A 55,661-nucleotide genomic window follows, 5' to 3' on the forward strand; every position below is an offset into this window, starting at 1 on the left:
GCGCGCTGAACACGCTCAGCTGGGCCGAACACCTGGGCCGGGTGTGCATGGCCGTGCCCGGGCCGGTGACCACCGCCGGTTCGGTGGGCTGCCACGAGCGCATCCGCACCCGCACCGCCGAGCTGGTCACCAGTGCCGACGACGTGCGCGCCCTGGTGGGGCCGGCCGGCACCCCGGACTCGGGCGAGCAGTACGAGCTCGACTTCGGCCCTGACCCGGTCCAGCGCCTCGACCGCAACCAGCTGCGGGTCTTCGACGCCCTCGAACCGGGCGAGGGACGTAGGGCGGGGGAGGTCGCCGCGACCGCGGGGCTGCCGCTGCCGCTGACCGTGCACCTGCTCGTCGGGCTCATGCGCGCCGGGCTGGTGCGCCTGGAGGGGGAGCTCTGGCACCGCGGCCAGCTACCATGAGCCCCATGGGAGCACACGAGTCACAGATCGAGGCGGCGGCGGGCGACTTCGCCGAGTACCAGGAACTCGTCCTGGGCCGCTCGCCGGCGACCGTGCGCTCCTACCACTCCGACCTGCTCGACCTGGCGGGTGTGATCCCCACCTTCGCCGAGTTCACCCTGGAGAACCTGCGCGCCTGGCTCGGCGAGGCCGCCCACCGGGGCCTCGCCCGCTCCACGCTGGCGAGGCGCACCGCCAGCGCGCGGGCCTTCTCCACCTGGGCGGTGCGCCACGGACACCTCGAGCGCGACGTCGCCGCGCGCCTGTCGACGCCGGCACCGAAGCGCCACCTGCCGCACGTGCTCAGCGAGAACCAGGCCCGCGAGGTCCTCGACGCCGGCGACGCCGCCGCGGGGTCCGAGGAGGCCGGGCCCGAGGAGCTCCGCGACGCCGCGATCCTCGAGCTGCTCTACGCCACCGGCATCCGCGTCAGCGAGCTGACCGGTCTGGACGTCGACGACGTGGACCTGAAATCCGGCACCCTGCGGGTGACCGGTAAGGGGTACAAGCAGCGCACCGCACCCTTCGGCAGGCCGGCAGCCGCGGCGCTTTCCGCCTGGCTGGACCGCGGCCGCCCGCAGCTCATCCGCCCGGAAAACGCAGGGCGCGCGGCCGACCGGAACGCGGTCTTCCTCGGCGTGCGCGGCGGGCGGATCACCGACCGGCAGGTCCGCCGCGTGGTCTCCGCGGCCGTCGAGGCCGTCGGCGCCGGCGAGGCCAGCCCGCATGACCTGCGCCACTCGGCGGCCACCCACCTGCTCGAAGGAGGCGCGGACCTGCGCGAGGTCCAGGAGCTGCTCGGCCACTCGTCGATGCAGACCACGCAGATCTACACCCACGTCTCCACCAACCGCCTCAAGCGCGTCTACCAGCAGGCCCATCCCCGGGCCTGAGGGGCTTGAGCCGGATGACGGCGGCCTCGAGAAGCGCCAGCGGGTCGACGTAGGCGGTCGGCGAGTCGCCGGGACGCGCACCCCAGTGCAGCCCGTCGTGGGCGGCATCGCCGGCGCCCGCATCCGCGTCGCCTAAGGCCTCGCCGTGCGCCGGAGCCGCGGTGACCAGAACCCCGATGCGCTCGCCGCCGGCGACCTCCTGGCCGCGGCGCACCGCGGCGCGCACCGGCTGATAGGTCGTGCGCAGCCCGTCGGCGTGGTCGATCGACACCACCGGGGTGCCCGCGACCTGTCCCGCGAAGGCCACCGTGCCGGCCGCGGCCGCGAGCACCGGGGTGCCCGGCGTGGCCGCCAGGTCCACGCCGCGGTGGCCGGGCAGCCAGTCGTGGGCCGGCGGGTCGAAACCCCGGGTCACCCGCGAGGGCGTGCGCCCTCCCGTCAGCGGGTCCGTGTAGCGCACGGTGTTCCGCCGGCGCGGCTCGGCGTCGGCGGTCAGACGGTAAGCGTCAGAGGCTTCGGAAGCGTGGGCGGCGGTGCGGGCCACGGGGCCGGTGGCGGGGGAGTGGCCGGCCGGAGTCGCGGACGAGGCGGCCAGCGCCACCACCGCCACGACCGTGACCGCGGTGCGCAGCGCGCGTCGGGCGGCGGCCACGCCGGGAAACAGCCGGCGCCGGGCGGCGACGCGTGGGGCGCGTGAGAATGAGTGCTCCATGCCCGCAAGCCAAGCGGGAACCGCCCACGGCGGCCACCGGGACGTCGTCAATCTGTGGAGACCGGGGCGGATGAAACGGGTGGTACGGGTGTGACCGCCGCCTGTGGATTCCGGCGCGTACCGTTTGGCCTGGGGCGATCCGGCAGGTATTATCGCGCGCAGCAGTGTGCCCTCCGGGCGTGCTGACTACGCTGCGGCACCCGCACGCAGGCTCCGGGAGTCTGCGACCCGAGGACCCGACACGGTCCCCGACCTTCACCGGTAGGGGCGTTGGGTTTGGGCGCGGAGGTCGCCAGGGCGCAGGACAAAGCCACAAATCCTGTCGCGGAAAGACAACCAAAACCCAAAAAGAGAAAGGGAAGAACCCATGGCAGTCGTTACCATGCGCGAGCTTCTCGATGCCGGTGTCCACTTCGGCCACCAGACGCGTCGCTGGAACCCGAAGATGCGCCGTCACATCTTCACCGACCGCAACGGCATCTACATCATCGACCTGCAGCAGACGCTGACCTACATCGACGAGGCCTACGAGTTCGTCAAGGAGACCGTCGCCCACGGCGGCAACATCCTGTTCGTCGGCACCAAGAAGCAGGCCCAGGAGGCCGTGCAGGAAGAGGCCGAGCGCGTCGGGATGCCGTTCGTCAACCACCGCTGGCTCGGTGGCATGCTGACCAACTTCCAGACCGTCTCCAAGCGCCTGCACCGCATGAAGGAGCTGCAGGCCATGGACGCCGCCGAGGACGGCTACCTCGGCCGCACCAAGAAGGAAGTCCTGATGCTCACCCGCGAGCGCACCAAGCTGGAGCGCGTCCTGGGCGGCATCTCGGACATGACCAAGGTGCCCTCCGCCCTGTGGATCGTCGACACCAACAAGGAGCACATCGCCGTCGCCGAGGCGCGCAAGCTCAACATCCCGGTCGTCGCCATCCTCGACACCAACTGCGACCCCGACGAGGTCACCTACCCGATCCCGGGCAACGACGACGCGATCCGCTCCGTCAAGCTGCTGACCCACATCGTCGGCGAGGCCGTCGTCGAGGGCAAGAAGGCCCGCGAGGAGCGTCAGCTCGCCGCCGCCCGTGAGGCCGCCGGCGACACCGACGAGAAGGCCGCCGCCGATGCCGCGGACGCCGCCAAGGCCGACGAGAAGGCCGCGGAGGCCCCCGCCGAGAATGACGGCGCCGAGGCCAAGCAGGGCGAGTAGCCCTCGGCTAGCATGGCCACCCGGTAAACCCTTTTTCACGAACTAGGAGGATCGCCCGCCAATGGCGAACTACACCGCTGCGGATGTCAAGAAGCTGCGCGAGAAGACCGGCTCCGGGATGCTCGACTGCAAGAAGGCGCTCGACGAGACCTCGGGCGACTTCGAGAAGGCCGTCGAGATCCTGCGCGTCAAGGGCGCGAAGGACGTGGGCAAGCGCGCCGAGCGCAACGCCCTCGAGGGTCTGATCGCCGTCTCCGGCAACACGATGATCGAGGTCAACTCCGAGACCGACTTCGTGGCCAAGAACGCCGAGTTCAAGGAGACCGCGCAGAAGATCGCCGACGCCGCCGCCGAGGCCAAGGCCAACAGCGCCGAGGAGCTCAACGAGGTCCAGGTCGAGGGCCAGTCCGCCCACGACTACCTCGAGGCCCTCTCCGCCAAGATCGGCGAGAAGCTGCAGCTGCGCCGTGCCGCCACCGTCGAGGGCGAGCACGTCTCCGTCTACCTGCACCAGCGTTCGGCGGACCTGCCGCCGGCCGTCGGTGTGCTCGTGACCTACACCGGTGAGGGCGAGGACGCCGAGGCCGGCGCCCACGCCGCCGCCATGCAGGTCGCCGCTCTCAAGGCGAAGTACCTCACCCGCGAGGACGTCCCCGCCGACGTCATCGAGAAGGAGCGCGGCATCGCCGAGAAGATCACCCGCGAGGAGGGCAAGCCCGAGAAGGCGATCCCGAAGATCGTGGAGGGTCGTCTCAACGGCTTCTACAAGGACGTCGTGCTGCTGGACCAGCCGTCCGTGGCCGACAACAAGAAGACCGTCAAGCAGGTCGCCGACGAGGCCGGCGTGACCCTCACCGGGTTCGCCCGCTTCGAGGTCGGCCAGGAGTAACTCCGGCCCGACCGCTTTTTCCGGGGAACACTCCCCGGGCAATGCAGACGCGGCGGTGGTGTGTGTCATAGGGTGCGCCCTATGTCCGCCACCGCCGCGTCTTCAATTTCCGACGCCCCCGCAGCGCCGACGGGGCCTGCGTCCCTGTCCGCCGTCGCCGACTGGTGCCACGCCGTCAAAGCGGACCAGTCGAAGCTGCGCGAGGACCTCGTCCACCCGACCCCGGAGGGGGCCGCGGCCTCCTCGCACGCGGTGCGCGACGCCCTGGAGCACCGGCGTGCGGGCGACCGCACGGTGCCCGGGGTCAGCGGGGTCTGACGCGGCCGGGGCGGCACTCGGGGCACGGGCACCGGCGCGGTAGGATGTCCGCGAGGCGCAGACCGCCCGGCAGTGACCGACCACCAGGCAAATAAGGAGCCGACAGTGACCCTCTCGGAGGAGACGACCCGCCAGCGCACCGGATACAAGCGGGTGATGCTCAAACTGGGCGGTGAGATGTTCGGCGGCGGACAGGTCGGCATCGACCCCGACGTCGTCGAGAACGTCGCCCGGCAGATCGCCGAGATCGCCAACGCCGGCACCGAGGTCGCCGTCGTCATCGGCGGCGGCAACTTCTTCCGCGGCGCCCAGCTGCAGCAGCGTGGCATGGACCGCGCCCGCTCCGACTACATGGGCATGCTCGGCACCGTGATGAACTGCCTGGCTCTGCAGGACTTCCTGCTCCAGGAGGGCGTCGAGTGCCGCGTGCAGACCGCCATCAACATGGCACAGATCGCCGAGCCCTACCTGCCGCTGCGTGCCTCCCGCCACCTGGAGAAGGGCCGCGTGGTCATCTTCGGCGCCGGCATGGGCATGCCGTACTTCTCCACCGACACCACCGCCGCCCAGCGTGCCCTCGAGATCGGCTGCGAGGTGCTGCTGATGGCCAAGGCCGTCGACGGCGTCTACTCCGCCGACCCGCGCGTGGACTCGAACGCCGAGCTCTTCGACGAGATCACCCCGCGCGAGGTCATCGAGCGCGGCCTGAAGGTCGCCGACGCCACCGCGTTCAGCCTGTGCATGGACAACAACATGCCGATCCTGGTGTTCAACCTGCTCACCGAGGGCAACATCGCGCGCGCCGTCAGCGGCGAGCGCATCGGGACCCTGGTGCAGTCCTGATAGATTTGTCCTGTACGCGAAAACCCTCCGAACCGAGACGTAAGGACCTGATTTTCCGATGATCGACGACATTCTGCTGGACTCCGAGGAGCGCATGGAGGCCACGGTCGAGCACACCCGCGAGGACCTGACCACCATCCGTACCGGCCGCGCGAACCCCTCGATGTTCAACGGGGTCATCGCCGAGTACTACGGGGTGCCGACGCCGATCACCCAGATGTCCACCATCTCGGTGCCGGAGCCGCGCATGCTGCTGATCAAGCCCTACGAGCCCTCCGTGATGGAGGAGATCGAGAAGGCCATCCGCAACTCCGACCTCGGCGTGAACCCGACCAACGACGGCCAGGTGCTGCGCGTGACCGTGCCGCAGCTGACCGAGGAGCGCCGCCGCGACATGGTCAAGGTGGCCAAGTCCAAGGGCGAGGACGGCAAGATCGCCATCCGCAACATCCGCCGCAAGGGCATGGAGCAGCTCAAGAAGCTGCAGAAGGACGGCGACGCAGGCGAGGACGAGGTTCAGGCCGCCGAGAAGGAGCTCGACAAGCTCACCCACACCCAGGTGGGCAAGATCGACGAGCTCGTCGAGGCCAAGGAAGGCGAGCTGATGGAGGTCTAGCCTCCGCCACACCGGCCGTACCCGCGGCCGGACACCCCGGACGCTCCGGCGCCCGGGTATGTGAGAACCAGCCAACCGCAGCCTCGGCCGCCGGGGGAGACCTCGCGGGCGAGAACGACAAAGGAGCCAGCTCAGGTGAGTGAGACCCCCAGCGGGCAGCCGGGGCGGGCAGATGCCCGCACGGCGCCCGAGGCCGCACCGGCCAAGGCCCGCCGCCTCGGCTTCAAGCCGAAGAACTCCGCCGGACGCGACCTGAAGAAGGCGGTCGCCGTGGGCGTGGGGCTCGGCCTGCTGGTGCTCATCGCGGCCCTGACCGGGCCGTTCGCCTGGTACCCGCTGGTGGCCGCCGCCGCGGGGCTGGCGACCTGGGAGGTCTGCAGCCGGCTGCGCGAACAGGGCTACGTGGTCCACCCGATCACGCTGATCGTCGGCGGCCAGGTCATGCTCTGGGCCTCCTGGCCCTTCGGGGTGACCGGCATCGCCACCGGCTTCGTCGCCGCCGCCCTGGTGGTCATGTTCGGCCGGCTCTTCCACCGCGGGCGCAACCACGCCCCGGAGAACTACCTGCGCGACACCGGCGTCTCCATCTTCGTGCTGACTTGGGTGCCGCTCTTCGCGGCCTTCGCCGCGATGATCTCGCGCCTCGGCGGGCCGCACCTGGACGCGGGTGCGTTCATCATCACCTTCGTCGTCTGCGTGATCGCCTCCGACACCGGAGGCTACGTCACCGGCGTGCTCTTCGGCTCGCACCCCCTGGCCCCGGCCGTGAGCCCCAACAAGTCCGTCGAGGGCTTCATCGGCTCCGTGGTCTGGGCGGCGGTGGCCGGCACGCTGCTGGTCTGCCTGCTGCTCGACCACGCCTGGTACCTGGGCCTGGCACTCGGTGCCCTCATGGCCGTGTGCGCCACGCTCGGCGACCTGGTCGAGTCGCAGTTCAAGCGCGACCTGAAGATCAAGGACATGTCGGGCATGCTGCCCGGCCACGGCGGCCTGATGGACCGCCTCGACGGGCTGCTGCCGGCGGCGATGGTCAGCTGGCTGCTGCTCAGTATCGTCGCCTGATCCGGCGGCTACCCGCGCTTGGCGGCGCGGCGCAGCTCGAACATGCGCACCCCGCCGACCAGCGCCATGATCAGCGCGCCGACGATGGCGGCCAGGAGGAAGCCCACGCCCGAGGGCACGGAGAACTCCCAGGCGAACAGCTTCAGCTCGACGGCCTCGGGGTTCTGCATGATGAAGACGAGCAGCAGGATCAGCAGCAGCGCGCCGATGATCATCGCCACCCACGTCGACCCGGCGACGGTGCGCCCGGTCCCGCGCGGCTCATCGCGGCGCTCCTCCCGCGGCTCGGAACGCTCCGAGGGCTCCACGCGCTCAGCGCGCTCGGCGCGCTCGGCGCGCCGCGCACCCTCGGCGGGCGTGCCCTCCTCCCGGACCACCGGGACGTCGGAAATCGGGGCCTCGTCGAAGGCGTCGGGCGTGGCCCCGGCGTAGGGGTCGGCGGGGGAGTGGGCGTCGTCGGCGCCGCGGCCGGCGGGGTAACTGTTCGTCATGGCTCCATTGTGCCCGAGCGCGATTCGAAAACGGGGCCGTGGGGTGTGAGAATGGGGCCACTATGGCTACTCCCGTTCCCCTGCAGTTCGCCGCCCCCAAGCGCGGCATGCCGCCGAAGCACTTCGCCGACCTCTCCGAGGACGCGCGCATCGAGGCGCTCGCCGAGCTCGGCCTGCCCAAGTTCCGCGCCGACCAGATCGCCCGCCACTACTACGTGCGCCACGAGGCGGACCCCCTGACGATGACGGACCTTCCCGCCGCCGCCCGCGAGGAGGTCGCCGAGAAGCTCTTCCCGCAGCTGATGCAGCCGCTGCGCCACCTGACCACCGACGACGGTGAGACCCGCAAGACGCTGTGGCGCCTGTACGACTCCACGCTGCTCGAGAGCGTGCTCATGCGCTACCCGGGCCGGGCCACGCTGTGCGTGTCCTCCCAGGCCGGCTGCGGCATGAACTGCCCGTTCTGCGCCACCGGGCAGGGCGGTCTGGATCGCAACCTGTCCACCGGCGAGATCGTCGACCAGGTCCGCAACGCCGCCGCGACGATGGCCGCCGAGGGCAAGCGCCTGTCCAACGTCGTCTTCATGGGCATGGGCGAGCCGCTGGCCAACTACAAGCGCGTCGTCTCCGCCGTGCGCCAGATCACCGCCGCCGGCCCGCACGGCTTCGGCATCTCCCAGCGCGGCGTGACCGTCTCGACGGTGGGGCTGGCCCCGGCGATCCGGCGTCTGGCCGACGAGGAGCTCTCCGTGCGCCTGGCGGTCTCGCTGCACACCCCGGACGACGAGCTGCGCGACACCCTGGTGCCGGTCAACAACCGCTGGCCGGTCGCCGAGGTCCTCGACGCCGCCCGCTACTACGCGGACAAGTCCGGCCGGCGCGTCTCGATCGAGTACGCGCTCATCCGCGACAAGAACGACCAGCCGTGGCGCGCCGACATGCTGGGCAAGAAGCTGCACAAGGCGCTCGGCCCCAAGGTGCACGTCAACGTCATCCCGCTGAACCCGACCCCGGGTAGCGAGTGGGACGCCTCGCCGAGGGAGCGCCAGGACGAGTTTGTCCGCCGCGTCATCGCCCAGGGCGTGCCGTGCACGGTGCGCGACACCAAGGGCTCGGAGATCGCCGCGGCCTGCGGCCAGCTCAAGGCCGACGAGCAGCAGTCCGCCTGATCCGGCGCACAGAAAGGTCCCCCGTCCACCAGGAAGGTGGGCGGGGGACCGTCGTCTGTAGGCGCGCGGCGCGCGCGGTGCCTAGTGCTGCTCGGTCGCGGCGTGGGCGCCGCCCTCGGTCACGGCGTGCGCGGCCGGGGCCTCGGACTGCGGCAGGCGGCGCAGGTCGGCCACCCGGGAGGGCTCGATGTTCAGCGCGCGCAGCTGCGAGTCGGTCAGGTCGGCGTAGGCGCCGGACAGGGTGGCCTGGTCGTAGGCCCAGTCGGGCTCCTGGTGGCCGACCGGCTTGTTGCGCGCCGACAGGGTGCGCACCTGGCTCAGCTTCGGCTGGAAGAGCAGCAGGAGCAGGCCGAGGGCGATGACGATGGCCAAGCCGTTGAGCCAGATGGTCTCGACGTGGCCGCGGTGGTTACCGAAGTTCATCGCGAGCAGGAAGATCACGGAGATCCAGCCGGCCAGCTGGATGGCGCGGTTGCCGATGCCGTGCCAGCCCCACGCCGCGGAGGGCTCGTCGAGGGTGGACACGCCGTTGTAGATCTCGGCCTTGGGCTCGTGGTTACCTGCCACGGTGCAATCTCCTTTGCGCGCGCTGGGAAAAGCTCGTTCTTCGCGTCCATTCTGCCACACGGAGGGCCGAAACCGGCCACGGGACCGACCTTGGAATAGGCCCGGTCATTCTTTCGTCTGCCCCCTCCCGGGGCGGGTGGACGGCCTCCGCGGGGGCGGTGCGGTGCCCGTACGTTCAATTTCCGACGTGCCGCCCCACTCCGTGGGCGGTTCCCCCGTCGTGGGCGGGCGAAAATGGAACAATGGTCGCCGTGACTGAGCAGAACAGGAAACGCATCGTCCTTCTGGGCTCCACCGGATCCATCGGCACGCAGGCCCTCGAGGTCGTCTCCGAGCACCCCGAGCGCTTCGAGGTCGTCGGCATCGCCGCCGGCGGCGGCAACCCCGCGGCGCTGGCCGAGCAGGCCGAGACCCTGGGCCTGGCGCCCGGGCGCGTGGCCGTGGCCGACGAGTCGGCCGCCCGCCGGGTGGCCGAGCGCCTCGGCGGCGAGGTCATCGCCGGCGCCGACGCCGCCCGCGTGCTCGTCGAGGAGACCGCCGGCGAGGTCGACACCGTGCTCAACGGCATGGTCGGCTCGCAGGGCCTGCCCGCCACCCTGGCCACCATCGACTCCGGGGCCACCCTGGCCCTGGCCAACAAGGAGTCCCTCGTCGCCGGCGGCCACCTGGTCACCCGGCGCGCCAAGCCCGGCCAGATCGTGCCGGTCGACTCCGAGCACTCCGCCATGGCGCAGGCCATGCGCGGCGGCTCGCGCGCCGAGGTCGCCCGCCTGGTGCTCACCGCCTCCGGCGGGCCGTTCCGCGGCTGGGACCGGCGCCGCATGTGGCCGGTCACCCCGGAACAGGCCGGCAAGCACCCGGTGTGGTCGATGGGCCAGATGAACACGCTCAACTCCGCCACCCTGGTCAACAAGGGCCTGGAGCTCATCGAGGCGACGCTGCTCTTCGACGTCGCCCCCGACGACGTCGACGTGGTGGTCCACCCGCAGTCGATCATCCACTCCATGGTCACCTTCGCCGACGGCGTGACCATCGCCGAGGCCTCCCGGCCCTCGATGCGCCTGCCGATCTCGCTGGCGCTCGGCTGGCCGGACCGCGTGCCCGAGGTCGAGCCCTTCCTCGACTTCGGCAGCACCTACTCCTGGGACTTCGCGCCCCTGGACAACAAGAACTTCCCGGCCGTGGAGCTGGCCCGGGACACGGCCCGGCGCGGCGGGACGTGGCCGGCGGTCTACAACGCCGCCAACGAGGAGGCCGCCGACGCCTTCCTCAACGGGCGCCTGCGCTTCCCGCAGATCGTCGACGTCATCGAGGAGGTCCTCGCCGGTGCCGACGACTTCGCCGGCCGCCCGCGCGACATCGAGGACGTCTACGCCGCCGAGCGCACCGCGCGCGAGCGTGCGCGTGCGGCCGCGGAGAAGGCGGCCGGCTAGGTGGTCGCCTACATCGCCGGGGTGGCGCTGTTCGCCCTGGGCATCGCGGTCACCATCGCGCTGCACGAGGCTGGCCACCTGGTGGCGGCCCGCAGCTTCGGCATGCGCGTGCGCCGCTACATGATCGGCTTCGGCCCCGAGGTCTTCTCCAGGAAGATCGGCCAGACCCGCTACGGCGTGTGCGCCCTGCCGCTCGGCGGCTTCTGCGAGATCGCCGGGATGACGGCCCTCGACGAGGTCACCGAGGACGAGGAGCCCTACGCCATGCGCAACCAGGCCCGCTGGAAGCGGGTCGTGGTGCTGCTCGGCGGGATCCTGATGAACCTCTTGATCGGCTTCACCATCCTCTACGGGGTGGCCGTCACCAGCGGCATCCCCAACCCCTACGCCGACCGCACCGCCGTGGTCGGCGAGGTGCTGCCCGACGGCACGGCCGCGGCCGCCGACATCGAGGTCGGCGACCGGATCCTGGCCGTCGACGGCGAGGAGATCCCGGACTTCCTCACCCTGCGCGACACCGTGCGCGGCATGCCCGGCGGTGACGCCGAGCTGACCGTCGAGCGCGACGGCGCCGAGCGCACGGTGACCGTGGACGTCGCCGACGCCGGGGGAGTGGGCGCGGTCGGCCTGGTCGGCGCCCCGGTGCCCGAGGCCGTCAAGCGCTTCGGGCCGGCGGAGGCCGTGCCGGCCACCGGCGCCTACACCGGCGAGCTGCTGCAGGGCACGCTCACCGCGCTGGGCAAGCTGCCCGCCCAGATCCCCGGGGTGGTCGCCAGCATCTTCGGTGCCGAGCGCTCCCAGGAGTCGCCGATGAGCGTCGTCGGCGCCTCCCGCGTCGGCGGCGAGCTGGTCGAGCGGTCCCTCTGGGACGTCTTCTGGATGATGCTGGCCTCGCTGAACTTCTTCCTGGCGCTGTTCAACCTCATCCCGCTGCCGCCCTTCGACGGCGGGCACGTCGCCGTCGTCGTCTGGGAGGCCGTGCGCGACCGGATCCGCGCCCTGCGCGGGCTGCCGCCGGCCGGTCCGGCCGACTACACCCGGCTGCTGCCGCTGACCTACACCGTCGGCGCCGCGCTGCTGGCACTCGGCGCGGTGGTCATCGTCGCCGACGTGGTCAACCCGGTACGCCTCTTCGGCTGAGCCGGCGCCCGCCGGGGCGCCCGTCGCGGCGCGCACCCGCCGCGGCCCGGCCTCCCGACCCGCAGTGACGCCGGGCGGTAGAATCGGCGCGAACCCGTTTGACCCAAGGAGCATGCACAGTGTCGAATACCGTCGGTCTCGGACTCCCCGACGCACCGCCGCCCACCCTGGCCCCGCGCCGCAAGACCCGCCAGCTGATGGTGGGCGACGTCGGTGTCGGCTCCGACTATCCGGTCTCCGTGCAGTCGATGACCACGACGCGCACCCACGACGTCAACGCGACCCTGCAGCAGATCGCCCAGCTGACGGCGACCGGCTGCGACATCGTGCGCGTCGCCTGCCCGAAGACGGTGGACGCCGACGCGCTGCCCGCGATCGCGAAGAAGTCGCCGATCCCGGTCATCGCGGACATCCATTTCCAGCCGAAGTACATCTTCGCCGCCATCGACGCCGGCTGCGCGGCCGTGCGCGTCAACCCGGGTAACATCCGCGAGTTCGACGGCCGCGTCAAGGAGGTCGCCAAGGCCGCCGGTGACGCGGGCGTGCCGATCCGCATCGGAGTCAACGCCGGTTCGCTGGACAAGCGCCTGCTGGAGAAGTACGGCAAGGCCACCCCGGAGGCCCTGGTCGAGTCCGCCATCTGGGAGGCCGGCCTCTTCGAGGAGTACGGCTTCGGCGACATCGCCATCTCCGTCAAGCACAACGACCCGGTCGTCATGGTCGAGGCCTACCGTCAGCTGGCCGCCAAGACCGACTACCCGCTGCACCTGGGTGTCACCGAGGCCGGCCCGGCCTTCCAGGGCACCATCAAGTCCTCCGTGGCCTTCGGCTGGCTGCTCGGCTCCGGCATCGGCGACACCATCCGGGTCTCCCTGTCGGCCGACCCGGTCGAGGAGATCAAGGTCGGCGACCAGATCCTGCAGTCGCTGAACCTGCGCCAGCGCGGTCTCGAGATCGTTTCCTGCCCGTCCTGCGGACGCGCCCAGGTGGACGTCTACACCCTGGCCGAGGAAGTCACCGCCGGCATGGAGGGCCTCGACATCCCGCTGCGCGTCGCCGTGATGGGCTGCGTGGTCAACGGCCCGGGCGAGGCTCGCGACGCCGACCTCGGCGTGGCCTCCGGCAACGGCAAGGGCCAGATCTTCGTCAAGGGCGAGGTCATCAAGACCGTGCCCGAGTCCAAGATCGTCGAGACCCTGCTCGAGGAGGCCCAGCGCCTCGCCGAGGACATGGACCCCGACGAGCTGTCCGCCGCCCAGAACAACGGCGCCGGCCCGTCCGTGCGCGTCACGGGGTAGCACCGTGCGCAGGCTGCTGGCGTTTCTTCTCACCGCGGCCCTCGCTGCCGCGGGCCTGGTCGCCTGCACCCCGAAGCCGCCGTCGGCCGAGCCGGTCGCGGCGGACTTCCTGGCGGCGCTGGCCGAGGCCGACCTCGACACGGTGGCCGGCCTCGTCGACTCACCCGACGAGGCCCGTGCCGCGACCGAGCAGACCTGGTCCGGACTGCAGGCCGAGGGCCTCGACGCCGAGCTGACCGGGCTGGACACGCCCGAGTCGACCGACGCGGCCACCGCGACCGCGCACGCCCGCCTGACCTGGCACCTGCCGCGCGGGCGCGACTTCGCCTACGACACGGACGTGAACCTGCAGCGCGAGGGGCGCGACTGGACCGTGCACTGGCAGCCGACCGTGCTGCACCCGCGCCTGGGTGCGCACCAGCACCTCGAGCTGCGCCCCGTCGTCGCCGAGAAGGCCAGCGTCGTCAGCTCCGACGGCGTCGCCCTGCTCACCCCCGGCGTCCGCCACCGCCTGCTCGTCGACGGCTCCAAGACAGACACCCCCGGCAAGCTCTCCCGCGAGATCACCGAGGCCCTGCACGCCGCCGACGTCGACGCCGGCATCGACCCCGCGGAGCTGGAGAAGAACCTGCGCGAGACCGACGGCCCCTACTCGGTGACGATGCTCGACGACGCCGCGGCCGACGGCGTCGCCAAGCGCTTCGCCGGGGACGACGCGGTCACCCTCAACGACGAGGCCGCGATGGTCACCCCGGAGCCCGGCTTCGCCCCGGACATCCTCTCGCGCGTGCGTGCCGCCGTCGGCGACGAGCTCGACGGCGCGAACGGCTGGCGGGTCGCCGTGGTCAACCCGGAGGGCAACGAGCTTGACGACGTCGAGCACCACGACGCGCGGCTGGCACCTGCGGTGCGCGTGAGCATCGACCACTCCGTCCAGCTGGCCGCCCAGCGTGCTCTGGAGGCGCACGCGAAGCAGAAGGCCGTGATCGTGGCCGTGCGTCCCTCCAACGGCGACATCCTCGCCGTCGCCCAGACCCCGGAGGCTGACAAGGACGGCGACATCGCCCTGACCGGGCAGTACCCGCCCGGATCCGTGTTCAAGATGATCACCGCCACCGCCGGCGTGGCCGACGAGGGGCTGACCCCCGACTCGACGGTCCCGTGCCCGGGAACGATGGACATCTACGGGCGCACGGTGACCAACTATAACGCCTCCGGCGTCGGCGACACCTCCCTGGAGACCGCCTTCGCCCGGTCGTGCAACACCACCTTCGCCGACATCTCCACCAAGCTGGAGCCCGGCCAGCTCGAGCACACCGCCAAGCAGTTCGGTCTGGGGCTCAGCTACGACATCCCCGGCCTCGAGACCGTCACCGGCTCGGTGCCCTTCGGCGAGACCCCGCTGGACCGCACCGAGTCCGGCTACGGCCAGGGCCTCGACCTGGCCAGCCCCTTCGGCCTGGCGATGGTGGCAGCCACCGCGGCGGCCGGGCGCACCCCGACCCCGCAGCTGGTCACGGGGCGTGAGACGACGGTCGACGAACAGATCGAGCCGCCGGACCCGGAGGCCATCGCGGCGCTGCAGCGCATGATGCGCACGGTGGTCACCAACGGCACGGCCGCCGGCATGAGCGCCGGGGGAGAGATCCACGGCAAGACCGGTGAGGCCGAGGTCAACGACGGCTCGCACGCCTGGTTCGCGGGCTACCGCGACGACATCGCCTTCGCCACGCTCGTCGTCTACGGCGGCGGCTCCGAGACCTCGGTGGCCATCACCGACGAGTTCTTCCGGCACCTCGACGGCGACGCGAACCCCGAGGAGATCGGCGCGGCACCCGGGGAGGCCGGGCAGCCGTAGCCGGTATTACTATGAGGCGCATGACCGAACGCGCGAAGCTGACTGAAGGCAAGCCCACCCCCATCCGGACCGTCCCGGAGTCCATCGAGCGACCCGAGTACGCCTGGAAGGACGAGGTCCAGGAGAACGTGGGAGAGCCCTTCGTCCAGACCCCGGAGACCATCGAGGCGATGCGTGAGGCCTCGGAGATCGCCGCCAACGCGCTGGCCGCCGCCGGCGCGGCCGTCGCCCCGGGGGTGACCACCGACGAGATCGACCGGGTCGCCCACGACTACATGTGCGACCACGGCGCCTACCCGTCCACTCTGGGCTACCGCGGCTTCCCCAAGTCCTGCTGCGTCTCGCTCAACGAGATCGTCTGCCACGGCATCCCGGACTCGACCGTCATCGAGGACGGCGACATCGTCAACATCGACGTGACCGCCTACAAGAACGGCGTGCACGGCGACACCAACGCCACCTTCCTGGCCGGGAACGTCTCCGAGGAGCACAAGCTGCTCGTCGAGCGCACCAGGGAGGCCATGATGCGCGGCATCAAGGTGGCCAAGCCGGGTCGCGAGATCAACGTCATCGGCCGTGTCATCGAGAGCTACGCCAAGCGCTTCGGCTACAACGTCGTCACCGACTTCACCGGCCACGGTGTGGGCCCGACCTTCCACAACGGCCTGGTGGTGCTGCACTACGACTCGGAGGCCTACCGCGACATCCTCGAGCCGGGCATGACCCTGACCATCGAGCCGATGATCAACCTGGGCGACCTGGCCTACGACATCTGGGACAACGGCTGGACCGTGCAGAACCGCGACGGTAAGTTCACCGCCCAGTTCGAGCACACCCTGGTCATCACCGAGGACGGCAACGAGATCCTCACCCTGCCCACCGAGACCTTCTGATCCGGTGAGCCCCCGGCGCCCTCGTGGCCGCCCGGGGCACACGAAAGACCCGCCGCGCACTCGCGCGGCGGGTCTGTTCTTTCGGTGGAAGTCGGTCCTTTTTCCGGAGGGGAGTTAGCCCGGCAGGATGCCGTTGTACTTCAGCCAGTTGACGGCGCCGATGACGGTGCCGATGAGGCCGGCGTAGGTCACGGCGATCCAGGCTTTGGCCGGGTTGTTGACCTTGTCCCAGCGGGTCTCGTCGCCGAAGGCGTCGTGGCCGATGAAGTCGCGGTCGTCCTCGATGTCCGGGGTGCGCTCGCCGTCCTGCTTGAAGGAGTCGAAGAACTCGGAGTTGTTGGACGGGGCGTGCGGCTCGCCCTGGCCCTCGGACGCGGCGGTCGGCTGCTGGTCGGAGGACTGGGCGGAGGCGACGGTGGTACCGGTCAGGGTGACGGCGGCGGCGGTGGCGACGGCCACGGCCATGGTGCGGAAGGAACGCATGGGTTCTTGTCTTTTACCTTTCGGGTCGTGTGGTGGTGCGGAGCGGGGCGCCCCGAGTTAGCCGTGGTTGATGAAGTTGACGATCGGGCCGACGACCAGGCCGAGGATGGAGCCGATGGTGCCGATGATGGTGCCGGCGAAGAGGACCTTGGACCACGCGGGCTGGTCCTCGATCTTCGGGATCTCCTCGCCCTCCTCGAGACCGGCGGAGCCGGGGAAGAAGGCCTTCCTGTCGGCATTCTCGCCGGCGTCGAGGCCCTCGCCGATCTGGGAGGACAGCGAGGCGTTGCCGGTGGCCGGGGTCTGGACGTCCTCCTCGGCGGAGGCGACGGACATGCCCGACACGGTCAGGGCGAGGGCGGCGGCGCCGGCGACTGCGGCGCGACGGATGGAACGCATGAGAAACTTCCTTAGCGTCGGAGTGGTCAGGTTTCGGGCGGCGCCCAGGGTGAACCCGGGCGGGCGGAACCTTAATGACAAGGTTATTGAACGCTGTGAGTTCTCAGCCGCGATTTTTCTGCCGCCGGCCCGGGACTAATCCGCGAAATCCAGCCCGAGCAGGGCGTTCTCCACGACCTCCGGCAGTGCCGGGTGAATCCAGTACTGGCCACGCGCCAGCTCGCGCACGTCCAGGCCGAAGGCCATCGCGGTGACCGCGGTCTGGATCAGCGTCGGAGCCTGCGCGCCCAGGATGTGAGCGCCGAGCAGACGTCCGCTGGCGCGGTCGGCGATCAGCTTGACCACGCCGACGTGCTCGTCCATGGCCCAGCCGTAGGCGACGTCGCCGTACTCCTGGACCTTGACCGTGATCTCGCGGCCGGACTCGCGCGCCTCCTTCTCCGTCAGGCCCACGGAGGCGATCTGCGGGTGGGTGAACACCGCCGCCGGCACCGCCTCGTGCGGCATCGGGCGCAGGTCCCCGGGGTTGAGCAGGTTGTGCTGCACGGCGCGCGCCTCCGCGTTGGCGACGTGCTTGAGCATGAACGGCGAGGAGACGTCGCCGAGCGCCCACACGCCCTCGGTGCTGACGGAGCGGCCGTACTCGTCGACGACCACGCGCCCGCCGTCGACCTCCACGCCGCCGGCGGCGGCCTCGATCAGGTCGCCGTTGGGCACCCGGCCGGTGGCCACCAGCACCTCGTCGGCGGTGATCTTCTCACCACCGGTGACCTCGACCTCCACGACGCCGTCCGCGGCGTCGGCAAGCGAGACCACCTCGGTGTGGTAGCGGATGTCGAAGCGCTCGCGTGCGGCGTCGTTGAAGCGCCCGACGAGCTCCTCGTCGAGGTGGCGCAGCGCTGCGCCGGAGCGCACGAGCACGGTCACCTTCGTACCCAGGGAGGCGAAGACGTGGGCGAACTCCATGGCGATGTAGCCGCCGCCGACGATGACCAGGCGCTCCGGGCGCTCGGGGAGCCGCATGACGTCCTCGTTGGTGCGGTAGCGCACGCCGGAGGAGGCGATCTGCTCCGGGATGACCGGGCGCGAGCCGACGGCGAGCACGATCTGGCGCCCGGCGATCTCCTCGTCGCCGACGCGCAGCGTGCGCGGCCCGCTGAAGACGGCGTGCCCGGCGTAGACGTCGATGTTGGGGGTGCGGTCCCCGCGGCGGTACTCCTCGCCGCCGGCGGCGATCGGGTCGACCTTCTCGGCGAAGACGCGGCGCTGGATGTCCCGCCAGTCCACGGACTCCAGGTCCAGCTCGACACCCAGGCGGCGGGCGTCGGCGGCCTCGGCGGCGACCTCGGCGGGGTAGACGAACATCTTCGTCGGGATGCAGCCGACGTTCAGGCAGGTGCCGCCGAAGCGGCCCTCCTCGACGATGGCGATGGACATCCCGTCGAAGCGCTCGTCCGGGATCGAGTTACCCGAACCGGTGCCGACGATGATCAGGTCGTAGGTCTTCATCTGCTCCTCGTTCCTCGGCAGGGCCCCGGGGTCTCCCGTGGCCGCCCCACCATTGTGGCCGGTTTCAGTGCGCGGCGTCGTCGGCGGAGCCGTCGGCGCCGTCGGAGCCGGTGCCCTCGGCCTCGGCGCCGGTGACGCGGTCGAGGAAGCCGGTGGTCTCGGTCAGCGCCTGCTCCAGGGCCAGCGGCAGGGAGAGGTAGACGTCGTGGCGGGCACCCGGCACGGGGACCACCTCGGCGGCCGCACCGAGGGACTCGGCGACCGGCCGGATGGCCTCGACTTCGAGGACGGTGTCCGCCGTGTCCGACGCCGCCGAGTAGGGCTGGCCCAGCCAGGAACGGTCCGAGGTGAGCGTGAGCACCGGCAGGTGCAGGTCGAGCCCGCCGCGCAGCTGCTCCATGCCGCGCACGACCGCCAGCAGCCAGCCGGCGTACTTCGGGGTGCCTGCCACCGGCTTGTAGCGCTCGTCGAAGTCCCAGTCGGCGGCGATGGACTCGCCGTAGGCGTTGAGGTCGCCGCCGGGCAGCGCCATGCCCGGGCGCAGCCGGCCGAGCACGTGCGCGGCCCCGGCGATCAGCGGGTTGCGCGCGCCGTACTGCAGGGCCAGCCACGGGCTGTCCAGGACCATGCCCGCGACCCGGCGGGCCAGCTCCGGGCGGGCCCGGCGCAGCCAGTCGAACCAGAGCACGGCGATCAGCCCGCCGGTCGAGTGCGCCATCGGGACCACGCTGGGGTGGCGGGCGGCGACGTGATCGAGCGCCGCGGTCAGCTCCGGGTGGTAGTGGCGCAGGTCGCTGGTGTAGTGCCAGCGCTGCGCGTGGCGGTGGGAGCGGCCGCACTTGCGCAGGTCCAGCGCGTAGAAGGCGTAGCCGGCCTCGGCCAGGTGGGCGGCCAGGTGGTCCTGGAAGAAGTAGTCGGTCATGCCGTGGATCCACAGCACCGCCGGGCCGTCGGTGACGGGGGTGCGCCGCACGAGCGTGGCCACCGCCTCGCCCTCGCCGTCGGGGTCGGGACCGAGGCGCAGCGTCGCGCTCTCGTAGTCCGGGCCGAGGATGTCGGGGGCCCACGGTTGCCACATCGTGTCGGTCATGGCCGTTGAGTGTACCGGGGTCCGCCGGGGTGAGCGGGGGTGCGGTGTAGCGGAACAGCCAGGGGGTGGGCCATTTGACCCCGGTCACTCGGGTACGGCGTAAGCTGGGTGCGACAAGGTCAGCCATCCCGGTCTGCCCAGCCCTGGTCCCGGTGTTCCCGTCCGGGCGGGCGGCCGACAGTCCATGTGAGGGGAAGACAAAGGTGTCAGAAACCGCTAAGATCACCGACGAGGTCGATGTCGCACTCATCGGTGCGGGCATCGTGAGTACGACGCTCGGCGCGATGCTCCGGGAGCTGCAGCCCGACTGGACCCAGATGGTCCTGGAGCGCCTCGACGGCCCGGCCCTCGAGTCCTCCTCGCCGTGGAACAACGCCGGCACCGGCCACTCCGCCCTGTGCGAGCTGAACTACACCCCGGAGAAGAACCGCCTGCTGGACATCACCAAGGCCGTCAACATCAACGAGAAGTTCCAGGTCTCGCGCCAGTTCTGGAGCCACCAGGTGGAGCACGGCGTGCTGGGCGACCCGAAGGAGTTCATCAACCCGGTCCCGCACGTCTCGCTGGCCCAGGGCCAGGAGCAGGTCGACTACCTGCGCCGCCGCTACGACACGCTGCGTGAGCACACCCTCTTCCCGGGGATGCAGTTCACCGACGACAAGGACGTCTTCTCTGAGAAGCTGCCGCTGATGGCCAAGGGCCGCGACTTCTCCGAGCCGGTCGCCATCTCCTGGACCGAGTCCGGCACCGACATCAACTACGGTGCCCTGACCCGCCAGTTCGTCGCCCACGCCGAGAAGGCCGGCACCGAGTTCCGCTACGGCCACGAGGTCACCCGCATCCGCCCGGACGGCGACAAGTGGATCGTCTACTACAAGAACGTCCACACCGGCGACCGCAAGGCCGTGCGCGCCAACTTCGTCTTCGTCGGCGCCGGCGGCTACGCGCTGGACCTGCTGCGCTCCGCCGGCCTCAACGAGGTCCGCGGCATCGCCGGCTTCCCGATCTCCGGCATGTGGCTGCGCTGCACCAACCCGGAGCTCATCGAGCAGCACCGCGCCAAGGTCTACGGCAAGGCCCGCGTCGGCGCCCCGCCGATGTCCGTGCCGCACCTGGACACCCGCGTCATCGACGGGGAGAAGGGCCTGCTGTTCGGCCCCTACGGCGGCTGGACGCCGAAGTTCCTGAAGAAGGGCTCCTACCTGGACCTGTTCAAGTCGATCCGCCCGGACAACATCCCGAGCTACCTGGGTGTGGCCGTCCAGGAGTTCGACCTGACCAAGTACCTGGTCAGCGAGGTCACCAAGAACTTCGACGCGCGCATGGAGACCCTGCGCGAGTACATGCCGACCGCCGAGGGCAAGGACTGGGAGCTCATCGTCGCCGGCCAGCGCGTGCAGGTCATCCGCCCCGCGCCGGCCCCGCGCTTCGGCTCCCTGGAGTTCGGCACCGCCGTGATCAACAACTCCGAGGGCTCCATCGCCGGCCTGCTCGGCGCCTCCCCGGGCGCGTCCATCGCCCCGGCGGCGATGCTCGAGCTGCTCGAGCGCTGCTTCGGTGAGCGCATGATCGACTGGTCCGACAAGCTGCACGAGCTCATCCCGTCCTACGGCCGCAAGTTCGCCGTGGAGCCCGAGCTCTTCGCCAAGACCTGGGAGCGCACCCAGAAAACGCTACAGCTCAACCGCTGACGCCACGAGACAACGGCCCCCGCGAGATGCGGGGGCCGTTCTCGTGTCCGGGCCGGCGCCGGGCCCGGGGGAGGGGCGCTGTCGACCGGCATCGTCCGGCGGTGCCGCAGGCCTCTCAGCGCCCCCGCGTCACGGGTTACTCAGACGCGGCGCTTGAGGAAGAAGTCGGGGTCGATGGTGCGGGCACCGATGACGTCCTCGGCGGTCTGGCCGATGTTCTCGTAGAAGCGGCCCAGCTCCGAGGCGACCTCGCGGCCCGGCAGCAGCTCGCGGTCCTCGCCGGCCTCGTCGGAGGCGGCGCGCACGACGGTGCGCACCATGTCGCGGTGCTCCTCGGCGAAGTCCGCGTTGACGATGACACCCAGCGATGGCAGCCGCGGCAGCGAGCCGGTGGTGCGCGCCCACTCGTCCTGCAGCTTGAACAGGCGGTTGAGGTCGGTGTCGGTGGTGGCGTAGGTCAGCATCGCGGCGGCCTCGCCCTCGTCGATGGCGGCCTGCGCGACGGCGGTGTCCGCCACGTGCAGGATCTCGGTGTCCTGCAGCTCGTTGCGGTCGAGGATGTGGCGAAGCGCCAGCGCCGGCACCGAGTCCTCGGGCAGCGCGGTCGCGATCTTCTTTCCCGCCAGCTTACCGGTCCACTGCGTGGCGTCGTCCGGGTCCTCGGGGGTCTCGGCCACACCGGCGACCACGAGCGGCTCCCAGAAGGTGGCGCCGGCGAGCCTGATGTTCGCGCCCTCGTGGAAGGCGCGTGCGGCCTTCTGCACGGGGGCGATGACGATGTCGTGCTCACCGTCGGCCAGCAGGGATTCGGTCTCCGCCTCGTCGTCCCAGGTGTCGATCTCGACGTTGTCGGCGGCCTCGCGCACAGCCTCGCTGTCAGCGACCTTCTCGGCGAACTCGGGCACACCGTCCAGCTCGGGAACGACGGCGGTCAGCCGCTCGACGTGGTCGGGCGTGGCCTCGGTCGTCTCGGTGGTCTGGGCGGTCTCGGAGGCGGTTGCGGAGGTCGTCGTGGACTCGTCTTCGGCGCCCTCACCGCCGCAGGCGGCGAGGAGGGCCCCGGAGGCGCAGACGGCGGTGATCAGTGCGAGACGCTTGGGGAACATGCGGGCCTTTCGGGAACGTGACGGCTTGTCCGCCCATCACTCTAAGGCCGCCCGGAGGCGGCGCGCCAACAGGGGTACACAGCGGGCTAACATGTGATCCCATGGTTTCCCCCACGGTGTCTGAAGACAACCCTGAAGTGCCCGCCGCACCCGGCCGCGTCACGCTCGTCGGCGGCGGCCCCGGCGCCTGGGACCTGATCACCGTGCGCGGCATGCACGCCCTGCAGGACGCCGACGTCATCCTCACCGACCACCTCGGCCCCACCGCCGAGCTGGAGCGGCTGTGCGACACCGCAGAAAAAGAGATTGTCGACGTCGCGAAGCTGCCGTATGCGCGCAAGGTCGCCCAGGAGACCACGAACCGTCTCATGGTTCAGCACGCCCTGGCGGGCAGGAACGTCGTGCGCCTCAAGGGCGGCGACCCCTTCGTCTTCGGGCGCGGCTCCGAGGAGGGGCGCGCCTGCGCGCGCGCCGGCGTCGCGTGCACCGTGGTGCCCGGCGTGACCAGCGCGGTGGCCGTGCCCGCCGCCGTGGGCGTGCCCGTCACCGAGCGCGGGGTGGTGCACTCCTTCACCGTGGTCAGCGGGCACCTCGCCCCGGGCGACCCGCGCAGCCTGGTCGACTGGCACGCGCTGGCCGCCGCCGGCGGCACCGTCTGCGTGATCATGGGCGTGCGCCACGCCGCCGAGATCGCCGTCGCCCTCGGCGGGGGCGGCCTGTCCGCTGACACCCCGGCCTGCGTCATCCAGGAGGGCACCACCGCCCGCGAGCGCGCCTTCCACTGCACGCTGGGCACCCTGGGGGAGACGATGGCACGCGAGCAGGTCGCCTCGCCGGCCGTCTACGTCATCGGCGAGGTCGCCGCCCGACGGTGACCCACGCGGCGTCGGCACTCGCGCGCACGCCGCTCAGCGCTCGACGGTGAGGATGACCTGGTTCGGCGCCGACTTCGGCGGGTCGTCGTCCACGCGCGCGTCCAGGCCCGCCGCGCGGGCCACGCGCACCACGCCGGCGGCGTCGTCCGGCTCGTCGGGGCACTCGGCCAGCACCCGGGCCAGCCCGCCCTTGTAGTGCTTGTTGAAGTGGCTGACCACCTTGCCCTCCGGGGTCTCCACGCGTACCGTCACCGCCTCGCGGAAGCGGCCCAGCTGCTGGTAGGCGCCGCTGCGCAGGTCCACCACCAGCCCGTCGAGCGCCTCGAGCTCGGCGGTGACCGCCGTGCCCCAGCGCGACTTGAGCGTGCGCCCGCCCAGCTTGTTGCCCGCCGAGAGGCGGTAGTGGGGGATGAGGTCGCCGGCGCGCACCAGTCCGAACAACGCCGAGCCGACCGCGAGGCGGGTCCGCGCGGCGTCGGAGAGCGAGGGCGCGTCCAGCGCGTCGTAGAGCACGCCGGTGTAGCGCTCGACGGCCGGCATCGTCGCGGCAGTGGTCAGTTCGCGGTTGGCCTCGGCCTCGCCGCGCAGCCGCTCGGAGATGCCGAGCACCTCGAGCGCCTCGTCGACGTCGAGGGAGCTCAGCTCCGCGATCAGCTCGCGGCGCACGGGGTTGAGCCCGGGGAAGGACAGAGACGCCACGTCGAGCGCGGCACCGGAGCCGCCGGGGGCCTTGGTCTCGGAGGGAGGCAGCACGATCAACACGGCTCCCCAGACTACGTCCCCGCACCGCGGAGGGGTGCGGGTAGAGTTCCCAGACATGATCACACGCCTTTCGACGCTGTTCCTGCGCACCCTCCGCGAGGATCCGGCGGACGCCGAAGTACCCAGTCACAAGCTGCTCGTGCGCGCGGGCTACATCCGCCGCGTCGCGCCGGGCGTGTACTCCTGGCTGCCGCTGGGGCTGAAGGCCTTCCGCGCCGTCGAGAACGTCGTGCGCGAGGAGATGGACCGCATCGGCGCCCAGGAGCTCCTCTTCCCGGCGCTGCTGCCGCGCGAGCCCTACGAGACCACCGACCGGTGGACCGAGTACGGCGACGCCCTGCTGCGCCTGAAGGACCGCAAGGGCAACGACATGCTGCTCGGGCCGACCCACGAGGAGATGTTCGCCCTCACCGTCAAGGACCTCTACAACTCGTACAAGGACTTCCCGGTCACCCTGTACCAGATCCAGACGAAGTACCGCGACGAGGAGCGCCCGCGCGCCGGGATCCTGCGCGGCCGCGAGTTCACCATGAAGGACTCGTACTCCTTCGACATGACCGACGAGGGCCTCGAGGAGTCCTACGCGAAGCACCGCGAGGCCTACCAGCGCATCTTCGACCGCCTCGGCGTGGACTACGCCATCTGCCACGCGACCTCGGGCGCGATGGGCGGCTCGGCCAGCGAGGAGTTCCTGGCCGTCTCGGACAACGGCGAGGACACCTTCGTGCGCGCCACCGAGGGCGACTACGCGGCCAACGTCGAGGCCGTGGTCACCCCGCACCCCGCCGAGCGCGAGGTCGAGGACCTGCCCGAGATGACCGTCCACGAGACCCCGGACGCCGCGACCATGGACACCCTGGTCGAGTGGGCGCGCTCGGCCGGCGTCACCGTCGACGGCCGCGACGTCGAGCTGACCGACACGCTGAAGTGCCTGGTGGTCAAGGTCACCCAGCCCGGCGGCGAGCCGGAGCTGACCGGCGTGCTGCTGCCCGGCGACCGCGAAGCCGACATGAAGCGCCTCGAGGCCGCCCTCGAGCCCGCCGAGGTCGAGCTGGCCGGCGAGGAGGACTTCGCCGCCAACCCGTTCCTGGTCAAGGGCTACGTCGGCCCCGTCGGGCTGGCCGCCAACGGCGTGCGCGTGCTCGCCGACCCGCGCGTGGTGCGCGGCACCACCTGGATCACGGGTGCCGACGCCCCGCAGCGCCACGCCGTGGGCGTGGTGTGCGGCCGCGACTTCACCCCGGACGGCTACGTCGAGGCCGCCGAGATCCGCGAGGGTGACCCGGCCCCCGAGGGCCACGGCACGCTCACGCTGGAGCGCGGCATCGAGATCGGCCACATCTTCCAGCTGGGCCGCAAGTACACCGAGGCCTTCGACGTGAAGATCCTCGACGAGAACGGCAAACGCGTCGTGCCCACCATGGGCTCCTACGGCATCGGCGTCTCCCGCCTGTTGGCCGTCCTCGCCGAGCAGCGCCACGACGAGAAGGGCCTGAACTGGCCGGTCTCCGTGGCGCCCTACCCGGTGCACGTTGTCGCCGCGAACAAGGACCCGGAGGCCGTCGAGGCCGCCGGCCGCCTGGCCGAGAAGCTCTCGGCGGCGGGCCTGGACGTGCTCTTCGACGACCGGAAAAAGGTCAGCCCCGGCGTGAAGTTCAAGGACGCCGAGCTGCTGGGCATGCCCTTCATCGCGATCCTGGGCCGCGGCTTCGCCGAGGGCCACGTGGAGCTGCGCGAGCGCGGCGGTGAGACCCGCAACGTGCCGGTCGACTCGGCGGTCGAGGACATCCTCGCCGCCGTCGAGGAGGCCCGCTGATGCGCCGCTTCATGATCGCCCTGCTCGGTGGTGCGGGCGTGCTGCACTTCCTCAAGCCCGAGCCCTTCGACTCGATCGTGCCCGCCGGCCTGCCCGGCTCGGCGCGGGCCTACACCTATGCCTCGGGCGTGGCCGAGCTCGGCTGCGCCGCGGCGATGGCCTGCCCGGACGAGAAGGTGCGCCGCTACGGCGGCCTGGCCACCGCGGCGCTGATGACCGCGGTCTTCCCCGCGAACGTCGAGATGGCCCGCCAGTGGACCCGCGCGGGCAAGGGCCCGGCCTGGCTGGCCGTGGCCTACGGCCGGCTGCCCCTGCAGCTGCCGCTCATCTGGTCGGGTTGGTCAGTGTGGCGTTCGCCGCGCCGCTGACCACCACCGCGCGCACGGCGTCGGCCCCGATGCCGGCGGCCGTGCGCGTCCACAGCGCCGCCGTGTCCTCGGCGGCCCGCGCCGGCAGCTCGGCCGGCGCCACCTCGAACTCGTAGCCGGTGGCGGGGGAGGGCACCGGCGTATCCGCCTGCTCCAGCAGCGCGGTCAGCACGGCCGCGCGCCGGTCGCCGGCGGCGACCAGGGCGTCCTGGGGGCCCGCCCACGCCGCCGCCGAGGTCAGCCCGTAGCGCAGCGCCTGCTCCCAGGAGAGCAGCTCGCGCAGCGCCTCGGCGTCCTCTTCGGTCAGGCCCTCGACGGAGACGTCCTCGGGATCCGGAAGGGCCACGTCCGCGTCGACGGTCCCGTCCCCGGCGCCCTCGTCCGTGGCGCCGGGCTCGTTCTCGGCGACGGCGAGGTCCACCGCCTGGGCGGCGACGAGGTCCGCGGACTCCTCGGGGACCTCGTCGACGGCGTCGACGGTCGCCTTCAGCCCCGCCGGCACCACGCCGTCGGTGGTGCGCTCGACCGCGCAGCTCTCCGGCAGCGGCTCACCGCAGAGGCGCTCGACCTCGTCGAAGAGCTGGTCGGCCTGCTGCGCGCGCAGCAGGGAGTCGGACTCCTCGGCGGCGGCGAGCGTGCCGCGCGCCAGCTCGAGCACCGCGGCGTCGGGACGCGGGCCCAGGACCGAGCACGACGTCGCGCCGAACGCGCAGGCGGCGAGCACGGCGGCAGTCAGTGCCCGGGGGCGGGCGTTCAGACGGTGCGGGCGGGTGCGGCGGATGCGGGCGGGGGAGGTCACGAACCGGCATGCTACCCGCGGCGGATAGTGTTGGGGCCATGGCATTCCCGACCGTCGCAGAACTGTCCGAACTGCTCGCCCCCGCCGTCGCCGACTTCGGTCTCGACCTCGAGAACGTCAAGGCGACCCCCGCGGGCAAGAAGTCCGTCATCGCCGTCGCCGTCGACGCCGACGAGCGACCTGACCTCGACCGCCTCGAGGAGGTCTCCAAGAGGCTCTCCGACCTCCTCGACGCCGCCGAGGAACGCGGCGAGCTGCGCCTGGGCGCCGGCTACACGCTGCAGGTGACCACGCCGGGGATCGACACCCTGCTGACGGCCCCGCGCCACTGGCGGCGCAACCGCCACCGGCTCGTCGAGCTGACCGCGGAGGGGGAGACCCCGCAGACCTGGCGCATCGGGCCGCTCGACGCCGCCGAGGAGACCGTCGCGCTCGTCGGCGCGGACCTGTCGGTGCGCCTGCTCAAGGTGGCGGATTCACCGCGCGCGGTCGTTCAGGTAGAATTCTCCTCTGCCCCGGAGCAGGAGACCGAACTGACCGGGGCGGATTTTGAGTCGCTGAACACCGTCACGCGAAAGGACGACAAGTGAATATCGACATCGACGCGCTGCGCACGATCGAGAAGGACAAGGACATCCCCGTTGGGGACATGCTCGAGACGATCGCCGGGGCGCTGCTGGGCGCCTACCGCGAGTTCCGCGGGACCACAGCGACGGAGCGCTCCGCCGCCCGCGTCGACATCGACTCCGCCAGCGGCGACGTGGCCGTGATCGTCACCGAGCGTGACGAGGACGGCGAGGCCGTCGAGGAGTACGACGACACCCCCGCGAACTTCTCCCGCGTCGGCGCCCACGCCGTGCGCGAGGCCATCGTGCGCCGCCTGCGCGAGGCCGAGACCGGCCAGGCCTACGAGGCCTACCAGGAGATCGTCGGCACCGTGGTCAGCGGCGTCGTCCAGGCCGACGCCACGGCCAACGCCCGCGGCATCGTCGTCGTCGAGCTCGGCACCGAGCTCGACAGCCAGGACGGCATCCTGCTGCCCGCCGAGCAGATCCCGGGAGAGGAGCTCAAGCACGGCGACCGCGTGCGCACCTACGTCGTCGGCGTCTCCCGTGGCCCGCGCAACCTGCAGATCCAGCTCTCCCGCACCCACCCGGAGCTGATCCGCGGCCTGTTCGCCCTCGAGGTCCCCGAGATCGCCGAGGGTTCCGTCGAGGTCGTCGGCATCGCCCGCGAGGCGGGCCACCGGACCAAGATGGCCGTCGCCGGCAAGGTCAAGGGCCTCAACGCCAAGGGCGCCTGCATCGGCCCGCGCGGCCAGCGCGTGCGCAACGTCATGGCCGAGCTCGCCGGCGAGAAGATCGACATCATCGACTACTCGGAGGACCCGGCCACCTACGTCGGCAACGCCCTGGCCCCGTCCAAGGTCGTGCGCGTCGAGGTCACCGACGCCGAGGCGCACGCCGCCCGCGTGACCGTGCCGGACTACCAGCTCTCGCTGGCCATCGGCCGCGAGGGGCAGAACGCCCGTCTGGCCGCTCGCCTGACCGGCTGGAAGATCGACATCCACTCCGACATCGAGGAGTAGCCGCCGAGCGGCTTCAGCGAAGGCCCGTGACCCCGTGCAGACGCCGGGGCGCGGGCCGCACGCGTGTGTGCCCCGTGCAGACCCGGCACCCACCGGCCGGGAACCGAAGGGGTGAACCCCGCGAACTGCCGGTGAACGGACGCTGAACCCGCGCTGATGGCGCGGCCGTCCCCGGCGAGCGGGGGCGAGTACAGATTCGCCGATTCATGGCGTAGTATGTTCCGCGGCCCACGTGCGAGAAGAGAAGGAGCGGTACGGAAGAGAATGCCGGTACGTACCTGTGTCGCCACGCATCAGCGAAAGGCGGACACCGAACTGCTCCGGCTGGTCGTCGACCCCTCTGACCCGGACCGCATCATCCCCGATCCGCGCCGTCGCCTCCCCGGCCGCGGCGCCTGGATCACCCCCGATCTCGACGCACTGGACCTTGCTTGCCAGCGCCGTGCTATTCAGCGCGCGCTCAGGGTGTCCGCCGAAACGGACACCGGCCAGGTCCGCGAATACCTGGCCGATCCCGACCTGAAAAGGAAGACCGATCCCTGATGAGCACCCGATGAAGCATCAGCGATGAACATCATCAACACAGGCTGGGAGCCGGAAGGCAGGGACCTTCTCGGCTTCTAGCACAGAGTTAGAGGAGAGAAGTGCCCGGAAAGTTACGCGTACACGAGCTGGCCAAACAGCTCGGTGTAACCAGCAAGGAACTGCTCGCCACGCTTAAGGAGCAGGGCGAGTTCGTCAAGACCGCCTCGTCGACCATCGAACCGCCGGTGGTCCGCAAGATGCGTGGCATCTACGAGGCGAAGCAGCCGGAGAAGTCGGACCAGAAGTCCGCTCCGGCCAAGAAGCCTGCCCAGGGCAAGAAGCCCGGCCAGGCCCCGAAGCCCGGCCAGGCCGCCGCCAAGAAGGCCGCCCCGAAGCCGGGTCAGGCCCCGAAGCCCGGCCAGGCCGCCGCCAAGAAGGCCGCGCCCAAACCGGGTCAGGCCGCCCCGAAGCCGGGCCAGGCCCCCAAGCCCGGCCAGGCCCCCAAGCCCGGCCAGGCGGAGGCGAAGAAGGCCGCCCCCAAGCCGGGGCAGGGCCAGCACCACGGCGACGGCCACGGTCACGGCAAGTCCGCCCCGAAGCCGGGCGCGATGCCGCGTCCGCGCGGCGGCCAGCCCAAGCCGGGCCCGCGCCCGGGCGCCAAGGCGCCGCGCGTGGCCAACAACCCGTTCTCGACCGGCCGCAACGAGCGTCCGGCCCCGCGTCCGGGCGGCACCGGCGGCGCCAAGAAGCGCGCCTCCGGCTCCGGTTCCGGCGGTAACGGCGGCGGCAAGCGACCGACGCCGGCCATGATGCCCTCCCACCCGAGCCCCGGCCAGATGCCGGCGAAGTCCGCCACCGGCGGGCGCCGCGGCGGCCGTGGCGGTCGGCGTGGCGGCCCGGGCGGCCACGGTGGCCCTCCGGGTGGTTTCCGCGGCGGCCGGGGCGGTCGTCGTGGCGGTACCGCGGGTGCCTTCGGGCGTCCGGGTGGCCCGCCGCGTCGTCGTCGCAAGTCGAAGCGGCAGAAGCGGCACGAGTACGAGGCGATGAAGGCCCCGAAGGTCGTCGGCGGTGTGCACCTGCCCGACGGCCACGGCCAAACCCTGCGCCTGCGCCGCGGTGCCTCCCTGTCGGACTTCGCCGAGAAGATCGGCACCGAGGCCTCGTCGCTCGTCCAGGCGCTGTTCAACCTGGGCGAGATGGTCACCGCGACCGCCAGCGTCTCCGACGAGACGCTGCAGCTGCTCGGCGACGAGATGAACTACAAGGTGGAGGTCGTCTCCCCGGAGGACGAGGACCGCGAGCTCCTCGAGTCCTTCGACCTGCAGTTCGGTGAGGACGAGGGCACCGAGGACGACCTCGAGCGTCGTCCTCCGGTGGTCACCGTCATGGGCCACGTCGACCACGGCAAGACCCGCCTGCTGGACGCCATCCGTCACACCAACGTGGGCAAGGGCGAGGCCGGCGGTATCACCCAGGGCATCGGCGCCTACCAGGTCGACGTGGACGTCGACGACCGTGAGCGCACGATCACGTTCCTGGACACCCCGGGTCACGAGGCGTTCACCGCCATGCGTGCCCGTGGTGCCGAGTCGACGGATATCGCGGTCCTGGTGGTCGCGGCCGATGACGGCGTCATGCCGCAGACGGTTGAGGCGATCAACCACGCCAAGGCGGCCGACGTGCCGATCGTGGTCGCGGTCAACAAGATCGATAAGCCGGAGGCCCAGCCGGAGCGTATCCGCGGCCAGCTGACCGAGTACGGCCTGGTGCCGGAGGAGTACGGCGGCGACACCATGTTCGTCGACATCTCCGCCAAGCAGTCGCAGAACATCGACAAGCTGCTCGAGGCCGTCCTGCTGACCGCTGACGCGGCGCTGGACCTGCGCGCCAACCCGGAGATGGACGCCCAGGGTGTCGCCATCGAGGCGCACCTGGACCGCGGCCGTGGTCCGGTGGCCACCGTCATCGTCCAGCGCGGCACGCTGCGCGTCGGCGACTCCATCGTCGCCGGCGACACCTACGGTCGCGTGCGTCGCATGCTCGACGAGTACGGCGAGGACGTCGAGGAGGCTGGTCCGTCGCGGCCGGTCCAGGTCCAGGGCCTCAACGGGGTCCCGGGCGCCGGCGACAACCTGCTCGTCGTCGAGGACGACCGCGTGGCGCGTCAGATCGCCAACCAGCGTGACGCGCGCCGCCGTTCGGCCGAGGCCGCCAAGCGCCGCAAGCGCGTCTCCCTCGAGGACCTGGACAAGGTGCTCAAGGAGACCTCGACGCTCAACCTCATCCTCAAGGGCGACAACGCCGGTTCGGTGGAGGCCCTGGAGGACGCCCTGCTCAAGATCGAGGTGGACGACGAGGTCGAGCTGAACATCATCGACCGCGGCGTCGGTGCGGTCACGCAGACCAACGTCTCGCTGGCCGCCGCCTCGGACGCGGTGATCATCGCGTTCAACGTCCGCTCCGAGGGCAAGGCGACCGAGGAGGCGAACGCCGAGGGCGTGGACATCCGGTACTACACCGTGATCTACCAGGCCATCGACGAGGTCGAGGCCGCCCTGAAGGGCATGCTCAAGCCGGTCTACGAGGACCGCGACCTGGGCGAGGCGGAGATCCGCCAGCTGTTCAAGGCCTCCGCCGTCGGCCTCATCGCAGGCTGCATGGTCGAGACCGGCAAGGTCCGCCGTGGCGCGACCGTGCGCCTGGTCCGAGACGGCAACGTCATCGCGGAGAAGGCGACCATCGAGTCGCTGCGCCGCGGCAAGGACGACGCCACCGAGGTCACGGCCGGCTACGAGTGCGGCATGGTGCTCAGCTACCCGGACATCGCCGTCGGCGACAAGATCCAGGTCTTCGAGACCGTGGAGGTCCCGCGCGAGGCCTGATCGAAAGCCATCAGCGCGTGACCGGCAGGGCCGGTGCCGGCTCCCTCTGAACGGGGGCGGTCGCCGGCCCTCTTCGCATGCGAGCCTCCGGCTCGGGCGGGCTCGACCCGGGCCGGCGACCGGGCCGCGACCTGGTGGCTGCCCGCGGGCCGGGGCGGCTAGACTGGCGCGGTACTGAACTCCGCCACCGAAAGGGGACCGACCATGGCCGATTCCGCCCGCGCGGGCCGCATGGCCAAGCGCATCCAGACGATCGTCGCCACCGCTCTGGAGCGCGAGATCAAGGACCCCCGCGTCAACCTGGTGACGGTCACCGACACCCGCCTCACCGGCGACCTGCACGACGCCACCGTCTATTACACGGTGCGCGGCGAGGGCATCGACGACGAGCCCGACACCGAGCGGGCCGCCGCCGGCCTGGCCGCCGCCCGCGGCCAGCTGCGCAAGCTGGTCGGCGACCAGCTCAGCGTCCGCTTCACCCCGACGTTGAGCTTCGAGCTCGACGCCGTGCCGGAGTCGAGCGCGCGCATGGAGGAGCTTTTGGCCCGCGCCCGCGCTCGAGACGAGGAGCTGGCCCGCACCCGTGAGGGGGCGCGCCCGGCCGGCGACGCCGACCCCTACCGCCACGACGAGAACTGACGCCATGGCGTCCGCCACGCTTGCCGACGTCGCGTCGGCGATCCGTGGGGCGCGTACGGTCACCGTCGTCGCGCACCTGCGCCCCGACGCCGACGCCATCGGCTCGGTCACCGCGTCCGTCGCCGCGCTGCGACGCCTGGGGCTTACCGCCCGCGGCCAGATCGGCCAGGACGCGCCCATCGAGGCGCACCTGCTGACTATCCCCGGCGCCGACGAGGTCACCTGCTCGCGCGAGCTGCTGCCCGCCGAGCTCTACCTCGTGCTCGACTGCGCCTCCCTGGACCGCACCGGGTACCTGGCGGGCCAGCTCGAGGAGCGTGAGCACCAGGTCGTCTGCGTCGACCACCACGAGTCGAACCCCGGCTTCGGCGGGCTCAACCTGATCGTGCCGGAGGCCGAGTCGACCACGACGATCCTCGCGGACCTCTTCGCCGAGCTCGGCGTCGACGACACGGAGCCCGACATCGCCCACGGCCTCTACGCGGGGCTGGTCACCGACACCGGCAGCTTCCGCTGGGGTGGGGCGCGCATGCACGAGCTCGGCGGGCGCTGGCTGGCCGCCGGCCTAGACCCGCGCCGCATCGCCGCCGAGCTGATGGACGCCGTCAGCGTAGACGACCTGACGATGATCGGCCGCGTGCTGGCCACCAGCCGCATGCACGACGTCGACGGGCTCGGCGTGGCCGCCCTCGTCGCCGACTGCGCGGAGGTGCAGGGCCACCCGAAGTCCGTCCTCGAGGTCGTCATCGACATGGTTACCGCCGTGCGCGGGGCCACCGTGGCCGCCGTGCTCAAGGAGCTGCGCCCGGGACACTGGTCGGTCTCCCTGCGCGCCCCGCGTGCCGACGTCTCGCACCTGGCCGTCCACCTGGGCGGCGGCGGGCACCGCGCCTCGGCCGGCTACACCGCTCCGGGCACCGCCGAGTCCGTCATCGCCGAGCTGCTCGAGGGGGTGCGCGCGTGTCGCGGCGAGCTGTAGCGGAGCGGGGCGACCAGGCCCCCGAGGTCTCCGCGCGCACGATCTTCGGGCTGGCGCTGCCGGCCCTCGGCGTGCTCGCGGCCACCCCGCTCTACCTGCTGCTGGACACGGCCGTCGTCGGCCGCCTCGGCGGCTTCGAGCTGGCCGCCCTCGGCGCCGGCACCACCATCCAGGCGCAGGTGACCACCCAGCTGACCTTCCTCAGCTACGGCACCACCGCCCGGGCCTCCCGCCTCTACGGCGAGGGCCGGCGCTCCGCCGCCATCGCCGAGGGCGTGCAGGCGACCTGGGTCGCCGTCGGCGTCGGGCTGCTGCTCGCGCTGATCATCGAGCTGTTCGCGCCGGTCTTCGCCGGCTGGCTGACCGGCTCGCCGGACGTCGCCGCCGAGGCCGCGCACTGGATGAGCGTGGCCGCCCTGTCGATCCCGCTGACCCTGATCGTCATGGCGGGCAACGGCTGGCTGCGCGGCATCCAGGACACCCGCCGCCCGCTCTACTTCACGCTGGCCGGCGTCCTCCCGGGCGCGGTGCTCGTGCCCTACCTGGTCGGGCACTTCGGCCTGGTCGGCTCCGCGTGGGCCAACGTCACCGGGACGTTCATCACCGCCTGCTGTTTCCTGGTCGCGCTGGTGCGCAGCCACCGCGGCGACTGGCGCCCGCGCTGGCCGGTCATCCGCCGCCAGCTCGTGCTCGGCCGCGACCTCATCGTGCGCTCGGCGAGCTTCCAGGTAGCCTTTCTCTCCGCCGCCGCGGTGGCCGCCCGCTTCGGCACCGCCTCCCTGGCCGCCCACCAGGTGATGCTCCAGCTGTGGAACTTCATCACGCTGGTGCTCGACTCCTTGGCCATCGCCGCGCAGACGCTGACCGGCGCCGCACTCGGCCGCGGCACCGTGGCGGCCGCCCGGCGCACCGGCCGGCGCATCACGGGCTACTCCGTGGTCTTCGCCGGCGTGCTCGGCGTCGTCTTCGCGCTCGGCGCCGGCGTGATCCCGCGGATCTTCACCTCGGACGCGGCGGTGCTCGAGGCCATCGCCGGGCCCTGGTGGCTGATGATCGTCATGATCGTCATGGGCGGGGTGGTCTTCGCCCTGGACGGGGTGCTGCTGGGCGCCTCCGACGCGGTCTTCCTGCGCAACGCGACCATCCTCGCCGTGCTACTGGGCTTTTTGCCCGGGGTGTGGATCTCCTTCGCCGTCGACGGCGGGCTGACCGGCGTGTGGTGTGGCCTGGTGGCCTTCATCGGGCTGCGCATGGCCGCCGTGTGGTGGCGCTTCCGGTCCATGAAGTGGGCGGTGACCTAGACCGGTGGTGGCACGCACGCTCTGGGCGGTCTCGGACCTGCACGCCGCGGTGCGCGCGAACCGCGCCCGCCTGGCGGAGCTGAGCCCCGACAACCCGCGCGACTGGTTGATCGTCGCCGGCGACGTCGCCGAGCGCCCGGCGGTGGTCACCGACATCCTCGCCGAGCTCGCCGCGCGCTATGCCAAGGTGATCTGGGTGCCCGGCAACCACGAGCTGTTCGCCCGCTCGACGGACCGCGCCCGCGGCCGCCAGCGCTACGACGAGCTCGTCCAGGCCTGCCGCGGACTCGGCGTGGTCACCCCGGAGGACCGCTACCCGGTCTTCGACGGGGTGACCGTCTGCCCCCTTTTCACGCTCTACGACTACTCCTTCCGGGTGGCCGGCCTGTCGGTGGAGGAGGCCCTGGCCCGGGCGCGCGCCCGCCAGATCGTCATGACCGACGAGTACTCGATCGCCCCCTTCGTCGACGTGCGCGCCTGGTGCTGGGACCGCCTGGCCTACTCGGTGCGCCGGCTCTCCCGGGTCACCGGCCCGACCGTACTGGTCAACCACTGGCCCCTCGTCCAGGAGCCGACGCTGCGCATGGCGCTGCCCGAGCTGGCCCTGTGGTGCGGCACCCGGCACACCCGCGACTGGGCGCGCCGGTACAACGCCCGCGCGGTCGTCTACGGCCACCTGCACATGCCCGGCACGGTCACCGTCGACGGCGTCGCGCACCACGAGGTCTCGCTCGGCTACCCACGCGAGTGGCGCCCGCGCCGCGGCCTCGCGCGGTCCTGGCCGTACCCGTTACTGCGGGAGAGGGACGCCTCATGAGCCACCACGGTCTCTTCGCCCCGGGCCTCTTCCCGGAGGCGGCCTCATACTGCTACGTCATCACGGAGAAGGCGCCCTCCAGGCCGAGCCTGGAGAACTACCTGAACCTGCACCCGCTCGAGCAGGGCCTCGTCTCGCACGCCGTGGCCAAACGCAAGGCCGAATTCGGCGACGCCCGCTGGTGCGCCCACACCGCCCTGGCGGATCTGGGCGGGCCGGCGGACCCGATTCTGCGCGGCGAGCGGGGCATGCCCCTGTGGCCAGCCGGCTACACCGGCTCGATCACCCACACCGACGGGCTGCGCGCGGCGGTGGCTGTGGCGCGCTCCCGCGCGGTCTCCGTCGGCCTCGACGCCGAGCCCAATGAGGCGCTCGGCGACGACGTGCTCGGCGCCATCGCCCGGCCCGGGGAGCTCTCCCGGCTCGAGCGGCTGCGTGCCGCCGGGGTGGCCAACCCGGACCGGCTGCTCTTCTGCGCCAAGGAGGCCACCTACAAGGCCTGGTTCCCGCTGACGCGGCGCTTCCTCGAGTTCGACCAGGCGGAGATCGATCTGCGCGCCGACGGCACGTTCATCTCCTACCTGCTGGTGCGCCCCACACCCGTCGCCCTCATCGAGGGCCGCTGGGTGGAGGCCGCGGGCTACGTGGTCGCCACCACCGCGGTGCGCCGGGTGGTCTCCCGGCGCTACCTGCACCGGTGAGGCGCGCTGGGCAGGGCGACGTTGCTGGGGCAAAACATACAGCGTTGGCGCATGTTTCCCGAACCCGTTGCGAAGACCTCCAGGTCTCTGTAGTATACTTCACTAAAAATTTCGTAGGGGAGGAAGATTACATGAATATGCCTCTGCACAACGGTTCCTATCCCAGGTCACAGTGGTGGTCTTGGCGATCTCAGTATTGACTGGGTCGGGTCTTGGTGTCGCTGGGAACGCGGTTGCGGAAGAGGTTGTGGCCAGTGGAAGCTGCGCGAGTGTCGCGGAGGTGAGCAACGAGCCGATGGGCGCAGAGACGGTGGAACGTGAGATCCAGTATCTTCAGGGCAGTACTGTGCTGGAGCAAGCGGACTTGGCTTCACTCGGGTCCTACGAGAACCACATTGGGGCTGTCATTCAGACTGACTCGGGGGGAGAAACTGCACGCTGTGGCGGGACGTGACGAAAATGATGCAATTACGGTAGTCAGGCCGCTCAGCGGGGCGGATGGCGTAAGAGTCATCAAGTCCTCAAATCAGAACGGCTCACTGGTCGTGGATGAGGTTAGCCAGCACGGGGCGATGCTCTTGAACTCTGGGCACTGTGCCAGGTTTGATCAAGGCTGCCTGGACCGTGTGAAGGAGGATAGATGTGCTAGGGGGGAATTGTGGCTGGGCGTTTTGGAATCCAGTTGTGATGGGTGCCTGCCTTTTCGCACAGTGCATGACGCTGTACTACAACTGCTGTGAGGAGTTCAACGCGTCGGACCCGACCGATCCGGACTGACGGCCGGCGGGAGAGGAAGGTGGACCGTGGTCAGCAGATCTCTGCTCTATCCGGCCGGTGCATCCGTGGCCTTCGCGTTGGCCGTGACAACGGTGCTCAGGTACGTCGGTAGCTCAGCGGGCTACGTGAATCAGCCCCAGGCACTGTTGAGCGTCACCGCACTGTGTTGTATGGGGCTCGCCTGTGCCGACATCGCGCTCTCCGCGATCGCCGCAGGGTCTCGGGAACAGCGGTGGCGCCGCTGTGGCCGAATTGTTTCGGCCGGTGCAGCTATCGCTGCCGCAGTGGTCGCTGCGGCAATGGAATTCTGGAATTTCGAAGCGTTTTGGGCGATGATTCTCGGGGTCTTCATCTATTCGGGTGTTCTCGTCTGGAAACGGGGTTCGGGCTCTTTCCGGAAACCGCGAGGGGCGCCAGACGGAACGGCGGACGCTCAGTGAGGTTTTCGGGTCGGCAGGTGGCGGCCACCCGCCTCACGTCAGTGTCGACGGGCGCGCCACGAAGACCGTGGCCAGGCGCCTGCCCTTCTCGCGCACCAGGGCGACCGCCCGGCCGTCCGGGCCCACCGCCGCGTGCACCCCGGCAAGCCCGCGGGGCTCGAGCCACTTGCCCTGCGCCAGTGCCGCGTACTCCTCGTCGGTCACCTCGAGCGCCCGGTAGCAGCGCTTCAGCGCCTCGTCGAGGCTCAGCGACAGCCGGGGCCGCTCGGCGAGCTCCTCCAGCGTGACCGCGTCGGCCAGCGAGAACGTCCCCAGCTCCGTGCGCCTCAGCCGGGTCAGGTGCCCGCCGAGGTCGCGGGCCAGCGCCCGGATGTAGGTGCCCGAGGAACAGTCGACCTCCACGTCGACGTCGTCGCCGCGGCGCTCAAGCACCTCGAAGCGGCTGACGGTCACCGGGCGGGCGGGGATCTCGACGGCCTCGCCGTCGCGCACCCGGGCGTAGGCCCGTTTGCCGTCGATCTTGATCGCCGAGACCGCCGCGGGAACCTGCATGATCTCGCCGGTGAGCTTTCGCACCCCGGCCGCCAGCGCGGCGTCGTCAAGCGGGCGCGTGCGCCCGGTCACCTCGCCCTCGGCGTCGTCGGTGTCGGTGCGCACGCCCAGGCGCACCGTCGCGGCATACGACTTCGTCGCCGCGGTCAGGTGCGCCAGGAACTTCGTGCCGCGGTTGACGCCGAGCACGAGCACGCCGGTGGCCATCGGGTCCAGCGTGCCGGCGTGGCCGACCTTGCGGGTGCCCAGCGCGCGGCGCACGCGGGCGACGACGTCGTGGGAGGACATCCCGGCCGGCTTGTCCACGACCACGAGGCCGGAGTCGGCCAGGGGGTCGGTGGAGGCGGCGGGGGAGGAGGAAGCAGTCATGGGCACGAGTCTAGAAAGCGTGCGTGATGCTCTAGTCTGGTGGGCGTGACTGTGTGGTACGGAATGACCAGTGTGCCCTCCGATCTGGCCGGATGCGTGGTGACCGTCGGCGTCTTCGACGGCGTGCACCGCGGCCACCGTGCGCTGATCGAGGCGGCGGTGCGCCGCGCCCGCGAGCTCGGCGTGCCCGCGGTGATGTGCACCTTCGACCCGCACCCGATCTCCGTTTTCCTGCCGGACAAGGCGCCCACGCAGCTGACCAGCCTCGACGAGCGCGTCCGGCTGGCCGGTGAGCTCGGTGTCGACGACGTGCTGGTGGTCAACTTCACCCACGAGCTCGCCGGGCTCGACGCCCGGCACTACTTCCGCTCGTTGATCTGCGACGTCCTGCGCGCCCGCGCCGTCTTCGTGGGCGAGAACTTCACCTTCGGCCGCGACGCGGCCGGCACCTCGCAGACGCTGCGGGAGCTGGGCGACGAGTACGGCGTGGAGGTCGAGGTAGTCGACCTCGTCCACGACGGCGGGCGCCGGCTGTGCTCCTCGTTGGTGCGCGAGTACCTCGCCGCCGGCGACGTCGCGGGCGCGGACTGGGTGCTCGGCCGCGACTTCTCCGTCACCGCCAAGATCGTGCACGGCGCCGGGCGCGGGGGAGCCCAGCTGGGCTACCCGACGGCCAACCAGTACTTCCCGGAGTCGATGGCGCTGCCCGCCGACGGCGTCTACGCCGGCTGGCTCACCGTCGTCGACGAGGGCCCCGTCGACGGCGACATGGAGCCCGGGGTGCGCTACCCGGCGGCGATCTCCGTGGGCACCAACCCGACCTTCGGCGAGGACCCGCGCAGCGTGGAGAGTTTCGTCATCGGCCGCGACGCGGACCTCTACGGGCACACCGCCCGCGTCGAGTTCGTCGCCCACCTGCGCGACATGGTCAAGTTCAACGGCGTCGACGAGCTGCTCGAGGCGATGGGCCGCGACGTCGAGCGCGCCAGGGAGCTCCTCGGGGTCGACTGAGCCGCGCGGTGACGGCGGTTAGACTGGGGCGCCATGACGAAGAAGATCATCCTGGACCTGGACACCGGCGTCGACGACGCCCTCGCGCTCGCCTACGCCCTCGGCTCGCCGGAGCTCGAGCTCATCGGCGTGACCGGCACCTACGGCAACGTGCTCGTCGAGCAGGGCGTGGCCAACGACCTCGCGCTGCTGGACCTCTTCGGCCACCCCGAGGTGCCCGTCTACGCCGGACTGCCGCACGCCAGCGACCGCGACGGCTTCGAGGTCCTGGAGATCTCCTCGTTCATCCACGGCGCCAACGGCGTCGGCGACGTCGAGCTGCCCGCCTCCGGGCGCAGCCCCGAGGAGAAGCCCGCCGTGGACTTCCTCGTCGAGTCGGTGCGCGAGTACGGCGACGACCTGGTCATCGTGCCCACCGGCCCGTCGACCAACATCGCGGCGGCCATCGAGGCCGACCCGGAGTTCGCCGAGAAGGCCCACATCGTGCTCATGGGCGGCGCCCTGATCGTGCCCGGCAACGTCAGCGCCTGGGCCGAGGCCAACATCAACCAGGACCCGGCGGCCAGTGACCTGATGTTCCGCCGTGCCAGGGACGTCACCATGGTCGGCCTGGACGTGACCCTGCAGACCCTGCTGACCTACGAGGACACCGCCAAGTGGCGCGAGCTGGGCACCGAGGCGGCCACCAAGCTGGCCGACATCACGGACTACTACATCAAGGCCTACGAGACGACGGCCCCCTACCTGGGCGGCTGCGGCCTGCACGACCCGCTGGCCGTCGGCGTGGCCGTCGACGAGTCCCTGGTTGACCTGCTGCCCGTCAACATGAAGGTCGACACCGAGGGCGAGACCCGCGGGCGCACCATCGGCGACGAGGAGCGCCTCTCCGAGAAGGACAAGACCGCGCGCGTGGCCGTCGGCGTCGACGCCGAGCGATTCCTGGCTGAGCTCATGGAGCGCATCGGCCGCGTCCTCGCGGATTAGCGGACCCGTCGGCCCCGGATTAGGTCGCCCGCCCGGGGCCGTGTTAGCCTGGTCGACGGTCTTTGACGCGACTGCGGTCCACAGCAGTCCGACCCGCCCGCCGCGCGCCGGCCTGAAGCCGCCGCCGCGGGCAGCACTTTCATGTGGACTGAAATAAGAGGAGATTCTCTCATGGCTCTGAGCACCGAGAAGAAGCGCGAGATCCTGTCCGAGTTCGGCCTGCACGAGACCGACACCGGCTCCCCGGAGGCCCAGGTGGCCCTCCTGACCGAGCGCATCACCAACCTGACCGAGCACCTGAAGACGCACCACCACGACCACCACTCGCGTCGTGGCCTGCTGCTCATGGTCGGTCGTCGCCGCGGCCTGCTGAAGTACCTGGCCGAGACCAACATCGACCGCTACCGCGACCTGATCAAGCGTCTGGGCCTGCGCCGCTAGGCTCCACCCGCTTGCAAGACCCTGTCACCCACCCAGTGGGCGGCGGGGTCTTCGCGTACCCGGGTGATACAGTGGTCGGCGTCGTAAGCAGAGACTATGCACAGCACACGACCGGCGGCACCGATGATCGCCGTACCACGATCCCTAAGGAGGGGACCTTTCTTGGCTAAGAAGAACGTCCGCAGCAACCAGCCGAAGCCCGACAACAGCATCGAGTTCGACTACGTTGACGAGGACGAGACCATCCCCGCGGTCACCGCGGTCCTGGACAACGGCGATTTCGGCACCCGCGAGATCACGTTCGAGACCGGTCAGCTGGCCCGCCAGGCCGGCGGCTCGGTGACGACCTACCTCGACGAGGACACGATGCTGCTGGCCACGACCACCGCGTCGTCCAAGCCGCGCGAGGGCATCGACTTCTTCCCGCTGACCGTCGACGTGGAGGAGCGGATGTACGCCGCCGGGCGCATCCCGGGCTCCTTCTTCCGCCGCGAGGGCCGCCCCTCGACCGACGCGATCCTGGCCTGCCGCCTGATCGACCGCCCGCTGCGCCCGACCTTCGTCAAGGGCCTGCGCAACGAGGTCCAGGTCGTCATCACCGTCATGTCCCAGGACCCGGACGAGTTCTACGACGTGGTTGCCATCAACGGCGCCTCGGCCGCCACCCAGCTGTCCGGCCTGCCGGTCTCCGGCCCGGTCGGCGGCGTGCGCATGGCGCTGATCGTCGACGAGGACCACGAGGACGGCCAGTGGGTCGCCTTCCCGAACGCCGAGCAGCACGAGAACGCCCTGTTCGAGCTCGTCGTCGCCGGCCGCATCGTCGAGCGCGAGGAGAACGGCCGCACCGTCGAGGACGTCGCCGTGATGATGGTCGAGGCCGGCGCCGGTGAGCACGTCGTCGCCCGCGTCGATGACGGCGCCCCGGCCCCGACCGAGGAGGTCGTCGCCGGCGGTCTCGAGGCCGCCAAGCCCTTCATCGAGACCCTGTGCCGTGCCCAGTCCGACCTGACCGAGCGCGCGGGCAAGGACACCCACGAGTTCCCGCTCTTCCCGGACTACACCGACGAGGTGTTCAAGAAGGTTGAGAAGAAGTCGGCCAAGAAGCTGCGCGAGCTGCTGACCATCCCGGGCAAGCAGGACCGCGACGACGCGACCAACGAGTACATGGTCGAGGTCGAGCGCCAGCTGCTCGGCGACGAGCCGGACGCCGACGAGGCCAAGGCCGTGCGCGCCGCCTACAACGCGCTGATGAAGCAGATCGTGCGCTCGATGATCCTGCGCGACGGCTTCCGCATCGACGGCCGCGCCACCACGGACATCCGCGACCTGGGCGTCGAGGTCGACCTCGTCCCGCGCGCCCACGGCTCCGCGCTCTTCGAACGCGGCGAGACCCAGATCCTGGGCGTGACCACCCTGGACATGCTCAAGATGGAGCAGCACATCGACTCGCTGTCCCCGGTGACCTCGAAGCGCTACATCCACCACTACAACTTCCCGCCGTACTCCACCGGCGAGACCGGGCGTGTGGGCTCCCCGAAGCGCCGCGAGATCGGCCACGGCGCGCTCGCCGAGCGTGCCCTGCTGCCGGTGATCCCCTCGCGAGAGGAGTTCCCCTACGCGATCCGCCAGGTCTCCGAGGCCCTGGGTTCCAACGGCTCGACCTCGATGGGTTCCGTGTGCGCCTCGACGCTGTCCCTGCTCAACGCGGGTGTGCCGCTGAAGGCCCCGGTCGCCGGCATCGCCATGGGCCTGGTCTCCGGTGAGGTCGACGGCGAGACCGAGTACGTCGCGCTGACCGACATCCTCGGCGCCGAGGACGCCTTCGGCGACATGGACTTCAAGGTCGCCGGCACCGCCGAATTCGTCACCGCCCTGCAGCTGGACACCAAGCTCGACGGCATCCCCTCGAAGGTCCTGGCCGCCGCGCTGCGCCAGGCACGCGAGGCCCGCCACACCATCCTGGACACGATGGCCGAGGTCATCGACGGCCCGGACGAGATGAGCGACTACGCCCCGCGCATCGAGACGCTGTCCGTCCCGGTCAACAAGATCGGTGAACTGATCGGCCCGAAGGGCAAGACGATCAACGCGATCACCGACGAGACCGGCGCCGACGTCTCCATCGAGGACGACGGCACCGTCTACGTCTCCGCGACCGGCGGCAAGGCCGCCGAGGCCGCGATCGAGAAGATCAACGCCATCGCCAACCCGCAGCTGCCCAAGGTCGGCGAGCGCTACCTGGGCACCGTGGTCAAGACGGTCGCCTTCGGCGCCTTCGTCTCCCTGACCCCGGGCCGCGACGGCCTGATCCACATCTCGAAGCTCGGCGGCGACAAGCGCATCGACAAGGTCGAGGACGTCATCAACGTCGGCGACACTGTCGAGGTCGAGATCGCCGACATCGACAACCGCGGCAAGATCTCCCTGGTCCCGGTCGACGAGGACTGAGCACCCACCGCAAGTTAAATTGCCGACGTCGCGCAGCGCGACGTCGGCAATTTTTGTTCCTGTCGGCGGTGGTGCCGGTCCCGCCAGGGGCCGGCACGCCCGGGGGCGTCACGACTGGAAGTCGATGACCAGGCGGGTGGGGTTCTGCAGTGTGGTGACCGTGTAGGGGCGCTCGCGGTCCAGGCCGATGACGTACTGGGCGTCGGCCTCGAAGGTGCCGGTGTCCTTCACACCGGCGATGTAGCCGGCGGCCCCGGCGACGGGGCCGGGCGGGGGACCCTCGAGATCCATCTTCACGCCGTGGATCATCACCACGAGCGCGACGTTTCCGGGGTACTCGACGGGGAAGCCGGAACCCTGCTGGGCGGGCTCCTTCGAGTAGGACGTGTGATAGCCCGGGTCGCCGGCGCCGTCGCCGTCGAACTCGAAGACCACGCGGTCGTAGCCGTCGTGCTCGCCGACGCGGGTGTCGACGATGTTGAGGCTGTCCATTTTGGTGGGCATGTGCTCCTTGTCCGCGGTGCCCGCCGCGGCGAAGGCCGCCGCGTCCGGCGAGTCGTCGGCGGGGGTCTCAGCGGGGGCCTCGGCGGCCTGGCTGGTCGAGGGCGCGGACTGCGTCTCGGGGGAGGCGGCGATGGTGGTCAGTTCGGCCTGGGTGGAGGTCGTCTCCGCCTCGCCGTCATCGCTCGAGCAGCCTGTGAGCACCAGGGCGGTGGCCCCGAGAGCGGCGACGACGGCTGTGGTGCGGTGGTGGTCGCGGTGAGGATGTGCTCTCAGTGTCATAAGGCCAGGGTACGCGAGGGGAGCGCCGGACGCGGACGAACGGTGTGCCTGGCCTAGACTGTCGGGGCAGAAGGACGTTGGACCCGATCGATCGAGGAGGACACTAATGACGGTCAAGGTGGGAGTGCTCGGCGCGCAGGGGCGCGTCGGCTCGGTGATGGCCCAGGCCGTGCGCGACGCGGAGGACCTGGAGCTGGTCGCGGAGGTCGACCACGACGACGACCTTCAGGTGCTCGTCGACAGCGGCGCGGAGGTCGTCATCGACTTCACTGTGCCGGACGCCGTGATGGGCAACCTCGAGTTCTGCGTCAACCACGGCATCCACGCCGTGGTGGGCACCACCGGCTTCACCGCCGAGCGCATCGAGAAGGTGCGCTCCTGGTGCGGGGCCAACCCGGCCACCGGCGTGCTCATCGCGCCGAACTTCGCCGTCTCCGCGGTGCTGACCATGGCCTTCGCCCGCCACGCCGCCCGCTTCTTCGACTCGGCCGAGGTCGTGGAGTTCCACCACCCGAACAAGCTGGACGCCCCCTCGGGCACCGCCGTGCACACCGCCGAGGGCATCGCCGCGGTCCGCCGCGAGGCCGGCATGCCCCCGGCCCCCGACGCGACCGCCCAGGCGCTCGACGGCGCCCGCGGCGCCGACGTCGACGGGGTGCCGGTGCACGCCGTGCGCATGCAGGGCATGAACGCCCACGAGGAGGTCATCTTCGGCTCGCAGGGCCAGACCCTGACCATCCGCCAGGACTCTTACGACCGCACCTCCTTCGTTCCCGGCGTGCTGCTGGGTGTCCGCGAGATCGCCGCCCACCCGGGCCTGACCGTCGGACTCGACTCCTACCTGGGGCTGTAGAACGTGGCACGTTCCGCTTCGCTCGACGTGCAGCTGATCGCCTGCACCAGTTTCACCCCGCCGGCCGACGTCGACTGGTTCGCCGACGAGACGGCCACCGACGCCGAGGCGCTCATCGAGTTCGCCGGGCGCGCCTGCTACGAGACCTTCGACAAGCCGAACCCGCGCACCCGCGCCAACGCCGCCTACCTGCACCACGTGCTCGAGGTCGGCCACACCGCGCTGCTCGAGCACGCCACGGCGACGCTCTACGTGCGCGGCCTGTCGCGCTCGGCCAGCCATGAGCTGGTGCGCCACCGCCACTTCTCCTTCTCCCAGCTCTCGCAGCGCTTCGTGCACGCAGGCGACGCGGAGGTGGTGGTCCCGCCGCTGATCGCGGAGGACGAGGAGCTCAACCGGCTGATGATGCGCGCCGTCGACGAGTCGCGCTTCGCCTACAACGAGCTACTCGACGCCCTCGAGGAGCGCCTCGACGGCGAGCCGAACGCGCTGCTGCGCAAGAAGCAGGCCCGGCAGGCCGCCCGCGCGGTGCTGCCCAACGCCACCGAGACCCGGCTCCTGGTCACCGGCAACTTCCGCGCCTGGCGCCACTTCATCGGCATGCGCGCCACCGAGCACGCCGACGTCGAGATCCGGTCCCTGGCCGTGGCCTGCCTGAAGCTGCTGCGCGAGAACGCCCCCGTGGTCTTCTCCGACTTCGAGATCGCCGAGCTCGCCGACGGCTCCGAGATGGCCACCAGCCCCTACGTCACCGACTTCTGAGTCGGCGCCCCTCGGGGGCGGGGCGGGGTGCCGTCAAGGGGAGCGGGGGTACCGGTCGGGGGACAGGCGGCGCGCCCGGGGCGGGCTGGTGCGGCCCCGGAGGCGCGAGCCAGGTACTCTGTTGCCCATGAGTACAGGTTTGACAGCTAAGAACGGTGCCGACGTCTTCGGCACCGTCTGCGTCGCGATGGTCACGCCGTTCGACGCGGACGGGAACCTCGACCTCGAGGCCGGCCGCAAGCTCGCGGCCCACCTCGTCGACAAGGGGTGCGACGGCCTGGTACTCGCCGGCACGACCGGCGAGTCGCCGACCACCACCGTCGAGGAGAAGCTGTCCCTGCTCAAGGCGGTCAAGGACGAGGTGGGCGACCGCGCCCGCATCATCGCCGGCGCGGGCACGAACAACACCCGCGCCTCGGTCGAGCTGGCCAAGGCCTCCGCCGAGGCCGGCGCCGACACGCTGCTCGTGGTCACGCCCTACTACTCGAAGCCCTCTCAGGAGGGTGTCTACCTGCACTTCAAGGCGGTGGCCGCGGCCACCGACCTGCCGGTGTGCCTCTACGACATCCCCGGTCGATCCGGCATCCCGATCACCTCGGAGACCATCCGTCGCCTCGCCGAGCTGGACACCGTCCAGGCCGTCAAGGACGCCAAGGGTAACGTCTCCGCCGCGACCCGCCTCATCGGCGAGACCGGCCTGGCCTGGTACTCGGGGGACGACCCCCTGAACCTGCCGTGGCTGTCCGTCGGCGCGAGCGGTTTCATCTCCGTGATCGGGCACGTCGCCCCCGCGCAGCTGCGCGAGATCTACGACGCCTTCGACAACGGCGACCTCGTCCGTGCCCGCACCATCAACGCCCAACTGAATCCGCTGGTCCAGGCGCAGGCCCGTCTGGGCGGCGTCGCCATGGCCAAGGCCGCCCTGCGTCTGCAGGGCATCGAGGTCGGCGATCCGCGCCTCCCCATCCCTGCCCCCACGGCGGCTGAGGTGGACCAGCTCCGAGAAGACATGCAGAAAGCTGGAGTCCTATAAATATGAGTGAGACCCGTAACCGCGCCCGGAAGGTGACCCGCAAGGCCGGTCCGCCGGAGCAGAACTCCGACGCCGCGCCCGCCTTCAAGGCGCCCGCCGGCGACGGCGGTAACGGTAACGGCAACGGCCACGGCAAGAACGGTGGCGGTGGCAACGGTGGCAACGGCCACGCGAACGGCAACCACGGCAACGGCCGCGGCAACGGCGGCAACGGCCGCGGCAACCGCAAGGGCCGCGGCCGTCGCGGCGGCCGGGGCGGCAACCGCGGCCAGCGCAACCCCGTGAAGTCGATGCAGGGTGCCGACCTGACCAAGCGTCTGCCGGAGCCGCCGAAGGCCCCGAAGAACGGCCTGCGCATCTACGCGCTGGGCGGCATCTCCGAGATCGGCCGCAACATGACGGTCTTCGAGTACAACAACCGCATCCTCATCGTGGACTGCGGCGTGCTCTTCCCGTCCTCCGGCGAGCCGGGCGTGGACCTGATCCTGCCCGACTTCGGCCCCATCGAGGATAAGCTGGACCGCGTCGAAGCCCTGGTGATCACCCACGGTCACGAGGACCACATCGGCGCCATCCCGTGGCTGCTCAAGCTGCGCCCGAACCTGCCGATCATCGGCAGCAAATTCACGCTGGCCCTGATCGCCGCCAAGTGCAAGGAGCACCGTCAGCGTCCGAAGCTGATCGAGGTCTCGGACACCTCCGAGGAGAACCGCGGGCCGTTCAACCTGCGCTTTTGGAACGTCAACCACTCGATCCCGGACTGCCTGGGCATCGTCATCAAGACGGGCGCCGGCCTGGTCATCCACACCGGCGACATCAAGCTGGACCAGACCCCGACCGGCGGTAAGCCGACCGACCTGCCGGCGCTGTCGCGCTTCGGCGACGAGGGCGTCGACCTGATGCTCTGCGACTCGACGAACTCGACCACCCCGGGTGTCTCCGCCTCCGAGGCCGAGATCCGCCCGACCCTCAAGCGCCTGATCACCGAGGCCAAGCAGCGCATCATCCTCGCGTCCTTCGCCTCGAACGTCTACCGCGTGCAGGCCGCCGTCGACGCCGCCGTGGCCGCCGGCCGCAAGGTCGCCTTCAACGGCCGCTCGATGATCCGCAACATGGAGATCGCCGAGCGCATGGGCTACCTCAAGGCCCCGCGCGGCACCATCGTCTCCATCGACGACGCCGCCAAGATGGCCCCGCACAAGGTCGTGCTGATCACCACCGGCACCCAGGGCGAGCCGATGGCCGCCCTGTCGCGCATGGCCCGCCGTGAGCACCGCCAGATCACCGTCCGCGACGGCGACCTGATCATCCTGTCCTCGTCGCTGGTCCCCGGCAACGAGGAGGCCGTCTTCGGCGTGATCAACATGCTCGCGCAGATCGGCGCGACCGTGGTGACCAGCCGCGACGCGAAGGTGCACACCTCCGGCCACGGCTACGCCGGCGAGCTGCTCTTCCTCTGGAACGCCGCCCGCCCGCGCAACGCCATGCCGGTCCACGGCGAGTGGCGCCACCTGCGCGCCAACAAGGAGTTGGCCATCTCGACCGGCGTGCCCGAGGACCGCACGGTGCTCGCGCAGAACGGCGTCGTCGTCGACCTGGTCGACGGCCGCGCCCGCGTCGTCGGCCAGATCCCGGTCGGCCACCTCTACGTGGACGGCACCACCATGGGCGAGGTCGACGCCGACGTGCTCGCCGACCGCACCTCGCTGGGCACCGGAGGAGTGGTCGACATCACCGCCGTGATCGACAACCGCACCGGCCGCCTGCTCGAGGCGCCCCTGGTCCAGACCAAGGGCTTCTCCGAGGACGACCGCGGCGTGGTCCCGGAGGTCCGCGAGCTCGTCGAGAACACGATGAACGACCTCGCGGCCGAGGGCGAGAACGACCCCTACCGCATGGTCCGCCAGCTGCGCCGCAAGGTCTCCCGCTTCGTGGAGCAGAAGTGGCGCCGCGAGCCGATGGTGCTGCCGACGGTCATCCCGATGACCGGCGAGCCGGACGAGCCCGTCACCGACGAGGACATCGAGGCCTCCCGGGAGTCGCTCTAAGCGGCGGTAGGGTGGGGCCATGACTTTCGCCATGGCTGAACGCCGCCGTCTGGCCGAGCTCCTGCTGGAGCTCGGACCGGACGCCCCCACGCTCTGCGAGGGCTGGACCACCCGAGACCTCGCCGCGCACCTCTGGGTGCGCGAACACCGCCCGGACGCGGCGGCGGGAATGTTCCTGCCGCCCGCGTCCGGGCATCTGCGTAACGTGACCGCCGACGTGCTCGGCGGCGACTACGCGCAGACCGTGCGCGACTGGGCCGCCGGCGCCCCGCGCTGGAACCCGATGCACTGGCTGGACCGGGCGGTCAACACCGCCGAGAACTTCGTCCACCACGAGGACGTCCGTCGCGCCGACGGCACCGCCCGCCCGCGCGACTTCTCCCGCGTGGTCGACGACGAGCTGTGGGCTGCCGTGGGCCGGATGGGCACCATGCTGCTGCGCTCCTCGGGAAAGCCCGTCATCCTCACCGCCCCGGGGCGCACGCACGTGGTCGCCGCCCGGGGCCGCGGGGTCGCCGAGCAGGGCGACGACGTCGTGCGGGTGACCGGCGAGCCCGGCGAGCTGCTGCTGTGGGCGTTCGGCCGCGACGCCGTCGACGTCGAGATCGGCGGCGACGAGGCCGCGGTCAATCGATCAAGCCTCTGAACTTTACCTCCCGACACCCCGTGTGTCTGGTGTGAATGGTGGGGCACCGGCAACTAGAGTGAACGGCATGACAGTGAGCAGTTCCACGCACCGTTCGGAGCGGACGGCCCGCTCGGGTCCGTCGACGCGCCGGCCCCCGCGGGCCCGGCGTCGCGACCGTGACCCCGGCACGACCACCACGTCCGCCTTCCGCGCTGCCGACACCTCCGAAGAGAGGACCGGCAGCGCCTTTCGCGCTGTGGGATCGATGCTTCGCTTCGGGGGTCGCGGCCCGCGCCGCGAGGACCCCGTCGAAGAAGCGGCCGAGGACAAGAGGAAGAAGAGGAAGTCCCGCCAGATGACCACCGAGGAGGCCCCTCGCGAGGACGAGACCGAACCGGCGGAGGCCGGTGACCGCACCGACGCCGTCGCGCTTACCCTGATCGGCCTGGCCGTCGTCATCGGCGCCTCGGTCTGGCTCGACATCGCCGGGCCCGTCGGTGCCGCCATCGCCACCGGCGTGCAGATGGTCATCGGCGCCGGCGCCTTTGTGCTGCCCGTCGCCCTCGTCGCCCTCGCCGTGGCCATGATGGCCGGTGCGCTCGACCTGCGGTCTACCCCGCTGCGCGCCACCGGGGGAGCGGCGCTCATCGTGGTGGCCATGCTCGGCCTGATCCACATCTTCGCCGGCGACCCGGCCGACTGGGCCGGGCGCAAGGACGCCGGCGGCGCCGTCGGCCTGCTCGTCGGCGGCCTGCTCACCGGCGGCTTCAACGTCGTGGCGATCCCGCTGCTCATCCTCGTGATCATCTGGGGCGCACTCTGCGTCACCGGCATCACCGTGCGCGAGGCCTGGGACTACCTCGTCGGCGCCATCCGCGGCTCCCTGGACGCCGGACGCGTCGACGAGGGCGCGGACGACGACGACATCTACGGCGCCGTCGACGGCGAGCTCGAGCGCCGCGCCAGCGGCGACGAGCCGCGCGCCGTCCACCCGGGGGAGGCGGAGACGCCGCAGCCGCGCGCCCGCCGCAAGCCTGCGCGACGTCGTCAATCGAAGCGACGCCCCAGCCCCATGGAGGCCTACCCGGTCGCCGGGGACGAGGCCGCCGCCGCGCAGTACACCCTCTTCGACGGCGGCGCCTCCGAGGCCGACACCGGCGAGATCCCGGTCGTCGACACCCCGGAGCCGCAGGACGCCGCCACCCGCGTGCTGCCCGCGCAGCAGGCCGCGAAGCCCGCCAAGAAGAAGGCGCCCAAGAAGGCCGCGCCCCACCAGGCCCCCGCCGCGCCACAGGAGGACGCCGGCGACGCCGTCGGCCAGTCCCGCGAGGCCATGCGCCAGGCCATCGTCGCCCGCTCCGGCATCGACGCCGCCGCTGTGCCCGCCTCCACGCCGAAGAGCGAGACGCAGCCTAAGCCCGAGCAGCCGGTGGAGATGCGCAGCCCCGTCGGCGAGGCCGACTACGAGCTGCCGCCGACCAGCCTGCTCGTCGACGGCGACCCGCCGAAAACCCGCTCGGCGGTCAACGACCGCATGATCGAGGCGATCACCGAGGTCTTCGCCGAGTTCCACGTCGACGCCGCCGTCACCGGCTTCTCGCGCGGCCCGACGGTCACCCGCTACGAGGTCGAGCTGGGCCCGGGCGTCAAGGTCTCCAAGATCACCAACCTGCAGTCCAACCTCGCCTACGCGGTGGCCACCGACAACGTCCGCCTGCTCACCCCGATCCCCGGCAAGTCCGCCGTGGGCATCGAGGTGCCGAACACGGACCGCGAGCTGGTCCGCCTGGCCGACGTCCTCAACGCCCCGGCGGTGGCCGGCAACCACGACCCGATGCTCATCGGCCTGGGCAAGGACATCGAGGGCGACTTCATCTCCGCCTCCGTGCAGAAGATGCCGCACCTGCTGGTCGCGGGCTCCACCGGCTCCGGTAAGTCGGCCTTCGTCAACTCCATGCTGGTCTCGCTGCTCACGCGCGCCACCCCGGAGGAGGTCCGCCTGATCCTGGTGGACCCGAAGATGGTCGAGCTGACCCCGTACGAGGGCATCCCGCACCTGATCACCCCGATCATCACCCAGCCGAAGAAGGCCTCGGCGGCCCTGCAGTGGCTCGTCGAGGAGATGGAGCAGCGCTACCTGGACATGAAGTCCGCGCGCGTGCGCCACATCAAGGACTTCAACCGGAAGGTCCGCTCCGGCGAGGTCACCGCCCCGGCGGGCTCGCAGCGCGAGTACCACCCGTACCCGTTCATCGTCTGCGTGGTCGACGAGCTGGCCGACCTGATGATGACGGCGCCGAAGGAGATCGAGGACTCCATCGTGCGCATCACCCAGAAGGCGCGCGCGGCCGGCATCCACCTGGTGCTGGCCACCCAGCGCCCCTCGGTGGACGTGGTCACCGGCCTGATCAAGACCAACGTGCCTTCGCGCCTGGCTTTCGCCACCTCCTCGCTGACCGACTCGCGCGTCATCCTGGACCAGGGCGGCGCGGAGAAGCTCATCGGCATGGGCGACGCCCTGTTCATCCCGCAGGGCGCCGGCAAGCCGCAGCGCCTCCAGGGCGCCTTCGTCACCGACGACGAGATCCAGCGCGTGGTCGATGCGACCAAGGCGCAGGCCGAGCCGCACTACGCGGAGGGCGTCACGGAGGACAAGCAGTCCGACGCGAAGAAAGAGATCGACGAGGAGATCGGCAAGGACATGGACGACCTCCTCGAGGCCGTCGAGCTCGTCGTCACCTCGCAGCTGGGCTCCACCTCGATGCTGCAGCGCAAGCTGCGCGTCGGCTTCGCCAAGGCCGGCCGCCTGATGGATCTCATGGAGACCCGCGGCGTCGTCGGCCCCTCGCAGGGCTCCAAGGCCCGCGACGTGCTGGTCAAGCCCGAGGAGCTCGACACGATCATCTGGATGATCAAGGGCGCCGACCCCGCCGAGGCGCCCAAGGAGGTCGAGGAGGCGTCGATTGACGACGCCGCGCCCGGCACCGCGGGCGGTTCCGAGGACGTGCGCGTCGTGGACGCCGCCGGTCACAACCCCTCGGGCGGGGCGGTCTGACGGCGCCTGCGTGAGCCGGGTGCCCGTGCGGGCACCCGGCATGTAGGATGATCCCCCATGGAGGGGAGTACCCCGCCCCACGGTCCTCATCGTCAGCACGGCGCCGCCTTCGGCGCCCGGTAGGGCCGGCTCGCGCGGCGAGTGGGGGAGACCTCCGGTTCTCAAGCGACTTCGCGACCGGAGGTTTGTGTCTCTATGACTGTGCCGTTCTGGATCTGGGCGGTCACCATCCTGGTGATCCTCGGGTTCTTCGTCTTCGACTTCTACTCCCACGTGCGCACCCCGCACGAGCCCACCATCAAGGAGGCCGCCTGGTGGTCGGCCTTCTACGTGGGCCTGGCGCTGGCCTTCGGCGTCTTCGTCTACGTGGTCTGGACCCACCAGCACGGCGTCGAGTTCCTCACCGGCTACGTCACCGAGAAGGCGCTCAGCGTCGACAACCTCTTCGTCTTCGCGCTGATCATGGGCGCCTTCCAGATCCCGCGCAAGTACCAGCAGAAGGTACTGCTCATCGGCATCGCGCTGGCGCTTTTCTTCCGTCTGCTGTTCATCCTGGCCGGCGCCGCGGTCATCGAGGCCTGGTCGGACGTCTTCTACATCTTCGGCATCTTCCTGCTGGTCACCGCCGCCAAGATGGTCATCGACGAGGTCCGCGACGCCCCGCCGACCGACCCGAACGACATGTGGGTCATCAAGATGCTGCGCAAGGTCGTGCCGGTCACCTCGGGCTACGAGAAGGACCACCTGATCGTCCACAAAAAGAGCCAGCACGCCTTCACCCCGCTGCTGGTGGCGCTCATCGCCATCGGGCTGATCGACGTGCTCTTCGCCCTCGACTCGATCCCGGCGATCTACGGCATCACCACCGAGGCCTACCTGGTGTTCACCACCAACGCGTTCTCGCTGCTGGGCCTGCGCCAGATGTACTTCCTGCTCGACGGCCTGCTCGACCGCCTGGTGTACCTGTCCTACGGCCTCTCGGTCATCCTGGGCTTCATCGGCATCAAGCTGCTGCTGCACGCCCTGCACGAGAACAACCTGCCGTTCATCAACGGCGGTGACAACGTCTACGCCGCCCCCGAGGTCGGCACGGAGTTCTCGCTGATCTTCATCGTGGTCGTGCTCACGATCACGGTCGTCGCGTCGATCTGGAAGAACAAGCGCGACGAGGCCCAGGGTGCCGTCGACACCCGGGCCAAGGCCCCCACGGAGTAGCGGCCCCCGACGTAGAAGAAGGCCGGTTCCCGCGGGGACCGGCCAGGGGGCGGGGGACTAGCCCCAGATGTTGAGCACCGGATTCCAGGGGCGTACGGTGCGCTTCTGGATCAGCCCGGCGACGGTGAACGGGTCGTCGTCCATGACCTTCTCCGCGTCGGCGACGCCGGCGCCCTCCTCGAGCGAGATCACGATCAGCGCGCCGCCCTCGGCGTCGGTGAACGGGCCGGAGCCGATCAGGCGCCCGGAGTCGAGCAGGGAGCGCAGGAACTTGCGGTGCTCGGGGCGGGTCTCGGCGATGGCGGGGTTCTCGGGGTCGTACTCGTAGAGGACTGCGAAGGTGTTCATGGGACGATCCTAGACCCGGGTAGGGTGGTGGGCGTGTCCACGTCCCCATCGCCCGCCGCGAGGCCGAGCAATCTCAACCTGCCCAATGTGCTGACCAGCCTGCGCATCCTGTTCGTGCCGGTCTTCGCGTGGCTCGTGCTGCGCTCCGGTGGCGAGGAGCTCGGCTGGATGTGGGCGGCCTTCGCCCTCTTCGTCGCGCTGATGATCACCGACAAGCTCGACGGCGACATCGCCCGAGCCCGCGGCCTGATCACCGACTTCGGCAAGATCGCCGACCCCATCGCCGACAAGGCGCTGATGATCACCGCGCTGGTCTGCCTGAACCTGACCGCCGGGCTGAGCTGGTGGGCCACCGGCATCATCGTCGTGCGCGAGCTGGGCATCACCGCCTGGCGGATGGTGCAGCTGCGCCGCGGCCGTGTGGTGCCCGCCTCCAAGGGCGGCAAGATCAAGACCGCCCTGCAGTCGGTCGCCGTCGGCCTCTACCTGTGCCCGCTGCCCGACTGGATGGACTGGCCCTCGCGCGCCGTGATGTGGGCGGCCGTGCTCGTCACCGCCGTCACCGGCATCCAGTACCTCGTCGACTCCCACCGCGAGAACAGGGCGGGTACCCGGTGAACGGCGCCCGGGGGATCCTGCGCGTACTGGGGGAGCGCGGCGAGACCCTCGGCTTCTGCGAGTCGCTGACGGCCGGCCTGGCCTGCGCGACGGTCGCCGACGTCCCCGGCGCCTCCGCCGTGCTGCGCGGCGGGCTGGTCACCTACGCCACCGACTTAAAGGGCAGCCTGGCGCTTGTCGACGCCGCGGTGCTCGCCCGGTGCGGTCCCGTCGCCGCCGAGACGGCGGCCGGCATGGCCGAGGGTGCACGCGAGCGCCTCGGCTGTGACTGGGCGGTGTCGTTGACGGGCGTGGCCGGGCCCGAGCCCCAGGACGGGCACCCCGTCGGCGAGGTCCACCTGGGACTCGCGCATGTGGGGGAGTCCACCCGCACCCGTCGGGTGGACCTGGACGGCTCGCGCGCGCAGATCCGCGCGGCGGCCGTGGACGCGGCCCTCGGCTTCCTGGCCGAGGCGCTCGCGGCCTAGTTTCTTGCTCTGCCTACCCGGTCGGTCTCACTCGGCCGGCATCTCGGTGAGTTCCTCGACGGCCTCGTCGATGGCCTCCTCGATGGCCATGGAGCCGGCGGCCTCGATGAGGACGTCGGCCAGCGAGACGCCGAGTCCGTGGCAGACGGCGGCGAGCAGTTCGGAGGAGGCCTCCTTGCGGCCGCGCTCGATCTCGGAGAGGTAGCCGGGGGAGACCCGGGCGGTCTCGGCGAGCTCGCGCAGCGTGACGTTGCGGTCGCGGCGGAACCCGCGCAGCGCCTCGCCGAGCGCGGCACGCAGGAGCGGCTCGGGGCGGCGCCGGCGGGTGTGCGCGGGCGCCTGGGCGGTCATGACAGCGGTATCGGTGAGCATCACTATCTATAACGGCCGGGACGCCGGTTTTGTTCCCTGCGGTGTTTTGTCGCGGCCGTGGTTTATCATGGGGGCAATTCAGACCGCCGACCGAAGCAGGAGGCCGACTACTCTCATGGCGAACCCGTTCAAGAAGTTCTGGAACTACCTCATGGCGCTCTTCGACAACAAGATCGAGGAGAACGCCGACCCGAAGGTGCAGATCCAGCAGGCCATGGAGGAGGCGCAGCGTCAGCACCAGGAGCTCTCGCAGCAGGCCGCCGCCGTGATCGGCAACCAGCGCCAGCTCGAG

General features: G+C 70.9%; 55 protein-coding genes (2 of these 55 cut by a window edge). 41 read left to right on the forward strand and 14 right to left on the reverse strand.

Annotation, left to right across the window (positions count from 1 at the left end; all coding sequences use genetic code 11):
• Positions 1 to 410: the 3' end of a DNA-processing protein DprA gene (gene dprA / locus QP119_RS01825; RefSeq protein WP_284773278.1), read on the forward strand. 754 nt of this gene lie to the left of the window's left edge; only the last 410 of its 1,164 coding nucleotides appear in the window; its start codon lies beyond the left edge, outside the window; its stop codon occupies positions 408 to 410.
• Positions 411 to 415: 5 nt separating this feature from the next.
• Entirely contained in the window at positions 416 to 1,342 is a 927-nt protein-coding gene (locus tag QP119_RS01830; RefSeq protein ID WP_284773279.1) for a tyrosine recombinase XerC, read from the forward strand.
• Here the strand turns inward: QP119_RS01830 and QP119_RS11805 are convergent.
• Positions 1,305 to 2,054 (reverse strand): M23 family metallopeptidase, encoded by a 750-nt coding sequence (locus QP119_RS11805; protein WP_336620392.1) that lies wholly within the window; start codon positions 2,052 to 2,054, stop codon positions 1,305 to 1,307. The genes QP119_RS01830 and QP119_RS11805 overlap by 38 nt on opposite strands.
• Before the next feature lie 367 nt (positions 2,055 to 2,421).
• Here QP119_RS11805 and rpsB point away from each other — a divergent pair, with 367 nt between their 5' ends.
• The 6 genes from rpsB to QP119_RS01865 all read left to right on the forward strand — a co-directional run bounded on the left by rpsB (position 2,422) and on the right by QP119_RS01865 (position 6,986).
• Complete coding sequence (rpsB, locus tag QP119_RS01840) at positions 2,422 to 3,258, forward strand: 30S ribosomal protein S2 (RefSeq protein WP_284773282.1); 837 nt, start codon at positions 2,422 to 2,424, stop codon at positions 3,256 to 3,258.
• Positions 3,259 to 3,319: 61 nt separating this feature from the next.
• The gene (gene tsf, locus QP119_RS01845; protein WP_284773284.1) at positions 3,320 to 4,147 is read left to right on the forward strand and encodes a translation elongation factor Ts; all 828 of its coding nucleotides are present in this window, start codon (positions 3,320 to 3,322) and stop codon (positions 4,145 to 4,147) included.
• Between the two features lie 81 nt (positions 4,148 to 4,228).
• Positions 4,229 to 4,465: a hypothetical protein gene (locus QP119_RS01850; protein WP_284773286.1), complete on the forward strand. Its 237-nt coding sequence runs from the start codon at positions 4,229 to 4,231 to the stop codon at positions 4,463 to 4,465.
• 156 nt (positions 4,466 to 4,621) lie between these two features.
• Positions 4,622 to 5,308, forward strand: coding sequence for a UMP kinase (gene pyrH, locus QP119_RS01855; protein WP_284773364.1), 687 nt, complete (start codon positions 4,622 to 4,624; stop codon positions 5,306 to 5,308).
• 58 nt (positions 5,309 to 5,366) lie between these two features.
• Positions 5,367 to 5,924, forward strand: coding sequence for a ribosome recycling factor (frr, locus tag QP119_RS01860; protein ID WP_284773288.1), 558 nt, complete (start codon positions 5,367 to 5,369; stop codon positions 5,922 to 5,924).
• A 252-nt stretch (positions 5,925 to 6,176) separates the two neighbouring features.
• Positions 6,177 to 6,986, forward strand: a complete 810-nt coding sequence (locus QP119_RS01865) for a phosphatidate cytidylyltransferase (protein ID WP_284773365.1) — start codon at positions 6,177 to 6,179, stop codon at positions 6,984 to 6,986.
• An 8-nt stretch (positions 6,987 to 6,994) separates the two neighbouring features.
• Here QP119_RS01865 and QP119_RS01870 read toward each other — a convergent pair whose 3' ends face one another.
• Positions 6,995 to 7,477, reverse strand: a complete 483-nt coding sequence (locus QP119_RS01870) for a LapA family protein (protein WP_336620393.1) — start codon at positions 7,475 to 7,477, stop codon at positions 6,995 to 6,997.
• 62 nt (positions 7,478 to 7,539) lie between these two features.
• Between QP119_RS01870 and rlmN the strand changes: the two genes are divergently transcribed.
• Positions 7,540 to 8,646 carry a 23S rRNA (adenine(2503)-C(2))-methyltransferase RlmN gene (gene rlmN, locus QP119_RS01875; RefSeq protein WP_284773289.1) on the forward strand — a complete coding sequence of 369 codons (1,107 nt, stop codon included), beginning with the start codon at positions 7,540 to 7,542 and terminating at the stop codon, positions 8,644 to 8,646.
• Positions 8,647 to 8,727: 81 nt separating this feature from the next.
• On the opposite strand, the gene QP119_RS01880 is transcribed toward rlmN, so the two are convergent.
• Positions 8,728 to 9,213: a DUF2631 domain-containing protein gene (locus QP119_RS01880; protein WP_284773291.1), complete on the reverse strand. Its 486-nt coding sequence runs from the start codon at positions 9,211 to 9,213 to the stop codon at positions 8,728 to 8,730.
• 242 nt (positions 9,214 to 9,455) lie between these two features.
• On the opposite strand from QP119_RS01880, the gene dxr reads away from it, so the two are divergent.
• The 5 genes from dxr to map all read left to right on the forward strand — a co-directional run bounded on the left by dxr (position 9,456) and on the right by map (position 15,835).
• Positions 9,456 to 10,646, forward strand: coding sequence for a 1-deoxy-D-xylulose-5-phosphate reductoisomerase (gene dxr, locus QP119_RS01885; protein ID WP_284773293.1), 1,191 nt, complete (start codon positions 9,456 to 9,458; stop codon positions 10,644 to 10,646).
• Positions 10,647 to 11,786 carry a M50 family metallopeptidase gene (locus tag QP119_RS01890; RefSeq protein ID WP_284773294.1) on the forward strand — a complete coding sequence of 380 codons (1,140 nt, stop codon included), beginning with the start codon at positions 10,647 to 10,649 and terminating at the stop codon, positions 11,784 to 11,786.
• A 119-nt stretch (positions 11,787 to 11,905) separates the two neighbouring features.
• Positions 11,906 to 13,084 carry a flavodoxin-dependent (E)-4-hydroxy-3-methylbut-2-enyl-diphosphate synthase gene (ispG, locus tag QP119_RS01895; RefSeq protein ID WP_284773296.1) on the forward strand — a complete coding sequence of 393 codons (1,179 nt, stop codon included), beginning with the start codon at positions 11,906 to 11,908 and terminating at the stop codon, positions 13,082 to 13,084.
• A gap of 4 nt (positions 13,085 to 13,088) precedes the next feature.
• Positions 13,089 to 14,942, forward strand: coding sequence for a penicillin-binding transpeptidase domain-containing protein (locus tag QP119_RS01900; protein WP_284773298.1), 1,854 nt, complete (start codon positions 13,089 to 13,091; stop codon positions 14,940 to 14,942).
• A 20-nt stretch (positions 14,943 to 14,962) separates the two neighbouring features.
• Complete coding sequence (gene map / locus QP119_RS01905) at positions 14,963 to 15,835, forward strand: type I methionyl aminopeptidase (RefSeq protein WP_284773299.1); 873 nt, start codon at positions 14,963 to 14,965, stop codon at positions 15,833 to 15,835.
• Between the two features lie 114 nt (positions 15,836 to 15,949).
• On the opposite strand, the gene QP119_RS01910 is transcribed toward map, so the two are convergent.
• From QP119_RS01910 to QP119_RS01925, 4 genes are all read right to left on the reverse strand, one after another.
• On the reverse strand, positions 15,950 to 16,318 hold the full coding sequence (locus QP119_RS01910; RefSeq protein WP_284773300.1) for a hypothetical protein: 369 nt from the start codon (positions 16,316 to 16,318) through the stop codon (positions 15,950 to 15,952).
• Positions 16,319 to 16,375: 57 nt separating this feature from the next.
• On the reverse strand, positions 16,376 to 16,717 hold the full coding sequence (locus QP119_RS01915; protein WP_284773301.1) for a hypothetical protein: 342 nt from the start codon (positions 16,715 to 16,717) through the stop codon (positions 16,376 to 16,378).
• A gap of 135 nt (positions 16,718 to 16,852) precedes the next feature.
• Positions 16,853 to 18,226 carry a mycothione reductase gene (gene mtr / locus QP119_RS01920; protein ID WP_284773303.1) on the reverse strand — a complete coding sequence of 458 codons (1,374 nt, stop codon included), beginning with the start codon at positions 18,224 to 18,226 and terminating at the stop codon, positions 16,853 to 16,855.
• Positions 18,227 to 18,290: 64 nt separating this feature from the next.
• Positions 18,291 to 19,316, reverse strand: coding sequence for an alpha/beta fold hydrolase (locus QP119_RS01925; RefSeq protein WP_284773305.1), 1,026 nt, complete (start codon positions 19,314 to 19,316; stop codon positions 18,291 to 18,293).
• A gap of 203 nt (positions 19,317 to 19,519) precedes the next feature.
• Here QP119_RS01925 and mqo point away from each other — a divergent pair, with 203 nt between their 5' ends.
• On the forward strand, positions 19,520 to 21,007 hold the full coding sequence (gene mqo / locus QP119_RS01930; RefSeq protein ID WP_284773307.1) for a malate dehydrogenase (quinone): 1,488 nt from the start codon (positions 19,520 to 19,522) through the stop codon (positions 21,005 to 21,007).
• 140 nt (positions 21,008 to 21,147) lie between these two features.
• Here mqo and QP119_RS01935 read toward each other — a convergent pair whose 3' ends face one another.
• Positions 21,148 to 22,113 carry an ABC transporter substrate-binding protein gene (locus tag QP119_RS01935; protein ID WP_284773308.1) on the reverse strand — a complete coding sequence of 322 codons (966 nt, stop codon included), beginning with the start codon at positions 22,111 to 22,113 and terminating at the stop codon, positions 21,148 to 21,150.
• Positions 22,114 to 22,214: 101 nt separating this feature from the next.
• Here QP119_RS01935 and cobA point away from each other — a divergent pair, with 101 nt between their 5' ends.
• A complete protein-coding gene (cobA, locus tag QP119_RS01940; protein WP_284773309.1) occupies positions 22,215 to 22,988 on the forward strand; it encodes a uroporphyrinogen-III C-methyltransferase in 774 nt (257 codons plus the stop codon).
• Positions 22,989 to 23,021: 33 nt separating this feature from the next.
• Here cobA and yaaA read toward each other — a convergent pair whose 3' ends face one another.
• Positions 23,022 to 23,750: a peroxide stress protein YaaA gene (gene yaaA / locus QP119_RS01945; protein WP_284773311.1), complete on the reverse strand. Its 729-nt coding sequence runs from the start codon at positions 23,748 to 23,750 to the stop codon at positions 23,022 to 23,024.
• A gap of 55 nt (positions 23,751 to 23,805) precedes the next feature.
• Here yaaA and QP119_RS01950 point away from each other — a divergent pair, with 55 nt between their 5' ends.
• Positions 23,806 to 25,566 carry a proline--tRNA ligase gene (locus QP119_RS01950; protein WP_284773312.1) on the forward strand — a complete coding sequence of 587 codons (1,761 nt, stop codon included), beginning with the start codon at positions 23,806 to 23,808 and terminating at the stop codon, positions 25,564 to 25,566.
• Entirely contained in the window at positions 25,566 to 25,934 is a 369-nt protein-coding gene (locus QP119_RS01955; RefSeq protein ID WP_284773313.1) for a DoxX family protein, read from the forward strand. The genes QP119_RS01950 and QP119_RS01955 overlap by 1 nt, the downstream gene beginning before the upstream one ends.
• Here the strand turns inward: QP119_RS01955 and QP119_RS01960 are convergent.
• The gene (locus QP119_RS01960) at positions 25,891 to 26,733 is read right to left on the reverse strand and encodes a hypothetical protein (protein WP_284773314.1); all 843 of its coding nucleotides are present in this window, start codon (positions 26,731 to 26,733) and stop codon (positions 25,891 to 25,893) included. The two genes, QP119_RS01955 and QP119_RS01960, sit on opposite strands and share 44 nt — an antisense overlap.
• A 38-nt stretch (positions 26,734 to 26,771) precedes the next feature.
• On the opposite strand from QP119_RS01960, the gene rimP reads away from it, so the two are divergent.
• From rimP to QP119_RS02005, 9 genes are all read left to right on the forward strand, one after another.
• Entirely contained in the window at positions 26,772 to 27,323 is a 552-nt protein-coding gene (rimP, locus tag QP119_RS01965) for a ribosome maturation factor RimP (RefSeq protein WP_284773316.1), read from the forward strand.
• Positions 27,320 to 28,321 carry a transcription termination factor NusA gene (gene nusA, locus QP119_RS01970; protein WP_284773317.1) on the forward strand — a complete coding sequence of 334 codons (1,002 nt, stop codon included), beginning with the start codon at positions 27,320 to 27,322 and terminating at the stop codon, positions 28,319 to 28,321. Before rimP ends, nusA begins: the two co-directional genes overlap by 4 nt.
• Before the next feature lie 264 nt (positions 28,322 to 28,585).
• Complete coding sequence (locus QP119_RS01975; RefSeq protein WP_075664072.1) at positions 28,586 to 28,864, forward strand: YlxR family protein; 279 nt, start codon at positions 28,586 to 28,588, stop codon at positions 28,862 to 28,864.
• A 101-nt stretch (positions 28,865 to 28,965) separates the two neighbouring features.
• The gene (infB, locus tag QP119_RS01980; RefSeq protein ID WP_284773320.1) at positions 28,966 to 31,728 is read left to right on the forward strand and encodes a translation initiation factor IF-2; all 2,763 of its coding nucleotides are present in this window, start codon (positions 28,966 to 28,968) and stop codon (positions 31,726 to 31,728) included.
• A 204-nt stretch (positions 31,729 to 31,932) separates the two neighbouring features.
• Positions 31,933 to 32,367 carry a 30S ribosome-binding factor RbfA gene (gene rbfA / locus QP119_RS01985; protein WP_284773321.1) on the forward strand — a complete coding sequence of 145 codons (435 nt, stop codon included), beginning with the start codon at positions 31,933 to 31,935 and terminating at the stop codon, positions 32,365 to 32,367.
• 4 nt (positions 32,368 to 32,371) lie between these two features.
• A complete protein-coding gene (locus QP119_RS01990; RefSeq protein ID WP_284773322.1) occupies positions 32,372 to 33,346 on the forward strand; it encodes a DHH family phosphoesterase in 975 nt (324 codons plus the stop codon).
• Complete coding sequence (locus QP119_RS01995; protein WP_284773323.1) at positions 33,328 to 34,647, forward strand: MATE family efflux transporter; 1,320 nt, start codon at positions 33,328 to 33,330, stop codon at positions 34,645 to 34,647. The genes QP119_RS01990 and QP119_RS01995 overlap by 19 nt, the downstream gene beginning before the upstream one ends.
• A gap of 7 nt (positions 34,648 to 34,654) precedes the next feature.
• The gene (locus QP119_RS02000; protein ID WP_284773324.1) at positions 34,655 to 35,464 is read left to right on the forward strand and encodes a metallophosphoesterase family protein; all 810 of its coding nucleotides are present in this window, start codon (positions 34,655 to 34,657) and stop codon (positions 35,462 to 35,464) included.
• Positions 35,461 to 36,165, forward strand: coding sequence for a 4'-phosphopantetheinyl transferase family protein (locus tag QP119_RS02005; protein ID WP_284773325.1), 705 nt, complete (start codon positions 35,461 to 35,463; stop codon positions 36,163 to 36,165). Before QP119_RS02000 ends, QP119_RS02005 begins: the two co-directional genes overlap by 4 nt.
• A 1,250-nt stretch (positions 36,166 to 37,415) precedes the next feature.
• Here QP119_RS02005 and truB read toward each other — a convergent pair.
• A complete protein-coding gene (gene truB / locus QP119_RS02010) occupies positions 37,416 to 38,303 on the reverse strand; it encodes a tRNA pseudouridine(55) synthase TruB (RefSeq protein ID WP_284773326.1) in 888 nt (295 codons plus the stop codon).
• 45 nt (positions 38,304 to 38,348) lie between these two features.
• On the opposite strand from truB, the gene QP119_RS02015 reads away from it, so the two are divergent.
• The 4 genes from QP119_RS02015 (at position 38,349) to QP119_RS02030 (ending at position 43,187) form a co-directional block, all read left to right on the forward strand.
• Positions 38,349 to 39,314, forward strand: coding sequence for a bifunctional riboflavin kinase/FAD synthetase (locus QP119_RS02015; RefSeq protein ID WP_284773328.1), 966 nt, complete (start codon positions 38,349 to 38,351; stop codon positions 39,312 to 39,314).
• 33 nt (positions 39,315 to 39,347) lie between these two features.
• The gene (locus tag QP119_RS02020; RefSeq protein ID WP_284773329.1) at positions 39,348 to 40,298 is read left to right on the forward strand and encodes a nucleoside hydrolase; all 951 of its coding nucleotides are present in this window, start codon (positions 39,348 to 39,350) and stop codon (positions 40,296 to 40,298) included.
• A 171-nt stretch (positions 40,299 to 40,469) separates the two neighbouring features.
• Complete coding sequence (gene rpsO, locus QP119_RS02025; RefSeq protein ID WP_284773330.1) at positions 40,470 to 40,739, forward strand: 30S ribosomal protein S15; 270 nt, start codon at positions 40,470 to 40,472, stop codon at positions 40,737 to 40,739.
• A 123-nt stretch (positions 40,740 to 40,862) separates the two neighbouring features.
• Positions 40,863 to 43,187, forward strand: coding sequence for a polyribonucleotide nucleotidyltransferase (locus QP119_RS02030; protein ID WP_423777739.1), 2,325 nt, complete (start codon positions 40,863 to 40,865; stop codon positions 43,185 to 43,187).
• Positions 43,188 to 43,295: 108 nt separating this feature from the next.
• Here QP119_RS02030 and QP119_RS02035 read toward each other — a convergent pair whose 3' ends face one another.
• Positions 43,296 to 43,970: an AMIN-like domain-containing (lipo)protein gene (locus tag QP119_RS02035; protein ID WP_284773334.1), complete on the reverse strand. Its 675-nt coding sequence runs from the start codon at positions 43,968 to 43,970 to the stop codon at positions 43,296 to 43,298.
• Positions 43,971 to 44,076: 106 nt separating this feature from the next.
• Here QP119_RS02035 and dapB point away from each other — a divergent pair, with 106 nt between their 5' ends.
• The 7 genes from dapB (at position 44,077) to QP119_RS02070 (ending at position 53,564) form a co-directional block, all read left to right on the forward strand.
• On the forward strand, positions 44,077 to 44,823 hold the full coding sequence (gene dapB / locus QP119_RS02040; RefSeq protein WP_284773336.1) for a 4-hydroxy-tetrahydrodipicolinate reductase: 747 nt from the start codon (positions 44,077 to 44,079) through the stop codon (positions 44,821 to 44,823).
• A 3-nt stretch (positions 44,824 to 44,826) separates the two neighbouring features.
• Positions 44,827 to 45,585: an FAD-dependent thymidylate synthase gene (gene thyX / locus QP119_RS02045; RefSeq protein ID WP_284773338.1), complete on the forward strand. Its 759-nt coding sequence runs from the start codon at positions 44,827 to 44,829 to the stop codon at positions 45,583 to 45,585.
• A 127-nt stretch (positions 45,586 to 45,712) separates the two neighbouring features.
• Entirely contained in the window at positions 45,713 to 46,618 is a 906-nt protein-coding gene (dapA, locus tag QP119_RS02050) for a 4-hydroxy-tetrahydrodipicolinate synthase (protein ID WP_284773339.1), read from the forward strand.
• 2 nt (positions 46,619 to 46,620) lie between these two features.
• Positions 46,621 to 48,666: a ribonuclease J gene (locus QP119_RS02055; protein WP_284773340.1), complete on the forward strand. Its 2,046-nt coding sequence runs from the start codon at positions 46,621 to 46,623 to the stop codon at positions 48,664 to 48,666.
• A 19-nt stretch (positions 48,667 to 48,685) separates the two neighbouring features.
• Positions 48,686 to 49,312 carry a TIGR03085 family metal-binding protein gene (locus tag QP119_RS02060; RefSeq protein ID WP_284773342.1) on the forward strand — a complete coding sequence of 209 codons (627 nt, stop codon included), beginning with the start codon at positions 48,686 to 48,688 and terminating at the stop codon, positions 49,310 to 49,312.
• A 67-nt stretch (positions 49,313 to 49,379) separates the two neighbouring features.
• Entirely contained in the window at positions 49,380 to 52,349 is a 2,970-nt protein-coding gene (locus QP119_RS02065) for a DNA translocase FtsK (protein WP_284773344.1), read from the forward strand.
• A 195-nt stretch (positions 52,350 to 52,544) separates the two neighbouring features.
• Positions 52,545 to 53,564, forward strand: coding sequence for a TerC family protein (locus tag QP119_RS02070; RefSeq protein ID WP_284773346.1), 1,020 nt, complete (start codon positions 52,545 to 52,547; stop codon positions 53,562 to 53,564).
• A 57-nt stretch (positions 53,565 to 53,621) separates the two neighbouring features.
• Here QP119_RS02070 and QP119_RS02075 read toward each other — a convergent pair whose 3' ends face one another.
• Positions 53,622 to 53,912 carry a YciI family protein gene (locus QP119_RS02075; RefSeq protein WP_284773347.1) on the reverse strand — a complete coding sequence of 97 codons (291 nt, stop codon included), beginning with the start codon at positions 53,910 to 53,912 and terminating at the stop codon, positions 53,622 to 53,624.
• 27 nt (positions 53,913 to 53,939) lie between these two features.
• Here QP119_RS02075 and pgsA point away from each other — a divergent pair, with 27 nt between their 5' ends.
• A complete protein-coding gene (gene pgsA / locus QP119_RS02080; protein WP_423777740.1) occupies positions 53,940 to 54,530 on the forward strand; it encodes a CDP-diacylglycerol--glycerol-3-phosphate 3-phosphatidyltransferase in 591 nt (196 codons plus the stop codon).
• Complete coding sequence (locus tag QP119_RS02085) at positions 54,527 to 54,997, forward strand: CinA family protein (protein ID WP_284773350.1); 471 nt, start codon at positions 54,527 to 54,529, stop codon at positions 54,995 to 54,997. Before pgsA ends, QP119_RS02085 begins: the two co-directional genes overlap by 4 nt.
• Before the next feature lie 27 nt (positions 54,998 to 55,024).
• Here QP119_RS02085 and QP119_RS02090 read toward each other — a convergent pair whose 3' ends face one another.
• The gene (locus QP119_RS02090) at positions 55,025 to 55,369 is read right to left on the reverse strand and encodes a helix-turn-helix domain-containing protein (protein WP_284773351.1); all 345 of its coding nucleotides are present in this window, start codon (positions 55,367 to 55,369) and stop codon (positions 55,025 to 55,027) included.
• A 115-nt stretch (positions 55,370 to 55,484) separates the two neighbouring features.
• Between QP119_RS02090 and QP119_RS02095 the strand changes: the two genes are divergently transcribed.
• Positions 55,485 to 55,661: the beginning of a PspA/IM30 family protein gene (locus tag QP119_RS02095; protein WP_284773353.1), read on the forward strand. Its footprint extends 660 nt past the window's final position; 177 of the gene's 837 nt are visible here — the first part of the coding sequence; it begins with the start codon at positions 55,485 to 55,487; its stop codon lies beyond the right edge, outside the window.

It is taken from the genome of Corynebacterium frankenforstense, from assembly GCF_030211955.1.
In the GTDB taxonomy this organism is placed as follows: Bacteria; Actinomycetota; Actinomycetes; order Mycobacteriales; family Mycobacteriaceae; genus Corynebacterium; species Corynebacterium frankenforstense_A.

What these genes read in the sequence shown, in the direction of transcription:
- QP119_RS02055 (WP_284773340.1), top strand. Translation starts at nt 46,621, where the DNA reads ATGAGTGAGACCCGTAACCGCGCCCGGAAGGTGACCCGCAAGGCCGGT.
- pyrH (WP_284773364.1), top strand. Translation starts at nt 4,622, where the DNA reads ATGCTCAAACTGGGCGGTGAGATGTTCGGCGGCGGACAGGTCGGCATC.
- map (WP_284773299.1), top strand. Translation starts at nt 14,963, where the DNA reads ATGACCGAACGCGCGAAGCTGACTGAAGGCAAGCCCACCCCCATCCGG.
- QP119_RS02035 (WP_284773334.1), bottom strand. Translation starts at nt 43,970, where the DNA reads ATGACACTGAGAGCACATCCTCACCGCGACCACCACCGCACCACAGCC.
- truB (WP_284773326.1), bottom strand. Translation starts at nt 38,303, where the DNA reads ATGACTGCTTCCTCCTCCCCCGCCGCCTCCACCGACCCCCTGGCCGAC.
- QP119_RS01990 (WP_284773322.1), top strand. Translation starts at nt 32,372, where the DNA reads ATGGCGTCCGCCACGCTTGCCGACGTCGCGTCGGCGATCCGTGGGGCG.
- QP119_RS01975 (WP_075664072.1), top strand. Translation starts at nt 28,586, where the DNA reads ATGCCGGTACGTACCTGTGTCGCCACGCATCAGCGAAAGGCGGACACC.
- QP119_RS01850 (WP_284773286.1), top strand. Translation starts at nt 4,229, where the DNA reads ATGTCCGCCACCGCCGCGTCTTCAATTTCCGACGCCCCCGCAGCGCCG.
- rpsO (WP_284773330.1), top strand. Translation starts at nt 40,470, where the DNA reads ATGGCTCTGAGCACCGAGAAGAAGCGCGAGATCCTGTCCGAGTTCGGC.
- QP119_RS02030 (WP_423777739.1), top strand. Translation starts at nt 40,863, where the DNA reads ATGATCGCCGTACCACGATCCCTAAGGAGGGGACCTTTCTTGGCTAAG.
- rlmN (WP_284773289.1), top strand. Translation starts at nt 7,540, where the DNA reads ATGGCTACTCCCGTTCCCCTGCAGTTCGCCGCCCCCAAGCGCGGCATG.
- QP119_RS11805 (WP_336620392.1), bottom strand. Translation starts at nt 2,054, where the DNA reads ATGGAGCACTCATTCTCACGCGCCCCACGCGTCGCCGCCCGGCGCCGG.
- QP119_RS01910 (WP_284773300.1), bottom strand. Translation starts at nt 16,318, where the DNA reads ATGCGTTCCTTCCGCACCATGGCCGTGGCCGTCGCCACCGCCGCCGCC.
- frr (WP_284773288.1), top strand. Translation starts at nt 5,367, where the DNA reads ATGATCGACGACATTCTGCTGGACTCCGAGGAGCGCATGGAGGCCACG.
- tsf (WP_284773284.1), top strand. Translation starts at nt 3,320, where the DNA reads ATGGCGAACTACACCGCTGCGGATGTCAAGAAGCTGCGCGAGAAGACC.
- QP119_RS02075 (WP_284773347.1), bottom strand. Translation starts at nt 53,912, where the DNA reads ATGAACACCTTCGCAGTCCTCTACGAGTACGACCCCGAGAACCCCGCC.
- QP119_RS01935 (WP_284773308.1), bottom strand. Translation starts at nt 22,113, where the DNA reads ATGTTCCCCAAGCGTCTCGCACTGATCACCGCCGTCTGCGCCTCCGGG.
- dapA (WP_284773339.1), top strand. Translation starts at nt 45,713, where the DNA reads ATGAGTACAGGTTTGACAGCTAAGAACGGTGCCGACGTCTTCGGCACC.
- mtr (WP_284773303.1), bottom strand. Translation starts at nt 18,226, where the DNA reads ATGAAGACCTACGACCTGATCATCGTCGGCACCGGTTCGGGTAACTCG.
- QP119_RS02070 (WP_284773346.1), top strand. Translation starts at nt 52,545, where the DNA reads ATGACTGTGCCGTTCTGGATCTGGGCGGTCACCATCCTGGTGATCCTC.
- QP119_RS01870 (WP_336620393.1), bottom strand. Translation starts at nt 7,477, where the DNA reads ATGACGAACAGTTACCCCGCCGGCCGCGGCGCCGACGACGCCCACTCC.
- dapB (WP_284773336.1), top strand. Translation starts at nt 44,077, where the DNA reads ATGACGGTCAAGGTGGGAGTGCTCGGCGCGCAGGGGCGCGTCGGCTCG.
- QP119_RS02005 (WP_284773325.1), top strand. Translation starts at nt 35,461, where the DNA reads ATGAGCCACCACGGTCTCTTCGCCCCGGGCCTCTTCCCGGAGGCGGCC.
- rpsB (WP_284773282.1), top strand. Translation starts at nt 2,422, where the DNA reads ATGGCAGTCGTTACCATGCGCGAGCTTCTCGATGCCGGTGTCCACTTC.
- rbfA (WP_284773321.1), top strand. Translation starts at nt 31,933, where the DNA reads ATGGCCGATTCCGCCCGCGCGGGCCGCATGGCCAAGCGCATCCAGACG.
- cobA (WP_284773309.1), top strand. Translation starts at nt 22,215, where the DNA reads ATGGTTTCCCCCACGGTGTCTGAAGACAACCCTGAAGTGCCCGCCGCA.
- QP119_RS01955 (WP_284773313.1), top strand. Translation starts at nt 25,566, where the DNA reads ATGCGCCGCTTCATGATCGCCCTGCTCGGTGGTGCGGGCGTGCTGCAC.
- QP119_RS02065 (WP_284773344.1), top strand. Translation starts at nt 49,380, where the DNA reads ATGACAGTGAGCAGTTCCACGCACCGTTCGGAGCGGACGGCCCGCTCG.
- rimP (WP_284773316.1), top strand. Translation starts at nt 26,772, where the DNA reads ATGGCATTCCCGACCGTCGCAGAACTGTCCGAACTGCTCGCCCCCGCC.
- QP119_RS01925 (WP_284773305.1), bottom strand. Translation starts at nt 19,316, where the DNA reads ATGACCGACACGATGTGGCAACCGTGGGCCCCCGACATCCTCGGCCCG.
- QP119_RS02020 (WP_284773329.1), top strand. Translation starts at nt 39,348, where the DNA reads ATGACGAAGAAGATCATCCTGGACCTGGACACCGGCGTCGACGACGCC.
- dxr (WP_284773293.1), top strand. Translation starts at nt 9,456, where the DNA reads ATGGTCGCCGTGACTGAGCAGAACAGGAAACGCATCGTCCTTCTGGGC.
- QP119_RS01915 (WP_284773301.1), bottom strand. Translation starts at nt 16,717, where the DNA reads ATGCGTTCCATCCGTCGCGCCGCAGTCGCCGGCGCCGCCGCCCTCGCC.
- QP119_RS01830 (WP_284773279.1), top strand. Translation starts at nt 416, where the DNA reads ATGGGAGCACACGAGTCACAGATCGAGGCGGCGGCGGGCGACTTCGCC.
- QP119_RS02060 (WP_284773342.1), top strand. Translation starts at nt 48,686, where the DNA reads ATGACTTTCGCCATGGCTGAACGCCGCCGTCTGGCCGAGCTCCTGCTG.
- QP119_RS01950 (WP_284773312.1), top strand. Translation starts at nt 23,806, where the DNA reads ATGATCACACGCCTTTCGACGCTGTTCCTGCGCACCCTCCGCGAGGAT.
- QP119_RS02090 (WP_284773351.1), bottom strand. Translation starts at nt 55,369, where the DNA reads ATGCTCACCGATACCGCTGTCATGACCGCCCAGGCGCCCGCGCACACC.